This is a genomic window from Mycobacteroides sp. H001 (genome assembly GCF_001440005.1).
Classification (GTDB): Bacteria; Actinomycetota; Actinomycetes; order Mycobacteriales; family Mycobacteriaceae; genus Mycobacterium; species Mycobacterium gwanakae.
In genome coordinates this window covers 1-55,753 of sequence record NZ_LJYH01000025.1, presented here as the reverse complement: position 1 = coordinate 55,753, position 55,753 = coordinate 1, and the positions used below count along the sequence as shown (strand labels likewise).

The 55,753-nt window shown below is 64.3% G+C and carries 57 protein-coding genes (1 of these 57 cut by a window edge); 37 read left to right on the top strand and 20 right to left on the bottom strand.

Annotation, left to right across the window (positions count from 1 at the left end; genetic code table 11):
• Positions 1 to 204 carry the 5' end (the start) of a hypothetical protein gene (locus AOT83_RS09255; RefSeq protein WP_057965886.1) on the bottom strand. Its footprint begins 555 nt before the window's first position, so the window shows 204 of its 759 coding nt (coding positions 1-204); it begins with the start codon at positions 202 to 204; its stop codon lies beyond the left edge, outside the window.
• Positions 205 to 237: 33 nt separating this feature from the next.
• A complete protein-coding gene (locus tag AOT83_RS09250; protein WP_057965885.1) occupies positions 238 to 438 on the bottom strand; it encodes a hypothetical protein in 201 nt (66 codons plus the stop codon).
• A 158-nt stretch (positions 439 to 596) separates the two neighbouring features.
• Between AOT83_RS09250 and AOT83_RS09245 the strand changes: the two genes are divergently transcribed.
• Together AOT83_RS09245 and ilvA are read left to right on the top strand one after the other, a co-directional pair.
• Positions 597 to 1,034: a nitroreductase family deazaflavin-dependent oxidoreductase gene (locus tag AOT83_RS09245; protein WP_030093415.1), complete on the top strand. Its 438-nt coding sequence runs from the start codon at positions 597 to 599 to the stop codon at positions 1,032 to 1,034.
• The gene (gene ilvA / locus AOT83_RS09240; protein WP_057965884.1) at positions 1,031 to 2,290 is read left to right on the top strand and encodes a threonine ammonia-lyase IlvA; all 1,260 of its coding nucleotides are present in this window, start codon (positions 1,031 to 1,033) and stop codon (positions 2,288 to 2,290) included. The genes AOT83_RS09245 and ilvA overlap by 4 nt, the downstream gene beginning before the upstream one ends.
• Positions 2,291 to 2,296: 6 nt before the next feature.
• Here ilvA and glgX read toward each other — a convergent pair whose 3' ends face one another.
• Positions 2,297 to 4,438 carry a glycogen debranching protein GlgX gene (gene glgX, locus AOT83_RS09235; RefSeq protein ID WP_057965883.1) on the bottom strand — a complete coding sequence of 714 codons (2,142 nt, stop codon included), beginning with the start codon at positions 4,436 to 4,438 and terminating at the stop codon, positions 2,297 to 2,299.
• A 39-nt stretch (positions 4,439 to 4,477) separates the two neighbouring features.
• On the bottom strand, positions 4,478 to 6,658 hold the full coding sequence (locus tag AOT83_RS09230; protein ID WP_057965882.1) for an acyltransferase family protein: 2,181 nt from the start codon (positions 6,656 to 6,658) through the stop codon (positions 4,478 to 4,480).
• A gap of 122 nt (positions 6,659 to 6,780) precedes the next feature.
• On the opposite strand from AOT83_RS09230, the gene AOT83_RS09225 reads away from it, so the two are divergent.
• The 3 genes from AOT83_RS09225 to bioD are packed head-to-tail and all read left to right on the top strand — an operon-like array spanning position 6,781 to position 9,983.
• Entirely contained in the window at positions 6,781 to 8,103 is a 1,323-nt protein-coding gene (locus tag AOT83_RS09225) for an adenosylmethionine--8-amino-7-oxononanoate transaminase (RefSeq protein WP_196328271.1), read from the top strand.
• Between the two features lie 54 nt (positions 8,104 to 8,157).
• Entirely contained in the window at positions 8,158 to 9,303 is a 1,146-nt protein-coding gene (locus tag AOT83_RS09220; RefSeq protein WP_030093410.1) for an 8-amino-7-oxononanoate synthase, read from the top strand.
• Positions 9,300 to 9,983, top strand: a complete 684-nt coding sequence (bioD, locus tag AOT83_RS09215) for a dethiobiotin synthase (RefSeq protein WP_057965880.1) — start codon at positions 9,300 to 9,302, stop codon at positions 9,981 to 9,983. Before AOT83_RS09220 ends, bioD begins: the two co-directional genes overlap by 4 nt.
• On the opposite strand, the gene AOT83_RS09210 is transcribed toward bioD, so the two are convergent.
• Positions 9,976 to 10,617 (bottom strand): TetR family transcriptional regulator, encoded by a 642-nt coding sequence (locus AOT83_RS09210; RefSeq protein WP_057965879.1) that lies wholly within the window; start codon positions 10,615 to 10,617, stop codon positions 9,976 to 9,978. The genes bioD and AOT83_RS09210 overlap by 8 nt on opposite strands.
• A gap of 61 nt (positions 10,618 to 10,678) precedes the next feature.
• On the opposite strand from AOT83_RS09210, the gene bioB reads away from it, so the two are divergent.
• Genes bioB through AOT83_RS09195 form a run of 3 tightly spaced genes read left to right on the top strand, consistent with a single transcriptional unit; the run spans position 10,679 to position 12,674 of the window.
• A complete protein-coding gene (gene bioB / locus AOT83_RS09205) occupies positions 10,679 to 11,713 on the top strand; it encodes a biotin synthase BioB (protein ID WP_030093407.1) in 1,035 nt (344 codons plus the stop codon).
• Positions 11,710 to 11,958 (top strand): hypothetical protein, encoded by a 249-nt coding sequence (locus tag AOT83_RS09200; RefSeq protein ID WP_030093406.1) that lies wholly within the window; start codon positions 11,710 to 11,712, stop codon positions 11,956 to 11,958. Before bioB ends, AOT83_RS09200 begins: the two co-directional genes overlap by 4 nt.
• Positions 11,955 to 12,674, top strand: coding sequence for a DUF2567 domain-containing protein (locus AOT83_RS09195; protein WP_057965878.1), 720 nt, complete (start codon positions 11,955 to 11,957; stop codon positions 12,672 to 12,674). Before AOT83_RS09200 ends, AOT83_RS09195 begins: the two co-directional genes overlap by 4 nt.
• Here AOT83_RS09195 and AOT83_RS09190 read toward each other — a convergent pair.
• Positions 12,658 to 14,151, bottom strand: coding sequence for a malate:quinone oxidoreductase (locus AOT83_RS09190; protein ID WP_057966025.1), 1,494 nt, complete (start codon positions 14,149 to 14,151; stop codon positions 12,658 to 12,660). The two genes, AOT83_RS09195 and AOT83_RS09190, sit on opposite strands and share 17 nt — an antisense overlap.
• 66 nt (positions 14,152 to 14,217) lie before the next feature.
• Here AOT83_RS09190 and AOT83_RS09185 point away from each other — a divergent pair, with 66 nt between their 5' ends.
• A complete protein-coding gene (locus tag AOT83_RS09185; RefSeq protein WP_057965877.1) occupies positions 14,218 to 15,132 on the top strand; it encodes a LysR family transcriptional regulator in 915 nt (304 codons plus the stop codon).
• On the opposite strand, the gene AOT83_RS09180 is transcribed toward AOT83_RS09185, so the two are convergent.
• On the bottom strand, positions 15,129 to 16,808 hold the full coding sequence (locus AOT83_RS09180) for a hypothetical protein (RefSeq protein ID WP_057965876.1): 1,680 nt from the start codon (positions 16,806 to 16,808) through the stop codon (positions 15,129 to 15,131). The genes AOT83_RS09185 and AOT83_RS09180 overlap by 4 nt on opposite strands.
• A gap of 158 nt (positions 16,809 to 16,966) precedes the next feature.
• The gene (locus AOT83_RS09175) at positions 16,967 to 18,190 is read right to left on the bottom strand and encodes an FAD-dependent monooxygenase (protein ID WP_057965875.1); all 1,224 of its coding nucleotides are present in this window, start codon (positions 18,188 to 18,190) and stop codon (positions 16,967 to 16,969) included.
• Between the two features lie 81 nt (positions 18,191 to 18,271).
• On the opposite strand from AOT83_RS09175, the gene AOT83_RS09170 reads away from it, so the two are divergent.
• Positions 18,272 to 18,808 carry a TetR/AcrR family transcriptional regulator gene (locus tag AOT83_RS09170; RefSeq protein ID WP_030093400.1) on the top strand — a complete coding sequence of 179 codons (537 nt, stop codon included), beginning with the start codon at positions 18,272 to 18,274 and terminating at the stop codon, positions 18,806 to 18,808.
• Positions 18,809 to 18,815: 7 nt separating this feature from the next.
• On the opposite strand, the gene AOT83_RS09165 is transcribed toward AOT83_RS09170, so the two are convergent.
• Complete coding sequence (locus AOT83_RS09165) at positions 18,816 to 20,138, bottom strand: lipase family protein (protein WP_057965874.1); 1,323 nt, start codon at positions 20,136 to 20,138, stop codon at positions 18,816 to 18,818.
• A 64-nt stretch (positions 20,139 to 20,202) separates the two neighbouring features.
• Entirely contained in the window at positions 20,203 to 20,922 is a 720-nt protein-coding gene (locus AOT83_RS09160) for an NUDIX domain-containing protein (protein WP_057966024.1), read from the bottom strand.
• A gap of 83 nt (positions 20,923 to 21,005) precedes the next feature.
• Between AOT83_RS09160 and nadA the strand changes: the two genes are divergently transcribed.
• The 3 genes from nadA to nadC are packed head-to-tail and all read left to right on the top strand — an operon-like array spanning position 21,006 to position 24,462.
• Positions 21,006 to 22,034 (top strand): quinolinate synthase NadA, encoded by a 1,029-nt coding sequence (gene nadA / locus AOT83_RS09155; protein WP_046253784.1) that lies wholly within the window; start codon positions 21,006 to 21,008, stop codon positions 22,032 to 22,034.
• Complete coding sequence (locus tag AOT83_RS09150; protein WP_057965873.1) at positions 22,031 to 23,602, top strand: L-aspartate oxidase; 1,572 nt, start codon at positions 22,031 to 22,033, stop codon at positions 23,600 to 23,602. The genes nadA and AOT83_RS09150 overlap by 4 nt, the downstream gene beginning before the upstream one ends.
• Positions 23,596 to 24,462: a carboxylating nicotinate-nucleotide diphosphorylase gene (gene nadC, locus AOT83_RS09145; protein ID WP_057965872.1), complete on the top strand. Its 867-nt coding sequence runs from the start codon at positions 23,596 to 23,598 to the stop codon at positions 24,460 to 24,462. Before AOT83_RS09150 ends, nadC begins: the two co-directional genes overlap by 7 nt.
• 2 nt (positions 24,463 to 24,464) lie before the next feature.
• Here nadC and AOT83_RS09140 read toward each other — a convergent pair whose 3' ends face one another.
• From AOT83_RS09140 to AOT83_RS09130, 3 genes are read right to left on the bottom strand one after another with little or no spacing between them, the layout of a single operon-like run.
• Positions 24,465 to 25,499, bottom strand: coding sequence for an ABC transporter substrate-binding protein (locus tag AOT83_RS09140; protein ID WP_057965871.1), 1,035 nt, complete (start codon positions 25,497 to 25,499; stop codon positions 24,465 to 24,467).
• A gap of 2 nt (positions 25,500 to 25,501) precedes the next feature.
• On the bottom strand, positions 25,502 to 26,368 hold the full coding sequence (locus AOT83_RS09135; RefSeq protein WP_057965870.1) for an ABC transporter permease: 867 nt from the start codon (positions 26,366 to 26,368) through the stop codon (positions 25,502 to 25,504).
• Positions 26,358 to 27,167: an ABC transporter ATP-binding protein gene (locus AOT83_RS09130; RefSeq protein ID WP_030093392.1), complete on the bottom strand. Its 810-nt coding sequence runs from the start codon at positions 27,165 to 27,167 to the stop codon at positions 26,358 to 26,360. The genes AOT83_RS09135 and AOT83_RS09130 overlap by 11 nt, the downstream gene beginning before the upstream one ends.
• A 140-nt stretch (positions 27,168 to 27,307) precedes the next feature.
• Here AOT83_RS09130 and AOT83_RS09125 point away from each other — a divergent pair, with 140 nt between their 5' ends.
• Together AOT83_RS09125 and AOT83_RS09120 are read left to right on the top strand one after the other, a co-directional pair.
• The gene (locus tag AOT83_RS09125) at positions 27,308 to 28,990 is read left to right on the top strand and encodes a sensor histidine kinase (RefSeq protein ID WP_234797658.1); all 1,683 of its coding nucleotides are present in this window, start codon (positions 27,308 to 27,310) and stop codon (positions 28,988 to 28,990) included.
• Positions 28,987 to 29,655, top strand: a complete 669-nt coding sequence (locus AOT83_RS09120; RefSeq protein ID WP_057965869.1) for a response regulator — start codon at positions 28,987 to 28,989, stop codon at positions 29,653 to 29,655. The genes AOT83_RS09125 and AOT83_RS09120 overlap by 4 nt, the downstream gene beginning before the upstream one ends.
• On the opposite strand, the gene AOT83_RS09115 is transcribed toward AOT83_RS09120, so the two are convergent.
• Together AOT83_RS09115 and AOT83_RS09110 are read right to left on the bottom strand one after the other, a co-directional pair.
• Positions 29,639 to 30,286 (bottom strand): nitroreductase, encoded by a 648-nt coding sequence (locus AOT83_RS09115; RefSeq protein ID WP_057965868.1) that lies wholly within the window; start codon positions 30,284 to 30,286, stop codon positions 29,639 to 29,641. The genes AOT83_RS09120 and AOT83_RS09115 overlap by 17 nt on opposite strands.
• 49 nt (positions 30,287 to 30,335) lie before the next feature.
• Positions 30,336 to 30,710, bottom strand: a complete 375-nt coding sequence (locus tag AOT83_RS09110) for a nitroreductase family deazaflavin-dependent oxidoreductase (RefSeq protein WP_030093388.1) — start codon at positions 30,708 to 30,710, stop codon at positions 30,336 to 30,338.
• A 143-nt stretch (positions 30,711 to 30,853) separates the two neighbouring features.
• Between AOT83_RS09110 and hisD the strand changes: the two genes are divergently transcribed.
• The 8 genes from hisD to hisI are packed head-to-tail and all read left to right on the top strand — an operon-like array spanning position 30,854 to position 37,289.
• Positions 30,854 to 32,233, top strand: a complete 1,380-nt coding sequence (hisD, locus tag AOT83_RS09105) for a histidinol dehydrogenase (RefSeq protein WP_232783264.1) — start codon at positions 30,854 to 30,856, stop codon at positions 32,231 to 32,233.
• Entirely contained in the window at positions 32,230 to 33,363 is a 1,134-nt protein-coding gene (locus tag AOT83_RS09100) for a histidinol-phosphate transaminase (protein WP_057965867.1), read from the top strand. Before hisD ends, AOT83_RS09100 begins: the two co-directional genes overlap by 4 nt.
• Positions 33,360 to 33,983 (top strand): imidazoleglycerol-phosphate dehydratase HisB, encoded by a 624-nt coding sequence (hisB, locus tag AOT83_RS09095; protein WP_030093385.1) that lies wholly within the window; start codon positions 33,360 to 33,362, stop codon positions 33,981 to 33,983. Before AOT83_RS09100 ends, hisB begins: the two co-directional genes overlap by 4 nt.
• Entirely contained in the window at positions 33,980 to 34,630 is a 651-nt protein-coding gene (hisH, locus tag AOT83_RS09090; RefSeq protein WP_057965866.1) for an imidazole glycerol phosphate synthase subunit HisH, read from the top strand. The genes hisB and hisH overlap by 4 nt, the downstream gene beginning before the upstream one ends.
• Positions 34,627 to 35,358 carry a bifunctional 1-(5-phosphoribosyl)-5-((5-phosphoribosylamino)methylideneamino)imidazole-4-carboxamide isomerase/phosphoribosylanthranilate isomerase PriA gene (priA, locus tag AOT83_RS09085; RefSeq protein ID WP_030093383.1) on the top strand — a complete coding sequence of 244 codons (732 nt, stop codon included), beginning with the start codon at positions 34,627 to 34,629 and terminating at the stop codon, positions 35,356 to 35,358. The genes hisH and priA overlap by 4 nt, the downstream gene beginning before the upstream one ends.
• A 1-nt stretch (position 35,359) precedes the next feature.
• Positions 35,360 to 36,166: an inositol monophosphatase gene (locus AOT83_RS09080; RefSeq protein WP_101312334.1), complete on the top strand. Its 807-nt coding sequence runs from the start codon at positions 35,360 to 35,362 to the stop codon at positions 36,164 to 36,166.
• Positions 36,163 to 36,936 carry an imidazole glycerol phosphate synthase subunit HisF gene (hisF, locus tag AOT83_RS09075; RefSeq protein ID WP_030093381.1) on the top strand — a complete coding sequence of 258 codons (774 nt, stop codon included), beginning with the start codon at positions 36,163 to 36,165 and terminating at the stop codon, positions 36,934 to 36,936. Before AOT83_RS09080 ends, hisF begins: the two co-directional genes overlap by 4 nt.
• Entirely contained in the window at positions 36,933 to 37,289 is a 357-nt protein-coding gene (gene hisI / locus AOT83_RS09070; protein WP_030093380.1) for a phosphoribosyl-AMP cyclohydrolase, read from the top strand. The genes hisF and hisI overlap by 4 nt, the downstream gene beginning before the upstream one ends.
• Here the strand turns inward: hisI and AOT83_RS09065 are convergent.
• From AOT83_RS09065 to AOT83_RS09050, 4 genes are all read right to left on the bottom strand, one after another.
• Positions 37,263 to 37,721, bottom strand: coding sequence for a peroxiredoxin (locus AOT83_RS09065; RefSeq protein WP_030093379.1), 459 nt, complete (start codon positions 37,719 to 37,721; stop codon positions 37,263 to 37,265). The two genes, hisI and AOT83_RS09065, sit on opposite strands and share 27 nt — an antisense overlap.
• A gap of 10 nt (positions 37,722 to 37,731) precedes the next feature.
• Positions 37,732 to 38,160 (bottom strand): HIT family protein, encoded by a 429-nt coding sequence (locus tag AOT83_RS09060; RefSeq protein ID WP_057965865.1) that lies wholly within the window; start codon positions 38,158 to 38,160, stop codon positions 37,732 to 37,734.
• 167 nt (positions 38,161 to 38,327) lie between these two features.
• Entirely contained in the window at positions 38,328 to 41,168 is a 2,841-nt protein-coding gene (locus AOT83_RS09055) for an MMPL family transporter (RefSeq protein ID WP_030093377.1), read from the bottom strand.
• Complete coding sequence (locus AOT83_RS09050; RefSeq protein ID WP_030093376.1) at positions 41,165 to 41,608, bottom strand: MmpS family transport accessory protein; 444 nt, start codon at positions 41,606 to 41,608, stop codon at positions 41,165 to 41,167. Before AOT83_RS09050 ends, AOT83_RS09055 begins: the two co-directional genes overlap by 4 nt.
• A gap of 379 nt (positions 41,609 to 41,987) precedes the next feature.
• On the opposite strand from AOT83_RS09050, the gene AOT83_RS09045 reads away from it, so the two are divergent.
• The 14 genes from AOT83_RS09045 to AOT83_RS08980 all read left to right on the top strand — a co-directional run bounded on the left by AOT83_RS09045 (position 41,988) and on the right by AOT83_RS08980 (position 55,302).
• Positions 41,988 to 42,479, top strand: a complete 492-nt coding sequence (locus AOT83_RS09045; RefSeq protein ID WP_030097718.1) for a MarR family transcriptional regulator — start codon at positions 41,988 to 41,990, stop codon at positions 42,477 to 42,479.
• Between the two features lie 68 nt (positions 42,480 to 42,547).
• A complete protein-coding gene (locus AOT83_RS09040; protein ID WP_057966022.1) occupies positions 42,548 to 44,083 on the top strand; it encodes an anthranilate synthase component I in 1,536 nt (511 codons plus the stop codon).
• A complete protein-coding gene (locus tag AOT83_RS09035) occupies positions 44,076 to 44,708 on the top strand; it encodes a TIGR02234 family membrane protein (RefSeq protein WP_044105637.1) in 633 nt (210 codons plus the stop codon). Before AOT83_RS09040 ends, AOT83_RS09035 begins: the two co-directional genes overlap by 8 nt.
• 94 nt (positions 44,709 to 44,802) lie before the next feature.
• On the top strand, positions 44,803 to 45,621 hold the full coding sequence (gene trpC, locus AOT83_RS09030) for an indole-3-glycerol phosphate synthase TrpC (RefSeq protein ID WP_030097721.1): 819 nt from the start codon (positions 44,803 to 44,805) through the stop codon (positions 45,619 to 45,621).
• Between the two features lie 6 nt (positions 45,622 to 45,627).
• Positions 45,628 to 46,902 (top strand): tryptophan synthase subunit beta, encoded by a 1,275-nt coding sequence (trpB, locus tag AOT83_RS09025; protein ID WP_057965864.1) that lies wholly within the window; start codon positions 45,628 to 45,630, stop codon positions 46,900 to 46,902.
• A complete protein-coding gene (gene trpA, locus AOT83_RS09020; RefSeq protein ID WP_057965863.1) occupies positions 46,899 to 47,687 on the top strand; it encodes a tryptophan synthase subunit alpha in 789 nt (262 codons plus the stop codon). The genes trpB and trpA overlap by 4 nt, the downstream gene beginning before the upstream one ends.
• A 34-nt stretch (positions 47,688 to 47,721) precedes the next feature.
• On the top strand, positions 47,722 to 48,765 hold the full coding sequence (gene lgt, locus AOT83_RS09015; protein ID WP_057965862.1) for a prolipoprotein diacylglyceryl transferase: 1,044 nt from the start codon (positions 47,722 to 47,724) through the stop codon (positions 48,763 to 48,765).
• Complete coding sequence (locus AOT83_RS09010) at positions 48,762 to 49,118, top strand: NINE protein (protein WP_046253764.1); 357 nt, start codon at positions 48,762 to 48,764, stop codon at positions 49,116 to 49,118. Before lgt ends, AOT83_RS09010 begins: the two co-directional genes overlap by 4 nt.
• An 83-nt stretch (positions 49,119 to 49,201) precedes the next feature.
• Entirely contained in the window at positions 49,202 to 49,516 is a 315-nt protein-coding gene (gene sugE, locus AOT83_RS09005) for a quaternary ammonium compound efflux SMR transporter SugE (protein ID WP_030097726.1), read from the top strand.
• A gap of 87 nt (positions 49,517 to 49,603) precedes the next feature.
• A complete protein-coding gene (gene pyk / locus AOT83_RS09000) occupies positions 49,604 to 51,022 on the top strand; it encodes a pyruvate kinase (protein WP_075908546.1) in 1,419 nt (472 codons plus the stop codon).
• 15 nt (positions 51,023 to 51,037) lie between these two features.
• Positions 51,038 to 51,907, top strand: coding sequence for an acyl-CoA thioesterase II (locus AOT83_RS08995; RefSeq protein WP_196328275.1), 870 nt, complete (start codon positions 51,038 to 51,040; stop codon positions 51,905 to 51,907).
• Entirely contained in the window at positions 51,904 to 52,089 is a 186-nt protein-coding gene (locus AOT83_RS08990; RefSeq protein WP_030097729.1) for a PLD nuclease N-terminal domain-containing protein, read from the top strand. Before AOT83_RS08995 ends, AOT83_RS08990 begins: the two co-directional genes overlap by 4 nt.
• Positions 52,090 to 52,141: 52 nt before the next feature.
• Entirely contained in the window at positions 52,142 to 53,551 is a 1,410-nt protein-coding gene (locus AOT83_RS08985) for a phosphatidylglycerol lysyltransferase domain-containing protein (RefSeq protein WP_057965860.1), read from the top strand.
• A gap of 56 nt (positions 53,552 to 53,607) precedes the next feature.
• A complete protein-coding gene (locus tag AOT83_RS08980) occupies positions 53,608 to 55,302 on the top strand; it encodes a hypothetical protein (RefSeq protein WP_057965859.1) in 1,695 nt (564 codons plus the stop codon).
• A gap of 3 nt (positions 55,303 to 55,305) precedes the next feature.
• On the opposite strand, the gene AOT83_RS08975 is transcribed toward AOT83_RS08980, so the two are convergent.
• Positions 55,306 to 55,753, bottom strand: a 448-nt coding sequence (locus AOT83_RS08975; protein ID WP_057980025.1) for a DUF4190 domain-containing protein, incomplete at its 5' end; no start/stop codon positions are given.

Here is a 55,753-nt window from a genome sequence, read left to right as displayed (position 1 = left end):
GAACTGTGCGGGGATGGCCAGCTGAAGGCCGATCGCCGCGATAAGGGCGACAAGAACCGGTATCCGGCTTTCCGGAGCGCCGGGGCGCAACCAGGAAGGGAGATGTTTCTCGGCGGCCAGTACGTCATCGGTCACCTCGTGGGCCAGCCGCTCCATGCGGTGCTCACCGGGATGCCCGGCGGCCGATTGGCTTGGTGAAGACATGGGGATGTATTACACCCCGTTGGATGGTTCTGCTCAGTGAATGAACGAGCCGGTCAGCCAGACCATGCTGGCCACCGCGACGGCCGAGAGCACCGCGGTCGACAGCGATGCCACCAGCAAGAGCGCCACCACGAACACCGCCGTGCCGACTCCCAATGCCAGCAGCTTGTAGGCGGGCATGGCCGCGACGTCAATCGGCCGCACTCCATGTGCTGCGCGCTCGAACGTCGTCATGAATGAAGGATATGCCTAACCGGGAAGTTCGGTCAACCGAACACTCCCATCGTGGGCGCTAAAACTAAAGTCGGGGGGTGTCCGATGCGGGCAGGGTTGCCGGGCGATCGGCATTATCGGCGTGATTCCCCGATGCCTGGGGCGATACAGTTGTCGGCATGCCATTAACCGGTGAATACGAACCCAGTGGACTCGATTGGTCGCAGAAGCAGGTGGCCAAGATCATCGAGAGTGGGACCACCGACGGCATCACCATTGCGGACATGCCGGTGATTCTGCTGACCACACTGGGCGCTAAGTCCGGCAAGCTGCGCAAGATCGCCCTGATGCGCGTGGAGCACAACGGCGAGTACGCCATCGTGGCCTCGCTGGGCGGTGCACCCAAGAACCCCGTCTGGTACTACAACGTCAAAGAGAACCCGCTCGTCGAGCTGCAGGACGGCAGCATCACCAAGGACTACCAGTCACGCGAGGTGGTCGGCGACGAGAAGGCCCAGTGGTGGGATCGCGCCGTCGAGGCCTACCCGCCGTACGCGGAATACCAAACCAAGACCGACCGTCAGATCCCGGTTTTCGTGCTGACACCTGTCTCTTGAGCACGGCTCAGGCCGTCACCGCCAGTGATATTGACGCGGCGGCCAAGCGCATCGACGAGGTGGTGCACCCGACTCCCGTCCAGCACGCCGATCGCCTGTCGGCGCTCACCGGGGCCAACGTCTATCTCAAGCGTGAAGATCTGCAATCGGTTCGCTCGTACAAACTGCGTGGTGCGTTCAACCTCTTGATGCAGCTCAGCGACGAGGAGAAGGCTGCGGGCGTCGTATGCTCCAGCGCCGGAAACCACGCCCAGGGGTTCGCGCTGGCCTGCAATTCGATGGGTGTACACGGGCGCGTATACATCCCCAGCAAGACTCCGAAGCAGAAGCGGCAACGGATCATCTATCACGGCAACGGGTTTGTTGAGCTCATCGCTGTCGGGCACGGCTATGACGAGGCGGCTGCGGCGGCCAAGGCCGACGCCGAACGCACTGGGGCCACCCTTGTCCCGGCGTTCGACGATCCGCGGACCATTGCCGGGCAGGGCACCATTGCCGCCGAGATCCTCGACCAGCTCGATGTCCGGCCGGACGTTGTGGTGGTTCCGGTCGGTGGCGGCGGGTGCATCTCCGGGATCGTCACGTACCTGCGGGAACGGGCTCCTCAGGTGCGGGTCGTCGGTGTCGAGCCGGCCGGTGCGGCGTGCATGGCGGCCGCGATGCGGGCCGGTGGTCCGGTCCCACTCGATCATGTCGATCCGTTCGTCGACGGCTGCGCGGTACAGGTGGCCGGCGCGGTTCCGTACCGGCTGCTGGCTGCGGCCGGAGAGACATTGACGTTGATGACCGTCGACGAAGGTGCCGCTTGCACGGCCATGCTCGAGCTGTACCAGAACGAAGGAATCATCGCCGAGCCCGCCGGCGCCCTGTCGGTCGCCGGGCTGTCAGAACTTGATCTGGCCCCCGGCGAGACGGTTGTCTGCCTGATTTCCGGTGGCAACAACGATGTTTCGCGGTACGGCGAGATCCTGGAGCGCTCATTGGTGCACCTGGGGCTCAAGCACTACTTCCTGGTCGACTTCCCGCAGGAGCCGGGTGCGTTGCGCCGATTCCTGGGCGACATACTCGGGCCCAACGACGACATCACGCTGTTCGAGTACGTCAAGCGGAACAACCGCGAGATGGGTGCCGCCCTGGTGGGCATCGAGCTCAGCAATGCCGAGGATCTCGCGGGCTTGCTGGACCGCATGTACGCGTCGGACCTTGATATCGAACGGCTGGAACCGGATTCGGCGGCATTCCGCTACCTGACGTAGCGCCGACTATCCGCTCTTGCGCAGCACAACCAGGGCGCGGTCCTGCACGCGCACGGCCTTGCCCGCGTCGACTATCGCCGAGCATTGTCCGTCGGGTTCGGCAGTGTCGAGGACGGCTGTCCACTGCGTCGCATAGTCGCCGTCGGGTGTCACGAAATCCAGCGGTTCGTCATAGGCGTTGAAACACAGCAGGAACGAGTCGCCCGACACGCGTTCGCCGCGGGCATTGGGTTCGGGGATCGCATCGCCGTTGAGGAAGACGGCCAGACTCTTGCCGAAACCGCTGTCCCAGTCGGCGGTGGTCATTTCCTCGCCTGCGGGTGTCAGCCACGCGATGTCGCGTACCTCTTCGCCCTCGCGGATCGGTCGTCCGGCGAAGAAGCGGCGGCGGCGGAACACCGGGTGCTGTTTACGCAGCGCGATCACCGTTCTGGCGAACTGCAGCAGGTCGGAATTTGTCTCAGCCAGCTCCCAGTCCATCCAGGACAGTGTTGAATCCTGGCAGTACACGTTGTTATTGCCCTGCTGGGTGCGGCCGATCTCGTCGCCGTGCGAGAGCATCGGCGTGCCCTGACTCAGCACCAGGGTCGCGAAAATGTTGCGCATCTGGCGGGCACGCAGCGCCAGAATCTCCGGATCATCGGTGGGACCCTCCACGCCGCAGTTCCACGAGCGGTTGTGAGTTTCTCCGTCCCGGTTGTCCTCACCGTTGGCCTCATTGTGTTTCTCGTTGTACGAGACCAGGTCTCGCAGTGTGAAGCCGTCATGCGCGGTGACGAAGTTGATGCTGGCACTGGGGCGGCGCCCGGTCGCCTCGTAGAGATCTGAGGAGCCGGTGAGGCGCGAAGCGAATTCGCCGAGGGTGGCGGGCTCTCCGCGCCAGTAATCGCGGACGGTGTCGCGGAACTTCCCGTTCCATTCGGTCCACAAGCCGGGGAAGTTGCCCACCTGGTATCCGCCCTCGCCGATATCCCAGGGTTCGGCGATCAGTTTGACCTGACTGACGATCGGGTCTTGCTGCACCAGGTCGAAAAAGGCGGACAGGCGATCGACGTCATGCAGCTCGCGGGCGAGGGTCGAGGCCAGGTCGAACCGGAATCCGTCGACATGCATTTCGGTGACCCAGTAGCGCAGCGAGTCCATGATGAGCTGCAACGTGTGCGGGTGGCGAGCGTTGAGACTGTTTCCCGTTCCGGTGTAGTCGGTGTAGCGCGCGAGGTTGTCGTCGTTGAGTTTGTAGTAGGCGCGATTGTCGATGCCGCGGAAACTCAGGGTCGGGCCGATGTGATCGCCCTCGGCCGTGTGGTTGTAGACGACGTCGAGGATGACCTCGATACCCGCCTCGTGCAGAGCGCGAACCATTGCCTTGAATTCGGCGACGGCGCCGCCCGCGTGCGGCGATGACGCGTACCCCGCATGCGGAGCCAGGAATCCGAAGGTGTTGTACCCCCAATAGTTTCGCAACCCGAGGGCAATCAGCCGGCTGTCTTGGAAGAACTGGTGCACGGGCATCAGTTCAATGGCGGTGACACCCAGGGAACGCAGGTGCTCGATGACGACCGGATGCGCCAGACCGGCGTAGGTGCCCCGAAGCTCCTCGGGAATACCGGGATGGGTCTGTGTCATGCCTTTGACATGAGCCTCGTAGATCACCGTCTCGTGGTACGGAGTGCGCGGGCCACGATCCGAACCCCAGTCGAAGTAGGGATTGATGACCACAGAGGTCATGGTGTGGCCCAGCGAGTCGCGTGCGACGAGTGTCTCGGTGTCCAGTGGATCGGTCTGGTACGAGAGCAGCGGCGGATCCGCCTCGGGGGTGTAGCCGAACTCGCCGTGAAAGGCCTTGCCGTACGGGTCGAGGAGCAGCTTGTTGGGGTCGCAGCGGTGCCCGGCCTCAGGCTCCCAGGGACCGTGTACCCGGAATCCGTAACGCTGGCCGGGGGAGACAGTTGGCAGGTAGCAATGCCACACGTACCCGTCGACCTCATCGAGTGGCACTCGGGTTTCCGTGCCGTCCTTGGCGATCAGGCACAGTTCGACGGCCGTGGCGACCTCGGAGAACAACGAGAAGTTGGTGCCGGCTCCGTCATAGGTAGCGCCCAGCGGATACGGGTTGCCCGGCCATACCTGAAGCGGTGGCAGGGTCATAGTGATAGACCCTATCGGTCTACACCGGAATCGCGCGCCTCACTTGCCCGGCGGGCTGGTCCGCCACCAACCGGTCGCGAGCGCGATCTGGCGTCCCAGCTCCTTGGTCATGGTGCGCATGTAGGTCGCAGAGATGTGATGAGAATCGTGATACACCAACACGTTTCCTTCAACTACACGACATTTGTCGGAGCGGCAGACGGCCTTGGTCATATCGAGAATCTTGAGCAGTGGGAACTGATTCGCGATGGCGAGCGTGGGATTCACGTCATCGAGCGCGCGGTTGCGATCCATGGCGCACGAATCGGAGGTTCCCCCCGCCGAAATGCAGTCGGCGGCGGTGTAGGTAGTGCCGTCCCTGTCGATCAGCCAGGGCGTGTCGCGCATGCCGAGAACAGGAATCCCCGCCTCGTCGAACGCCGACCAGATGCCCAGGTAGCTGTCGGGCATCACATCGCCGGTGCCGAGCGCGGAGCGGGGACGGGTGGTGGTGGTGAAGACGTAGTCGGGGTGTTCCTTGATCAACCGCGCCATCACCTCGTCGACCCATTTCTTGCAATCGGGGTATGGGTCGTTGGACCCGGCGATGCGGGGGACCTCTTCGGTACTGAGCGGGCAACCCATCTTGAGATAGGTGGTGATCTTGAAGTTGTGTTGGCGCCCCAGGATGTCGAGGGCGGTGATCCAGTGTTCGGCATGCGACCCACCGGCCAGTGCGATGGTTCGCGTGGCGTGCGGATTGCCGTAGGTACAGGTGATCACCGCGCGATTGCGGAAGTCGCTGATGCAGTCCTGCTCGGTGGTGATGGGCAGGTCGTCGGAGGCCTCCAGGGTGGTGGGCCGCATCGGGAGGTCGGGCACGCGGTCGCCGTAGAGCAGGGCTGCGGCACCGGGGTAGTCCCGTGGACGCAGGCCGGAGAGCTCCTTGCCGTTGGACCGTTGCACGGTGACATGTTCGAGCCAGGTGAATGAGGTGGCGGTCAGCGCGACCGCCATCAACACGATGGAGGTCCCGAGCGCCAAGGTGGGGCGCCGCAGCCTGGTCCATAGCGTGGAGGGCTTGGCCACCGGTCGGGGGTAGCGCAGGGGAGTCTCGACGTATTTGTTGGTCAGGTAGGCCAACGCCAGGGATATGCCGAGGATGGCGGCACCTTCCCACAAGGAGACCTTGGGCTGACCGCTATAGACCAGCCAGTAGACCAGCAGCGGCCAGTGCCATAGGTAAAGGGAGTAGGCCAGTGATCCCAGCTCGACCAGGGGCCTGGTGGCCAGGAACCGGTTCGCCGCCGGTTGTGGTGTGTCGGTGGGCAGATTCGCCGCCGACAAGATGAGGACGAGTGTGGCGACGACGGGTACGAGGGCCAGCGGGCCCGGGAACTCCCGCACGCCGTTGATGAGCGCGCCACAGGACAGGATCGTCGCCAGCGCCGCGATGCTCAGGACCTGGCGCAGCCACATCGGCCAGCGGGTTCCGGCCACCAGCGCGCCCACCAGCACGCCGAGCAGCAACTCCCACGCCCGCGCGAACGTGTTGTAGTAGGCAATCGACTGGAAGTCGAGATGTGCGTAGATCGCGTACCCGAACGATGCGGCGGTCAGGCTTGCGATCACGGCCACCAGGACGGTGCGGATGTGCCGGCCGAGTGGTTTGCGCAGCAGAACCGCCAGCAGATACACCAACGCCAGGAAACCGACGTAGAACTGGCCCTGAACCGACATCGACCAGAGGTGCTGGAGTGGGCTGACCGACTCGCTGGCTGCCAGATAGTCGGCGGCGGTGTTGGCCAGCTCCCAGTTCTGGTAGTAGCCGAGGCTGGCCAGACTCTGCTCGGCGAACGTCTCCCACCGGGTCTCGGGTTGCACTAAGACGGTGAGTACGGCACAGGCCGCCAGCACCAGAACCAGCGCGGGGAGCAAGCGCCGGACCAGTCGCTTCAGTACCGGTACGGGGTTGAGCGAGGCTCCCTGTGTAGTCGCTGTGCGAAGTAGCTTGCTGCCGTAGAAGAAGCCCGAAAGGGTTAAGAAAACGTCAACTCCACCCGACACCCTGCCGAACCAGACGTGAAACACCGCGACCAGAAAAATCGCGATTCCGCGTAATCCGTCGAGGTCGTGCCGATAAAACGCCTTGCTGCTCTTGGGTTTTGGGGTGGCGTCCATCGCCGCGGTGGGAGGCACCTCGGGATCGGTCACGGGTTTGGTTGCTGAGACGAAGAACATTTTCGCCCCCAATGTACCCATGGTTGCCGAGAGTCTCCGCAGGTGCGCGCCAACGGCGTGTGCGCACGAGGCGAATGGCTCCGTGCCGAGGGTTTGTGACAGGCTCGATGATTGTGCCGAGGTTGACACCCGATGAAGTCGGAGCCGTCGATGCTGCGCATCTGTGGCATCCGTACAGCGGGATCGGTGATCCCGATGCCGCGCAACGGCCGCTGGTGGTGACCAGTGCGAGCGGTCCGAACATCACGGTGGTGCGTGATGGCCGATCGGTCGAGGTGCTCGACGCGATGAGCTCATGGTGGTCGTGCATCCACGGCCACGGCCATCCCGCTCTGGACCGTGCGGTGACCGAACAGTTGGCCTCGATGAGCCATGTCATGTTCGGTGGGCTCACCCACGAACCTGCCGCGCGCCTCGCCCAGCTGCTGGTGGAGCTGACTCCGGCCGGTCTGGAGACGGTGTTCTTCTGCGACTCCGGATCGGTATCGGTGGAAGTGGCGATCAAGATGGCGCTGCAGTACTGGCGCAGCCTGGGGCTGCCGGCCAAACATCGCCTGATGACCTGGCGCGGGGGGTATCACGGCGACACCTTCGCCCCGATGAGCGTGTGCGATCCGGAAGGCGGCATGCACTCGCTGTGGACAGATGTGCTGGTCGAGCAGGTCTTCGCCGAGAAGGTTCCCCACGCGTACGACGACGAGTACAGGCGGCGTTTTGAGGCGGAGCTGACCGAGCATGCCGCCGAACTGGCGGCCGTCATCGTCGAGCCGGTCGTTCAGGGTGCCGGCGGAATGCGGTTCCACGATCCGCGCTATTTGGCAGAGCTGCGCGCCATGTGCGACCGGCACGGTGTGCTGCTGATCTTCGACGAGATCGCGACGGGCTTCGGGCGCACCGGTGAGCTGTTCGCAGCCGACCATGCCGGGGTCAGCCCCGACATCATGTGTGTGGGTAAGGCGATGACCGGTGGCTACCTGACCCTGGCCGCCACGCTGTGTACCGCGAAAATCGCGCGCACCATCAGTGACGGTGCGGCGGGCGCGCTCATGCACGGCCCGACCTTCATGGCCAACCCGTTGGCCTGCGCGGTAGCGGTCGCTTCGATAGAACTACTGCAGTCAGGGGATTGGAAATCGCGGGTTACGGCGATCTCCGAGGGCCTGCGCAGCGGCCTGGCGCCCGCTGCTGGTCTCGATGGAGTTGCCGATGTGCGGGTGTGCGGCGCCATCGGTGTGATTGACATGCAACTGCCCTTGGGGCAGCAGGGCATGCGCATCGCCACCGATGCGGCGCTCGACGCCGGGGTGTGGCTGCGGCCGTTCCGGACCTTGATCTACACGATGCCGCCGTACATCTGCAGCGAGGACGAGATACAGCGGATTGCCGATGCGATGGTGCGTGCCGCGGCGGCGGTGGGGGCCGCGTCGCCAGGCCGAACGCCGTGACGGGGGCTTCCACGTGTGCGCTAACCTGAACACCGTTCAGGAGAGGAGGCGTCGGTGGTCGAGGCATCATCACCGCTTGCCTGGTTGGGTGAGGTAGAGCGTCAACGGGAAGCCGCAGGACTGCGTCGGCGGCTACGTACCCGCAGTGCCGCCGAGCCCGAGATCGACCTGGCGTCCAACGACTACCTGGGCCTGGCGCGACACCCGGAGGTGATCGAGGCCGGCGTCGAAGCATTGCGGGTGTGGGGTGCGGGCTCCACCGGTTCGCGCCTTGTCACCGGCAACACCGAACTGCATGAAGAGCTTGAGCGGGAGCTTGCCGACTTCATGGGCACACAGTCGGCACTGGTCTTCTCCTCGGGGTACACCGCCAATCTCGGTGCGGTGGTGGCACTTTCCGGTCCGGGAACGCTCATTGTCTCGGATGCGCGCACGCATGCCTCGCTGATCGATGCTTGCCGCCTGTCGAGGGCGCGCGTAGTGGTGACGCCCTATCGCGATACGCAGGCGGTGGCCGCGGCTCTGGCGCAACGCCCCGAGGAACGCGCACTTGTCCTCACCGACGCGGTCTTCAGTGCCGATGGCGCACTCGCACCACTGACCGACCTGTACGGGGTTTGTCGCAGTCACGGAGCGGTGCTGTTGGTCGATGAGGCGCACGGGCTGGGTGTACGCGGAGCCGGTGGTCGCGGGCTGGTCGCCGAAGTAGGTCTTGCCGGACGTGAGGACCTCGTCGTCACCGTCACGCTTTCCAAGGCCCTGGGTAGCCAGGGTGGGGCGGTGTTGGGCTCGGAGGCTGTTCGCGCACATCTGGTCGACGCCGCGCGGCCGTTTATCTTCGACACTGGTCTGGCTCCAGCCGCGGTCGGGTCGGCGCTGGCGGCGTTGCGCCTGATGGCTGCCGAGCCGGAACGGGTTCACGCCGTCCTTGACCACGCGGCCACGCTCGGTCAGTGGTGCGGTTTGGCGGATAGACCCGAGTCTGCTGTGGTGCCGGTGGTGCTGGGAGACCCCACGGTCGCGTTCAACGCCGCCAAGGCATGCCTGGAGCAGGGTGTCCGGGTGGGCTGCTTCCGTCCGCCGTCGGTCCCCGAAGGGCAGTCACTGCTGCGCCTGACGGCGCGCGCTTCCCTCACCGATGCCGATATGGATCGGGTACGTGAGGTGCTCGCCGGAGTATTGGCGCTGGCCCGCCGATGACGGTCCTCCTGGTCACCGGAACATCGACGGGAGTGGGCAAGACGGTGGCCACCGCGGCCCTGGCCGCGGCCGCGGTGAGCCAAGGCATTGAGGTGACGGTGTGTAAGCCGGTGCAAACCGGCGAGGACCGTGACGCCGACGAGGTTGCCCGGCTGTCCGGCGTGACACGCGTCGAGACCTTGGCGCGTTATCCCGAACCGCTTGCTCCGGTGGCTGCGGCATCGCGGGCGGGCCTTCGCCTGCTGGACCACGTGCAGATGGCCACGGCGATATTCGCCCTCGACAGGCCCGGAGCACTGACGCTGGTCGAAGGCGCGGGCGGCCTGCTGGTGGAGTTGGCCGCCGGGGGGAAGACCCTGCGCGATCTGGCGATTGTTCTGGACGCGCCGGTGCTGGTGGTAACCACCGCCGACCTGGGCACGCTCAACCACACCGCTCTCACGCTAGAGGCGCTGGCGGCGCAGTCAGTGCCCTGTGCCGGCCTGGTGGTGGGGAGTTTCCCGGCAGAGCCGGATCTGGCGCAGCGGCTCAATCGTGAGGACCTGGCGAACCAGTTCCAGACGCCGGTGCGTGCGGTGATTCCCGAGGGGGCCGGGCGGCTGATGCCCGCGGTCTTCGCCGAGATGAGCGTCGCGCTCTTCGACCCGCAGTGGGTCAAGGAGCTGGTGGCCTCTAACTGATCGGGCTGGACTGGCGGGCCAGCTGGCCGATGCCGTCCACCAGAAGGCGCACGCCAAATCCGAACTGCGCGGTGGGGTCCGTCAGCCCCGCGCCATCGGCGAGCAATGACTGGCCGTCTTGCAGCGCACCGGCCGAATCCCACTGCAGCCGGGACTGCTCGTCGGCGACATAACCCAAGACGTAGTAGACGATGCTGCGGGCGGCCAGGGCTGCCGGTACCGCGCCCAGTCCGGAGGTGACGGCGGCCTCGGCCAAGCGGTTCACCACCGTGATCATGTGGGAGGTCTGGCCGGAGGCGAAGCTCGCCGACACCAGCTCCGCTCCGTCCTTGTGCGATAGCAGAGCGTCACGCAGGGCGGCACACAGGAATTCGATGCGCTGCTCCCATGGCACATCGCGACAATCAGTTTCAGCCAAAGGCGCCAGCACGTGATCGGCGACCGCGCCGAGCAGCTGCTGTTTGTTCGCGAAGTGCCAGTACAGCGCGCTCGGCGCGATATCGAGCTCACGAGCCAGCCGGCGCATCGTGAGATCCGCGATCCCGTAGTCGTCGAGAATCGCGGTGGCCCGGCGCACCAGGTCGTATCGGTTCAGCGGGGCGGCGCGCCCCTTGTTTGGCTCGGTGATGGCCATACTCTAACCTGAACACCGTTCAGGATTGAGTATCAGGTTTGGACCTAGTGAGGAGCGCTGCGTGACTCAGGCAGCCGAAGCAACCACCGCGGGCGATACGGATCGCGACATACTGGCTACCGCCCGTGAGCAGGTGCTCGAGCAGGGGGTGGGCCTGACGCAGGATCAGGTCCTGCGCGTGCTCCAGCTTCCCGACGAGCGCCTCGAGGAGCTGCTCGCACTCGCGCACGAGGTCCGGATGCAGTGGTGTGGCCCCGAGGTCGAGGTCGAGGGCATCATCAGCCTCAAGACGGGTGGCTGCCCCGAGGACTGCCATTTCTGCTCGCAATCCGGTCTCTTCGCTTCCCCGGTACGTAGCGCGTGGCTCGATATCCCGAGCCTGGTCGAGGCCGCGAAGCAGACCGCGAAGTCCGGCGCCACCGAGTTCTGCATCGTGGCCGCGGTTCGTGGCCCCGACGAGCGCTTGCTGGCTCAGGTCGCTGCCGGTATCGAGGCCATTCGCAATGAGGTCGACATCCAGATCGCCTGCTCGCTGGGCATGCTGACTCAGGAGCAGGTGGATCGCCTCTCGGCGATGGGCGTGCACCGCTACAACCACAATCTCGAAACAGCCAAATCGCACTTCCCGAACGTGGTCACCACGCACAGCTGGGAGGAGCGCTGGGACACCCTCCGGATGGTTCGCGAGGCGGGCATGGAGGTCTGCTGCGGCGGCATCCTCGGTATGGGTGAGACGCTTGAGCAGCGCGCCGAATTCGCCGCCAACCTGGCCGAGCTGGAACCCGATGAGGTTCCGTTGAACTTCCTGAACCCGCGCCCCGGAACGCCTTTCGGGGATCTTGAGGTGCTCCCGGCCGCTGACGCGCTGCGCGCCGTTGCCGCGTTCCGTCTCGCACTGCCGCGCACCATGCTGCGCTTCGCCGGCGGTCGTGAGATCACCCTCGGTGATCTGGGTGCCAAGCAGGGCATTCTGGGCGGCATCAACGCCGTCATCGTCGGCAACTACCTGACGACACTGGGCCGTCCGGCCGAGGCGGACCTGGAACTGCTCGTCGATCTGCAGATGCCGATCAAGGCACTCAACAGCAGCCTGTGACCAATAGCCTGTACGTGATGGGTACAGAACCGGTGGCCGCCGGTAAGTACAACGTGTACACCGGCGAATCAATGGACGGGTTGACTGGTCTGGTCATGCCGACGGCGGCACAGCTTGGCTTGGAGCCGCCGCGATTCTGTGCGGCGTGCGGGCGGCGGATGATCGTGCAGGTGCGCCCGGATGGTTGGCACGCGAAGTGTTCACGTCATGGTGAGGCGGACTCCAAGCAGCTCGAGCAGCGATGAGCGCCGGCGAAGAGCCAGGGGTAGCGATGAGCGCCGGCGAAGGGCCCGCGACGCCCGCGACTGTCACCTCGGCGGTCGTGGATCAGGCTGTCGCGCCGCGTTTTTCACACGTCAAGGCAGTCACGGTGGTTTTCGGTGTCCTGAGCGTTGCAGGGGTATTGGTGGGGGCGCTGTGGAGCGTCATCGCACCGGGTGTGCACGGCGCCATCGCCGATACCCGGGACAACGGCCGCGTGTTTGTTCATCTGGGCAATCAGGCCGACAACTTCTTCATCGCGACCACGCTGCTGACGGGGATGGCGGCGGTGGTTGCGGTGGTCGTATCGGCCGCGGCCTGGCAGTGGCGGGCGCATCGTGGTCCGGTGATGGTGGGCGGGATCGCCCTGGGCGCCCTGGCAGGCTCGGCGCTCGCGGCCGGTGTCGGGGCCGCACTGGTCCGATTACGTTACGGGGCACTGGATATCGCCGGTGCTCAGCTCGACGAGGGACATCGGATCAAGTATGTCGTCGAGGCTCCCGCTGTCTTCTACGGTCACACGCCCGCTCAGATCGCCGTCACCCTGGCGCTGGCTCCGTGTTTGGCGGCGGTCACGTACATGTTCTGTGTAGTGGCTTGTGTGCGTGACGATCTCGATGCCTGGCCACCAGTGACTGGCCCGCTGTACCGGGTGCCCGTGGCCGTCCCGCCAGTCGACGGCGTCAACTCGACGGCCTAGTTTCGTCGAGGCCCAGCGCGCGTGCGGTGACCCGTACGGAGTCGGTGACGGCCGCCGTATCCCAGACGGGGGCCGCGGCACCCGGGATCGCGGTGAACATCGTTGTGCGCCACGACGTGTGCCAGCGCTCAGGGAAGCAGCGTTGGAGGGCGTCGAGCATGATCGGAACCGCCGTGGAGGCGCCGGGGGAGGCGCCAAGTAGCCCCGAGATGGTGTGGTCCGCGTTGACCACCAGTTCGGTGCCTTGCTGGAGTACGCCCACGCGCCGGCGATCGGGCCTGATGAGTTGTGCCCGTTGACCTGCCGGGACAAGCTCCCAATCGCCGGGTTCGGCGGTGGGGTAGTAGCGGCGCAACTGGGCGAATCGTTGGCGGGGGCCCGCCACCAGCTGTGTGATCAGGTATCCGATCAGTGAAAGATTCTGGACGAGCGCGGCCGCGATCACATGCATGTTGTGCCAGCGCACCGTGGTGAAGAAATCGATCCATCGGCCGTGTTTGAGGAGCTTGGTGCTGAATGTCGCGTAGGGGCCGAACATCAGATACGGCCGCCCGCCAACCAGGCGTTTGTCCAGGTGCGGTACCGACATCGGCGGTGCGCCGACGGGTGCCTGGCCATAGACCTTGGTCGTGTGCCGGTTCGCCACGCCGGGATCCCCGCACCGCAGGAACGCGGCACCAACGGGTAGGACGGCGTAACCACGCACCTCGGGAAGCCGGGCGCGTTGCAGTATCCTCAGCGCGTGCCCGCCAGCGCCGACGAACACGCTGCGGGCTCGTATTGTGAAGTCGCCATGGGGATTTAGCCCATTGACCATCCATGAGCCGTCGCTGGCCCGGTTGAGTATGCGTACCTCATGTTCCAGGCGCACCTGTGCACCGCGATCGATGATCATCTGTGTCAGCGCACGCGTGAGGGCGCCAAAATCGACATCGGTCCCGTCGGGATGCAGGGTGGCGGCGACGGGTTCATCGGGTGCGCGGCCACGCATCACCAGCGGCGCCCAGTCCTCGATGGTGGTGGGGCAATCGCTGAACCGAATTCCCGTGAACATCGGCTCGGCAGAGAGTGTTTCGTATCGACGCCGCAGATAGTCGGTATCCCGGTGCCCGAACACCACGTCCATGTGTGCTGCCCGGTGAATGAACGCATCGGGCTCGAGTAGACCGTTCTCGGCGAGATAGGACCACCACTGACGGCTGAGATGGAACTGCCGGGCGATCCCGGTGGCTTTCGCGCCGTCCGCGGGATCGGGCATGTAGTTGAGTTCACAGAATCCGCTGTGCCCGGTGCCGGCGTTGTTCCAGGGACCGCTGCTCTCGGTGGCGAGCGCATCGGCGCGTTCCAGCAGCACAATTCGCCATTCGGGCTCCAGGATTGACAGCATCGAACCCAAGGTCGCCGACATGATGCCGCCACCGATCAACACCACATCAGCATCGTCATGGGCACCGGAGGTGCGCGGGACGTTCTTCATGGCAGCCACCATCCGCCGCTGACATTCATTCCGTCCAATGAATGATTGGGCAAGTATCATCCGGTAATGGATCAATGGACATCTCAACTGGCTCCCCAGTTGCGGGCACTCGTGGAGTTGTCCGCGCATGACGGGCATATGACGCAGGCAGCACTGGCGCTGGATATTCCGCAGTCGTCAATGAGCCGGCGAATCCACTCGCTGCAAACGGCGCTGGGGGTGCCACTGCTCATTCATGATGGAAGGACGGTTCGGCTGACCCCTGAGGCGCGTCGCCTCGCGGCCCGGGCGCGTGAGCCCCTGGCCGAACTCGATCGCACTCTTGGGGAGCTCACCGGAGATGCGGACCCAGAGCATGGGACGGTGCGTTTCGGGTTCCCGCTCACCATGGGGTCGGGCCATATCCCCGATCTTCTCGCTGCGTTCCGGCACCGACACCCGGGTATCCGGGTACTGCTCAAACAGGCGCACGGAACAGAACTCGGTGCAGAGCTGATGACCGGGAATCTCGACCTCGCCGTCGTGATTCCCGCGCCAGAGCGTCTGCACCACACCACGATCGGTGCGCAGCGGATTCAGGTCGCGGTACCCATGGATCACCGGCTCGCCGGGGAGACCGGACTAAGCCTGGACCAGCTGACCGGCGAGACATTCATCGCCAATCCGCCCAGCTACAACCTTCGGCAGCTCACCGAGACTTGGTGTCGTGCAGCGGGTTACGTTCCGAATATTGCCATCGAAGTCACTGAGTTCGGCACGATCCGTGAACTCATCAGCCGGGGGCTTGGCATCGCACTGCTGCCGCATGACGACCGCACACCACCAGGTATCCGCGAGATACCGCTGGTCGGCGACGGCTACCACCGATCAATTGCGCTGGCGTGGGGCACCTCCACCCGTGCCGCATCTACTCAGCGCCTGAATGACTTTCTGCTGCAGAATTTCTCGCCGACGGCGATCAACAGCGCAGAGACCGCTTAGTCGTGGCCGCCTCCGCTCGACTTAGACCCGTCACTACCTGACTTGGACGAGCCGCTTGCCGATCCGGCGGACTTGCTCGCCGAGTCATGCGCCGTGGACGCACTCGGCGGCTTGGATCCGGAGCTCTTGGACTCGGATGGCTTGGTGACCGATGATTTGGTTTCCGATGTCTTGGTCTGGGAAGTCTTCGTCTCCGAGGTCTTAGTCTCGGAAGATTTCGACTCCGCACCCTGTGCCTGGGCATCGGAGGTCTTGCCTGCCGGGTTCTGGGAGCCCGGGGCGGACCCCGCAGGCTGTCCGGTGGTCGACTGTGAGATGGGTCCGCGGACGGTGCCCTGCGCGCTGACGGTGCCGTGCTCGGTGGTGTTGGTGGCGGGAGCCTTCGGTTTGGCCGGCTTGTCGGTGTTTTCCTTGATCACCGCGGCGGTGGGTGCCTTATCTTCCTTAGTCGAATCCTTCAGATTGTCTACATCTTTGGCTGGCTTAGTACCCGTGAGCGCCTCGCCGGAATCTCCCTGGGTACCGGCCGTCGCGCTGCCGGGCGTGGCGTCTTTAGGAGCGTCCTTGGGCGACTGATTGGTGGCGCCGGGCGCGGCCTCCTTGGTGTCGGAGATTGCCTTCACGTCCGTCTTCGTGTCCTTGTCGACGGCTGCGGTGGCGGCCTTGTCCTTGCCCGGAGTCTTGGTCTCGGCGCGGTCCTTGCTATCAACAGCCGCAGTGGTTGCTGCCGCGGTCTTGTCGTCTTCCTTAGCGGCGCCGTCAGTGATGTCTGTGGTGGTTTCCGCTGTGATGGCGCTCTTTTCGAGACTTGCGAGTTTCTGATCGGCTTTCGTCAGGCCCAGAGTCTCTGCGAAATGCGCCTGGGCGTCCTTGAAGGCCTTGGTGAACGGCGCCAATGCCTCGTGAATGGAAGTGGGCGTCGCACCGACCGAATCGGCCGTCGCTTGCAGGGCCAAACCGGGCAGCGGCGGCAGTGGTGGCAGGAAGTAGCGTGCCTCTGCCCACGCGAAATTGATGACGGAGTTGACGATGTCACTGCCGAATCGTCCGAACGAATTGACGATGTTGGAGAAGCTGGGGTCGTTGATGATCGGGTCGACGAGGTTGTAGACAAAGCTGTTGGCGATGGGCCGAACAAGATTGTCGTAGACGATGCCGATCTGCGCGCTGACGAGGCCGCCGATGACGGGAACAAACCCCGCACCCCACTGCGCCAGGTCTACGCCGTAGTCCACCCAGTACTGGATGAACTGATAGGCCTGGTCGATGCCATTGGTGATGGAGTTCGCGACGGCGGGACCCGCAGCCGCGGCCATGGGAGCACTGGACCGAGACGGCGCGACGGAGGGGGTGTCAGGTGAGGCTGCCGCCGCACGCGGCTGCGCCAGGAGACTGGTGCTGGTGATCGGAGTGAGCGGCAGCGGCCCGGCCGGCGCGTCGGATGCCCCGGGCGCGCTCGACGGCAGCGGGTACTTCAGCCCGGTCAGCGTTCCCAGCGGGCCGTTGTCGGCTTGTGGTGTGAATGCGAATGAGCTCAGACGAACTGCGGCTGATCGGATGTCGGGGAGCGAGATGGCTTGCGGCGTGCGCGGAACGGCCGTTGGCGCGACAACCAAGGCGGTTGCGGTGATAGCGGCCATACCCGCCTTGAACAAGGGATTGGCGGTCCGGTCCATCTCACTCCTCTGTCTGGTTCGAAGCGACCCGGATGTCAGCGTACGGGGTGCTCACGCGTGAATTGGCCACCGCAATGAGGTGGTGTCGGCTAGCAACGCGCTGATCACCATCGCCAATGACGTTCTGGCGCTTCTTGATCCGGACCGTGGTCGATGTGCTATCGGCGGATCATTCCCTGGTAGTCGCGGATGGCGAAGGTATCGTGGATGCTCAGCGCGCGTGCCGCGACAAGCCGGGAAGCGACGCGTGCCAATGACGGCGGCAAATGACCAAGGATTCGCGCGCCGTGAACAAGAGTCCACAGTCCGAAACGGTTCCTGGGCACCAAGGTGTCCGATGCGGTCAGGGCCAGTTGACGGCTCCGGCGCACATACTGACCCAGGGCTGCTTCGCAGGCGGGGTAGGCGCGAGTGTGATCGCCTGCCGCGGCCGCGATTTCCCCGGCGAGCACATAGGCCCCAACCACGGCCAGACTGGTGCTTCCACCCACCGCCGGACCCGGGCAGTATCCGGCGTCACCGACGAGCGTGATCCGGCCCTTTGACCAGGTGTCCATCCGCAGCTGGGTGATGGAGTCCATGTAGAACGCGTCGGTCGCGTCCACCTGCGCCAACATCCGTGGCACTTCCCAGCCGAAGTCTGCGAACGCCTCGCGCAATAGCTCCTTCTGCCGTGGTACATCCCGGTGGTGGTACTCAAGTGGTGCCGGCGGGCGGAACAGGAAGAACGCGCGCGCATCCGGGAGTAGCGCGGCGCTGTAGATGCCGGCCATCCGATCGACCCGCGGGAACATCACAGCGCGATCGTCCAGCTCTAGGTAGTTGGGTATCGATGCGACCGCGAGATATTCGCCCAGCCAATGTGAATAGCCTGCCTCGGGGCCGAATACCAGGTTGCGAACATTCGAGTGCAAACCGTCCGCGCCGATGACGAGTTCGAAGCGGCGTTCGGGGCCCGTCTCGAAAGTGACGTCAACGCCGGTGCCGTCCTCGGTAAGCGCGGTGATCGAGTCGCCGAAGATGTACTCGGTGGTGCAGGAGCTGGTGTCATACAGGATCTCGCTGAGATCGTCGCGCATGATCTCGACGTGGCGCTGCGAGACGGCCGAGAAGATGAGCGCCTCGGGAAGATCCACCAGGTCGGGCTTACCCTCGCGATGGATGGACAGCAGGTCGGTGCCGACCTTACGGGCCTCGATCCTCTCGAGAGCACCCATCTTCTCCACGATGTCCATCGCGGGTTTGAACAAATCGACGGCATGGCCCCCCGATTTGCGTGGAGCAGGTGAGCGTTCGACCACTGTGACGTCAAATCCATAGTGCGCCAGCCAGTAAGCCAGTGTGGGACCGGCGACGCTCGCGCCAGAAATGAGCACCCGCATGTCCGCCTCCTTACTTAACGATCGGTAAGTAAATCGAGCATACTGCTTACCGACCGGAAAGTCAGCGACTATTATCGGACGATGACCCCAGAAGCGCCCGTCGCGATCAACACCAGGGAGCGCATCCAAGCGGTCGCGCGAGATCTCTTCGCCGAGCAGGGGCTGCGCAACACCAGCCTGCGGGACATAGCGGCCCGGCTGGATATCACCAAGCCCGCTCTCTACTACCACTTTTCGTCGCGTGACGATCTGGTACGGAGCATCGTGCAGCCGATGGTGGACGACCTGGAGGCGTTTTTGGCCACCGGCGGATCACGGGACGCGCGCCAACTGTTAGAGGACTATTTCGACGTGCTGTGGGCGCATCGTGTGGTGCTGGGCATCATCGTGCGTGACCTGGCCACATTAGGACAGATCGAACTGGGTGAGTGGATGATCGAATGGCGGCGCAAGCTGATCACACTTCTGGCGGGCACCAAACCCTCGCCGGTACAGATGATTCGGGCGACAGTGGCCCTCGGCGGATTGTCGGACTGCACCATCGAGTACGCGGGCCGAACACGTACACAGGTCAAGAAGACTGCCGTGGACGCCGCCCTTGCCGCGTTGAACAGCTGACCCTTCTCTAGAGAGGACGGCCGCCCAGCACCTTGGCGCTGACCCAGCCGAGCTTGAACAGGCCCAGGTAGGTCGAGGGCTTCAACACCAGCGGCCAGCTCGTACGCCGCGGCTCCGTTCCCAGGCCGTCGCCGGCGAATCGTGCGCGCAGCCATGCCATCGACATGGGTGCGGACATCGGGTGCAGCAGCAGGTGCTCGTTGAGCAGGTCACGGTGGTAGGCGACGTGGGCGCCACCGCCGCGATAGGTCTCGGCGAGTTTGTCGATGCACGACGTCGAGATGATCTGGTCGTGCACGGCCTGGACGATGAGGACCGGAGGAGTGGGGACGGTCTTTCCGAGCTTGATGCTCTCGAAGACATGCTGCACCTCAGGGGTCTCGAGGAGCTGATCCAGCGGCTGGTCCACCAGATCGTCCATGTCTTTGAAGGCCATGGCGACGATCGCCCGCAAGGTTGGCATGCCTTCGAGCCGACCGAGGAACTCCTTGCCCTGGGGCGTCGCATGCTCCTCGATCACCCGCTCGAGGCCCGGATACACGTGCGAGAGGGCGGCGACGACCAGCCCGGGCAGCGCGGCGAACAGCCCGCCGTTGAGGCGACGGAAGGTGTGCCCCAGGTCGCCTACCGGAGAACCGAGGACCGCACCGGCAATATCGAGCTCGGGTGCGTACTCGGCACTGACTTCCGCCGCCCAGGCGGTGGCAAGTCCTCCGCCGGAATACCCCCACAGCCCGATGGGCGCACGCCGGGACAGCCCGAGGCGCTCACAGTCCAGGGCCGCCCGAATTCCGTCGAGCGTCCGATACCCGGGCTCCTCCGGCGCACCCCACGTCCCGTCGACGCCCTCGTGATCGGGTATGGAGACGGCCCAGCCCTGGGCGAGCAGTGCCGCGATCAGGAGCAGTTCGAGCTGCGTGAAGGAGCCGAGCGCATGGGCACCGCGGCGCAAGGCATAGGAGGGGAAGCACCGGTCGGTGACGGCGTCGATGGCGCATTGGTAGGAGACGATCGGAACGGATGCCGCCGGGTCGGTGCCGGTGGGCGTGAGAACGGTGGTCACCGCCGCTTCAGGGCGGCGATTGAGGTCATTGCTGCGGTACAGCAGCTGAGTCGCGGTGAATCGCTGCGGTATCACGCCCAGGAACCCGATCTCGACATCGCGGGTGCGCAGCACGGTGCCAGGCAGGGCGTGTTCGAATCCGCGGGGTGGCAGATAGAACGGATCCTCGGTGGGCAGCAGCGGGCGCGCGCCGCGCTCGAGCTCCTGATGAGGCGGTTCGCCGATCCACTTGACGTCACCGGATATCGCCAGGTCGTGGGGTGCCATGCCCGAGCTCCCTTCAAGGTCCCTGGCATTCATACCCTAAGAAGACTCTAAGAGGCTAGTCCCGTCAGCCGGGAGGGCGTAGCGCGGCAAATTCATCGGTGACCCGGTACCGGTCATCGGTGAATCGGTAGAGCGCGGCGGGCCGACCGCCGCTGCGGCCCGATCGCACGGTGGTCCCGGTCGGGGTGAGTACACCGCGCCGCACCAACACGCGCTGCAGATTGGTCGCGTCGACGGGATATCCCAGCGTCGCACAGTAGATGTCGCGGAGCATCGAGAGCGTGAATTCCTGTGGCGCCAAGGCGAATCCGATGTTGGTATAGGACATCTTGGCTATCAGGCGGGTATGCGCGTGTTCGACCATCACCTGATGGTCGAAGGCCATCGCGGGCAGCTTGCTCACCCGGTGCCACTGGGTGTCGGCGGGAAGCTCGGGGGTGGCGGGGAAGGGGACGAGGCCGAGGAAGGTCGAGGCGATGGTGCGCGGACCGGGAACGCGCCCCGGTGCAGAAAACACGGCCAGCTGTTCGAGGTGTGCCAACTCACGCACATCCACCTTTTCGGCGAGCTGCCGGCGGATGGAGGAGGGGAGATCCTCGTCGGTGCGGACCTGGCCGCCCGGCAGTGCCCACGCGCCGCGGTGCGGTTCGAGCGCGCGCTGCCAGAGCAACACGGCGAGTTCCGGAGTGGATGTCGGCGCATCCGCCCTGGTTGGGGTGTCTTCGAAATGACGTACTTGGAACACCACGGCTAACACCTCGTGCTCGGTGCTAGTATGGACCATGTTTTCGATCATAAGTCGAAAACCTCGGTCGACCAAACCCAGCCCGAAGGCTGACCGAGACCCAAGGGCGCGAGGAGGCGGCCATGACGGCAGCTGACGTCGTACTTGACGGCGTGATCGACGGCCCCGGTGGATACACCGGAGTGGAGGGCGATGCCCGTTGGGCCGAGCAAGTGCGTCGGCTGGCCAAGCAGCGCGGTGCCACATTGCTCGCGCATAATTACCAGCTTCCTGCCATCCAGGACGTCGCGGACCATGTCGGCGACTCCCTGGCGCTCTCCCGTATCGCCGCGGAGGCGCCCGAGGACACCATTGTGTTCTGCGGTGTTCACTTCATGGCCGAGACGGCCAAGATTCTCAGTCCGGACAAGACGGTGCTCATCCCGGATCAGCGGGCCGGCTGCTCGCTGGCCGATTCCATCACCGCTGAGGAACTGCGCGACTGGAAGGCCGAGTTTCCCGACGCCGTGGTGGTCTCGTACGTCAACACCACCGCGGCCGTGAAGGCGCTCACCGACATCTGCTGCACATCCTCGAACGCTGTCGACGTCGTCGCGTCGATCGACCCGGACCGCGAGGTGTTGTTTTGTCCTGACCAGTTCCTCGGCGCACACGTCAAGCGGGTGACAGGCCGTCAGAACATGCAGATCTGGGCGGGCGAGTGCCATGTGCACGCCGGAATCAATGGCGACGAACTTGCCGGACAGGCGCGTTCACACCCGGATGCCGAACTGTTCGTGCATCCCGAATGCGGATGCGCGACATCGGCTCTCTATCTGGCGGGAGAAGGTGCCGTCCCCGACGACCGGGTGAAGATCCTGTCCACGGGCGGCATGCTCGACGCGGCGCGTGAGACTCGGGCGCGAGAGGTATTGGTGGCCACCGAAGTCGGCATGTTGCACCAGCTGCGCAAGGCCGCTCCCGACGTGAATTTCCTGGCGGTCAACGACCGTGCCTCGTGCACGTACATGAAGATGATCACCCCCGCGGCGATGCTGCGCTGCCTTGTCGAGGGCCGCGATGAGGTACATGTGGATCTGGACACCGCGCGGCTGGCCCGGCGCAGTGTGCAGCGGATGATTGAGATCGGACAGCCCGGCGGCGGAGAATGACGCTACCGGCGGGGACCACCTGGTCGGCCGAGGCCGATGTGGTTGTCGTCGGCGCGGGTGTAGCCGGATTGGCGGCGGCGCTCGCAGCACACCGCCTCGGCCGAAAGGTCGTGGTGCTCAGCAAGGTTGGAGCCACGGCGACACATTTCGCCCAGGGCGGTATCGCCGTGGTGCTTCCCGATACGGACGATTCGGTCCAGGCGCACGTCCATGACACATTGACCGCCGGGGCCGGTCTGTGTGACGTCGACGCGGTGCGCTCCATCGTGTCGGACGGCTACCGCGCGGTGCGTGATCTGGTGGAAGACGGTGCCAGATTCGACGAAACACGTTCCGGGCAATGGGCATTGACGCGTGAAGGCGGACACAGCACCCGTCGGATCATTCACGCCGGCGGCGATGCCACCGGCGCGGAGGTGCAGCGGGCACTCGATCACGCCGCGGCGACGCTAGACATCCGGCGCAGTCACGTGGTGCATGACGTTCTCACGGGGCCCGACGGTGTGGGCGGTGTGCTCGTCAAGAACGGCGACGGTCTGGGCGTGATCCGCACCGGGGCCGTGATTCTCGCCACCGGCGGTCTCGGACATCTGTACTCGGCGACCACCAATCCAGCGGGCTCCACCGGCGACGGGATCGCACTGGCCCTGCGTACGGGCGCTCCAGTGGCCGATATCGAGTTCATCCAGTTTCACCCGACCATGTTGCATAGTCCCGGGGCCACCGGCTGCCGTCCTCTCATCAGTGAGGCAGTCCGCGGCGAAGGTGCTGTTCTTGTTGATAAACAGGGAGATTCGGTGACCGCCGGGGTGCATCCGATGGGCGATCTGGCACCACGGGATGTGGTGGCCGGAGCGATCGCCCGGCGGCTGCGCGAGACCGGAGATCAATGCGTCTACCTCGACGCACGCGCGATCGGCAACTTCGTGGGCCGATTCCCGACCATCACCGCTGCGTGCGTCGCGGCGGGTATCGATCCCGCGGTCCAGCTCATCCCCGTGGTTCCGGGGGCGCATTACAGTTGCGGCGGCGTTGTCACCGATCCCCACGGCCAGACGGAGATTGCCGGATTATTCGCCGCCGGAGAGGTCGCTCGTACCGGCATGCATGGGGCAAACAGGCTGGCCTCCAACAGCTTGTTGGAAGGACTCGTGGTGGGCAGGCGTGCGGGCGAGGCCGCCGCCCGGGTCGTTGGCCGGTCGGCCATTGCCGCAGATCGTGATCGTGCGCAGACACGTCTCGAACGTCGACGACTTCAGGCAGCAATGACTCGCTGGGCGTCGGTGCTGCGTGATGCGGACGGGCTCAAGCTACTGGACGAGGAGTTGCGCTCATGCGTCCCAACATCGTCCGATTCCAGCGGTATGAATCCACGTGACGTGGAGGACGCCGCGCTCACTCTGACCGCCGCCGCTGTGGTCAGTGCGGCCGCTGCCCGCGCCGAATCCCGGGGCTGCCATGCCCGCTCGGATTGGCCGGACACCGATCCCGAGTTTGCCGTGAGTCTTCCGGTGCGCCGCGACGCAGACGGATGTGAAGTTGCGCTACCGTCGGGGGTGCCATGTTGACCGAAACATTGACGGAAACCGAACTCGCCGAGGCGCGTTCGGCAGTTAAGCGTGCTCTTGAAGAAGACCTCCGCTATGGCCCCGACATCACGAGCCAGGCAACTGTGCCCGCCGACGCGGAGTGCAGCGCCTCGATGGTGACACGTTCGGGGGGAGTCGTTGCCGGCATTGACATTGCCCTCATCGTTCTCGACGAGGTTGTCGGCGCAGGGAATTATCGCGTCGAGAATCGCCTCACCGACGGCACGCGCGTGGGTACCGGAACGCCGCTGCTCACCGTCACCGCCCCCACTCGCGATCTGCTTACTGCCGAGCGCACCATGCTGAATCTGGTGTGTCACCTCTCCGGAATCGCGACCACCACCGCTGCCTGGGTGGATGCTGTCGACGGAACCGGCGCGCAGATCCGCGATACCCGCAAAACCCTTCCGGGACTGCGACTCCTGCAGAAGTATGCGGTGCGTGCCGGCGGCGGTGTGAACCACCGCCTCGGCCTCGGCGACGCCGCACTCATCAAGGACAATCACGTGGTGGCCGCCGGTTCGGTGGTGGCCGCGTTGCGGGCGGTCCGCGCGGCCGCTCCGAACATCGAGTGTGAGGTCGAAGTCGACTCTCTCGAACAGCTCGACGAGGTCATCGCCGAGGGGGCAGAACTCGTCCTTCTCGACAACTTTCCGGTCTGGCAGACCCAGGTGGCCGCGCAGCGTCGTGATGCACGCGCTCCGCAACTCAAGCTGGAGTCCTCCGGGGGGCTTTCGCTGGAAACGGCGGCCGCGTACGCCAAGACGGGTGTCGACTATCTTGCGGTGGGTGCGTTGACGCACTCGGCCCGAGTGCTCGACATCGGTTTGGATATGTAGCGTCAATCCCGAAGTGCGGCCCGTGCGAACTCGGTCGTGTAGGTGGCGGTGATGTCGATACGCTGCTTCACGGGCGCCACATTCTTGGAATACATCCCGAGGATGCGTAAGGCATTCTGTGCGCCTTCGGGTTTCATCAACCCGTCACCGTTGAACATTCCGATGGAATCGGCGATCGACTGCAGGTACAGGTCCTTGTTTCCGCCCGCATATTGAGGTGGCATCTTGTCCGCGATCTGTGCGGGGGAGTGCTCTTTGATCCACCGCAGCGTCTGGACGAATGCCGTGACGAGCTTCTGCACGATCTCGGGATGCGCCTTCACCGTGTCGCACCGCATGTAGAGCGCGGTCGACGGATACAGACCGCCGAGAGCCTGGCGTGTTCCCGCCTCGGTGCGCATGTCGACGAGGACCTTGGCCTGGCCCGCGTTCACCATCTGCGCCACCGTCGGATCCGTGGTCATACCGGCGTCGATGCCGTCATGGTTCATTCCGGCGATGAATGTCTGTCCCGCACCGACCTTGACCCGGTTGTAGTCGGCGGTGTTCAGTCCGGCCTGCCCTGCCAGGGCCTGCGTCAGGAAGTCTGTGGATGACCCCAGCGACGTGACACCGAGGTTCTTGCCACGGAAGTCGGCAGGAGACGAGACGGTCGCGGTGTCCCTGGCGGATACCAGCTCCACCTCACCCGGAACGTCTGCCATCTGAACCACCGAGGTAATGCATTGCTCCTTGGCCTGCAGGTCGATGGTGTGGTCATAGAAGCCGACAACCGCCTGCACATCGCCGGTGAGCAGCGCGGTCTCCGCGGTAGCGCCCGACTGCTCACTGAGCAGTGTCACGTCGATGTCGTTGTTCTTGAAGTGGCCGAGCTGCTGGGTGAGCATCGCCGGTAGATAGATGATCTTCTCCAGGCCGCCCACCATGATGGTGACCTGCGGTCTGCCATTGGCCATCGGGATGTGCCGGGAGTCCCGGCATCCAGCGGTCAACAGCACAGCGGTGATGAGAACGAAGGTGAGTACGTGTCTTCTCATCACTACACTCCGTGACCCGAACTGGATTGAGTGGGACGCCATTTCAGTAGCCGGGATTCGGCGATACCGATGAGCCATTCGGCGAGCAGGGCGACGACCGTGATGATGATCATGCCGGCGTAGATGCCGGCGGAGTCGAATGTGCCCTGGGCGTTGCTGATCAAAAGGCCCAATCCCTTGCTAGCGCCCGCATATTCACCGACGACGGCGCCGATCAGGGCGAATCCGAATGCGGTGTGCAGGCTCGACAGAATCCAGCTTGTCGCGCTGGGTAGCACGATTGAGGTGAGGATGCGGCTAGGGCTGGCACCGAGAATCCGGGCATTGTTGATCACGTTTCCATCTACCTCACGGGCACCGGTGAACGCGTTGAAGAACACCGCGAAGAACACCAGAACCACCACGGTGGCCACCTTGGAACTCAGCCCCAGACCAAACCAGATGATGAACAGTGATGCCAATACGATGCGCGGAACAGCGTTGAGCGCCTTGATGAACGGTGCCAACACCTCCGACCAATAGCGGCTGCGGCCCAGCAGCACACCCAGTGTCACTCCCGCGACGGTACCGATCAGGAACCCCAGAACGGCCTCTTGCACAGTGGTGAAGATCTGCAGCCATATCGAGCCGAACTGGGTGCCGACGGTGAACCACTCAATCAATCGGCCCCAGATCAGTGAGGGCTTCGAATAGAAGAAGGGATCCAGCCATAGCGTGGCGGCCAACTCCCACGAGGCCAGCCACACCACCACCAGCAGGGTCCGCAGCCCCCAGACGCGAATCTGGCTGCGACGCTTGTTGCGGCGGGCGCGCTCGAGGATGTCCTCGTCGCTTTCGGACACCGGACGAATGAGCAGACTATGCGACACGAGACTCTCCCTTCGCGCGAGCGGCTTCGACCTGATCGCGCAGTGTTTCCCAGATTTCGCGGTAGATCGTCCGGAATTCGTCGGTGAGTCTCACCTCTTCGACATCGCGGGGACGCGGGAGGGTGACGGGAAAGTCACCACAGACGGTGGCAGGGCTTGCGGTCATCACCACCACTCGGTCGGCCAGCACGATCGCCTCCTCGAGGTCGTGGGTGACGAAGATGACCGCCGCTCCGGTGCCTGACCACACCCGCAGCAGTTCGTCCTGCATGAGCTGGCGAGTCTGTACATCGAGGGCGCTGAATGGCTCATCCATGAGCAGAATCTCGGGTTCGTTGACCAGGGTCTGGGCCAGCGCTACACGCTTGCGCATCCCGCCCGAGAGCTGATGCGGGTAGTACTTCTCGAACCCGGCCAGGCCCACGGTCCGGACCCAGGTCGCTGCCCTCTCACGGGCCGCGTCCTTGCTCGCGCCGCGATAGATCGGACCCAGGGCGACGTTGTCGATCACGTTCTTCCACGGCAGGACCGCATCTTGCTGGAACATATAGCCCACCCCTGCGGGGATATCGGATACGTCCTCGCCGCGCACCAGGACACGGCCGGCCGATGGCGGTTCAAGTCCGGACACGAGGGACAAGGTGGTCGACTTACCGCATCCGGTGGGGCCGACAACGGCGACGAATTCCCCGGCGCCGATGTCGATGTTCAGATCTCGGACCGCGGTGTGGATACCGTCGCCTCGATTGGAGGGGAACCGTTTGGTTGCGCCCTGAAGTTCGATGAGTGGAAGCGTCATTGCCTTCTCCTTCGCTAGCCGACGGAGACTGAACATAAGTGGTGGGCGTCACAGATTTCTGCTTGTGCGCACTACCCGCGCAAATCGTGGATTTCGTCAGTTTTGCGCATTCTGCGCACGGCCTGCCTAGGCTCGGGCACATGGGTTCCGGGAAGCGCACCGTGCTGCGATTGCGCACGCAGGTGCTTCTTCTGCAGGTCGCCGTGATTTTTCTGGCATTGGGTTTGGCGTTCGCGGTGCTCGCCGCGGTGGGCGATCGGCGGCTTTCCTCCGAGTACGGCCAGCGGGCGCTGGCGATCGCGGGAACGGTGGCGGCCATGCCGGAGGTACGGGCACGGGTTACCGAGTATGCGCAGGGCACGCTCATTCCGGGACAGGGCCTCACCGATGAGCTCTCTGATGGGCCGCTGCAACACATCGCTGCTGCGGTGCTGGAGCGCAGCGACGCGCTGTTCGTGGTGATCACCGATGAGCATGGACTCCGGCTGGCGCACCCCACACAGGAGCGACTGGGCCACCCCGTCAGCACCGATCCGTCGGGAGCTCTCGCCGGACGAGATGTGGTCGTCGAGGAGACGGGGACGCTGGGAGGCTCAGTACGGGCCAAAGTGCCGGTCCGGCAGCCTGGTTCGTCAACCGTGGTGGGGGAGGTCAGTGTCGGCGTATCGACCACCGCTGTGCGCGACAGATTGTTCTCGGATCTGAGGATCGCGGGATGCGTTGTCGGTGTGGCATTTCTGTTCGGAATCGGCGGCTCGGTGTTGTTGGCTCGCCGGTGGCGAAGCCTCACTCTGGGCCTGGAGCCGGCCGAGTTGGCCGAGTTGGTCAGAGAACAAGCGGCGGTTCTCCACGGCATCGGCGAAGGGGTCCTCGCCGTGGATGTCGAGGGGCGCACGACAGTCGTCAACGATGAAGCGAAACGTCTGCTGGGGCTGGATGAGGTGACCGGACAGCCGGATAGCGATATCGGCTTGACGCCAAGGATTCTCGGGGTACTTCGGGAGAAGTCGGCGGCGCCGGTTCTGGCGACGGTGGGGGACAGGGTTGTGGTGGTGACCGCTCGGCGGGTGACCCGGGCCGGCCGTGAGCTCGGCGCGGTGCTCACCGTGCGCGACCGAACGGATGTCGAATCCCTGACTCGGCAGTTGGATGCGGTCCAGTCGATGAGCGCCGTGCTGCGCGCGCAGCGGCATGAGTTCGCTAACCGCTTGCACCTGCTGAGCGGGCTGGTGCATGGAAACCGGACGCAGGAGGCTGCCCGGCTCCTGGATGAGTTGCTCGGTACCGGACCGCTGGGTGCGGCGCTTCCGGATATCGAGACGTTGGGCGATCCCTATCTTCAGGCCTTTGTGGCGGCGAAGACCGCGAACGCGCGCGAGGCAGGCGTCACTCTGACACTGGGCGACAACACCTGGGTATCCGGCACTCTCGTGCATCCCGTTGATGTCACGACTGTGCTGGGCAATTTGATCGACAATGCGATCGATGCGGCACGTACCGGGGCTGACCCGAACCGTCGGGTCGAGGTCGGTGTGGTTCAGGATGGTTCTACGCTGCATATCAGTGTCGCCGACAGCGGTGACGGCGTTGCCGAATGCGTGGCGGATGATCTTTTCGCAGAAGGGATCTCGACCAAGGAGCATGCCGCAGTGCCGGGTGGCCGCGGAGTGGGTCTGGCATTGTCGCGCCAGATCGCCCGGGGGCTGGGCGGCGATGTGTGGCTGGCGACGGCAGCGGGGACAGGCCCCGGGCTTGCGGGTGCAGAATTCAGTGCGCGGATGCCATCGGTGATGACCGAGACCGACGGGAAGGACCCGGGATGAACGAAACCACGATCAAGGTGCTGATCGTCGACGATGACTTCCGGGTGGCCAACTTGCATGCCGGGATTGTCGATGCGGTACCGGGATTCACGGTTGTGGCGACTGCGAACAGCATCGGAGCCGCTCACGAGGTGACGAGGTCGACCGACGTCGATCTCGCACTGGTCGACGTGTACCTTCCCGACGGGTCCGGGATCGACTTCGTGCGCGAGTTGCGCTGCGATGCCATGGTCCTGTCGGCGGCGGTCGACGGCGCCACGATCCGGCAGGCATTGATCGCCGGTGCTGCGAGCTATCTGGTGAAGCCATTCGCCAACGCCTCGCTGGTGGCGCGGCTGACTGCGTACGCCCGGTACCGCAAGATCCTGCACAGTGACGAGCTCAGCCCCGCCGAGGTGGACGCCGCTCTGGAGTCCCTGCGGCCCAGTGTCGGCGTGCCGCGCGCCGCGGCCGCGGCGTCGCCGACCAAGCAGATCGTCCTGCATGCGATTCGGGATGCGCGCTCGCCCATGTCGTCGGCGGAAGTAGCTGTGGCGGTGGGTATCTCACGTGCGACCGCGCAGCGCTACCTGGCCTCACTGGTGGGAAGTTCAGAATTGCAGATGCGGTTGCGGTACGGCACCACCGGGCGTCCCGAACAGGAGTTCCTCATTCCAGGAACGTGACATTGGCACTGACCGGATCGCGCGGGGCGCGTACAGCATTCACCGGGGCATCGGGATTCGCGTAGCCAATGGACACCGCGCAGACCAGATTCAGACTCTCGGGCAGCTTGAGCACCGGGCGAATCGCTTCGGGAAACATGGCGGGAGCGACCTGCATGCACGAACCGATCCCGCGCGACCGCAGGGCCAGGGCAAGCGTCTGCAGGTACATGCCGACTCCGGCGATATCGGCCGGGCCAAGCCGTGAGTCCACCCCGACAATGGCGGCGGTGGGTGCACCGAAGAACCTGAAGTTCCGCAGCCCGGCCTCCAAACGTGCCTCGGCATCGCCGCGCTGGACACCGAGCGCCCCGTAGACCTGGACTCCGACAGCGAACCGCCGGGCGTTGTACTCGTCGGGAAGCTCCATGCGGCCCAGGCCGTTGCTCCGCACGCAGGCCACCAACGACTCGCTCAGGCGCTCGCGTATCGCGCCTTCGGCGATGACGACGCGCCACGGCTGGATGTTCGAATTCGATGGCGCGTGCTGTGCCGTCTCCAGAGCCGCCAACAGAACATCGCGGGGGACAGGTGTCGACAAGAAATCACGGATCGAGGACCGGTCACGGACCAGCTGTTCGAAATCAGACACGCCTCAGTATGGGCACGACTCACCCAGATATTCAACAGCTGATGAATATCTACTGGGCGATATCGGCGACGAACACTCCCGCGCGCTTGTTCACCTGGCGGGTCGCCCGGGTCAGTCCCGGATCCCCTTGGCCTTGCTCCACGATGCGCGGGTTGATCACATGAATCTGCTTACCGCGAAAGAGCGTGATGTCGGCACCGCCGGCGGCGATCACGTTCTTCGTCCAGTTGGTCTTGCCATGAATCAGTCCGATGGAGAGGACATTGCCTTTGCGGAATGCATTCACAGTGGTTTCGTACTTGGCGCCCGAGGTGCGGCCGAAGTGGGTAACGGTGGCGAATGAAGGCAGAAAGCGTGCGATAGGGGCCATGAGCGGGTTGATGAACTTGATCTGAGCTCGCTCAAGCCAGTCAGGCAGAAGCATGGGCACGCCGGGCTGATGGTTTGCTGACATCGATGATCCGATCGTTGTGGGTCGGTGCGGCTTTTCGTGGACGAGTCTAGTTAGACGTGCGTCACGCACAACCGGTGACTGCGTGGTAAATGGTGTTGAGCAGCTCTGGGAGAATGGCGGATGTGATCGACGGACCCACCCCAGCAGATGCTCTTGGTGCAGGCGGCACGACGCTGCTTCGCCGTATCGACATGCGTGGTGCCAGCCTGTCCCCGTCCCATCTGCGCTCTGCGCTCCCGCGGGGCGGAACCGACGTCGACGCCGTGCTCCCGACGGTGCGGCCGGTCGTCGAAGCGGTCCGAGACCGCGGCGCCGAGGCGGCACTTCAGTACTGCGCCGAGTTCGATGGTGTCCGCCCCGAGACCGTTCGCGTGCCCGCGGCCGAGCGGGAGCGCGCCCTCGCCGAACTGGACCCTGCGGTGCGCGACGCACTCGAGGTGGCAATCCTGCGCGCGCGGGCGGTGCACGCCGATCAGCGCCGCCAGGACACGGTGACCACCGTCGCCGATGGCGCCACCGTGACCGAGCGATGGGTGCCCGTGGAACGCGTCGGCTTGTACGTTCCCGGCGGTAACGCCGTGTACCCGTCGAGCGTCGTGATGAACGTCGTGCCGGCGCAGACGGCCGGAGTCGGTTCCCTCGTCATCGCTTCACCGCCGCAGGCGCAGTTCGGCGGGCTGCCCCACCCGACGATTCTCGCGGCGGCGCAGTTGCTTGGAGTTGAGGAGATCTGGGCGGTCGGCGGTGCGCAGGGTATCGCGCTACTGGCCCATGGCGGCGTCGACACCGATGGCGGCGAACTCGCTCCGGTCGACATGATTACCGGGCCCGGCAATATCTACGTGACCGCGGCCAAGCGGTTGTGCAGGTCGCTGGTGGGCATCGATGCCGAGGCAGGCCCCACCGAGATTGCCATCCTCGCCGACGAGACGGCAGATCCGGTGCATGTGGCCGCCGACCTGATCAGCCAGGCCGAACACGACGTGTTAGCGGCAAGCGTGCTCGTCACCACGAGTGAAAAACTGGCCGATGCGGTGGTGAAAGAGACCGCCGCACAGCTGGAGACGACCGTGCATGCCGAACGTGTCACCGCGGCGTTGACCGGCCCCCAGTCGGGAATCGTTCTCGTCGACGATCTCAGCGCCGGAATCAAGGTCGTGAATGCCTATGCGGCCGAGCACCTGGAAATTCAAACTGCCGATCCCGTGCCCGTGGCCGCCCGTGTGCGCAGTGCCGGCGCGATCTTCCTGGGCCCGTGGTCGCCGGTAAGCCTCGGCGACTACTGCGCCGGATCCAATCACGTACTGCCCACTGCCGGGTGTGCACGGCACTCCAGTGGGCTGTCCGTGCAGACCTTCCTGCGCGGCATCCACATCGTGGATTACACCGAGGCAGCCCTCAAAGAGGTTTCCGGGCACGTGATTACGCTTGCCAACGCAGAGAATCTGCCTGCGCACGGTGAGGCAGTTCGGCGCAGGTTCGAGCGATCGTGAGCGATCTGATCGGAGGGGCGGCCCGGCTGGAAGACTTGCCGTTACGGGAAAGCCTGCGTGGCAAGAATCCTTACGGCGCACCGCAGTTGACCGTGCCGGTGCGGCTGAACACCAACGAGAATCCGCACGAACCATCGGACGGCTTGATCGAGGACGTCGCCGCGTCGGTTCGCGAGGTGGCCGCGGAATTGCACCGATACCCAGACCGGGACGCGGTGGCCCTTCGCACGGATCTGGCGGCATACCTGACCGGACAGACCGGGGTGCCCGTCGCTGCCGAGAATGTTTGGGCGGCAAACGGTTCCAACGAGATACTGCAGCAGCTGCTGCAGGCCTTCGGCGGGCCCGGGCGCAGCGCGCTGGGCTTCACGCCGTCGTACTCGATGCACCCGATCATCTCCGATGGAACCCAGACGGAATGGATGCAGGCCCAGCGCCTGGAAGACTTCTCGCTCGATGCCGGTGCAGCGGTCGACGCGATTCGAGCGCGTCAGCCCGATGTCATCTTCGTGACGAGTCCCAACAACCCGACAGGACAGTCGGTTCCGCTGCAGGACTTGCGGCAGATCCTCGACGAGGCTCCGGGCATCGTGATCCTGGATGAGGCATACGGCGAGTTCTCTTCCGCGCCAAGCGGAATCACGTTGATCGACGAGTATCCGACGAAGCTGATCGTGAGCCGCACCATGAGTAAGGCCTTCGCCTTCGCCGGTGGGCGGCTAGGGTACCTCGCGGCGGCACCGGCGGTCATCGATGCGCTGCTGCTGGTGCGACTGCCGTACCACCTCTCCGTGCTCACCCAGGCCGCCGCGCGTGCCGCGGTGAAACATGGCGCCGAGACCCTCGGCAGCGTCGCGACGTTGGTGGCCGAACGTATCCGGGTATCGGAAGCGTTATCGGCCAGCGGATTCGAGGTCATTCCCAGTGACGCGAATTTCGTGCTGTTCGGCCGATTCACCGATTCGGCCGCGAGCTGGCAGCGTTATCTCGACGCGGGTGTTCTCATCCGCGATGTCGGCATTCCGGGATTTCTGCGCGTCACCATCGGGTTGGCGAGCGAGAATGACGTGTTCTTGAAGGTCAGCGACAATCTGGCTGCGACGGACCTAGAGAAAGGTGCGCCCTCGTGACGGCATCGGCGTGGAATCGGGTGGCACGCGTGGCGCGCGCCACCCGCGAGTCGGACATTGTGGTGGAACTGAACCTGGACGGCGCAGGCCAGGTGCACATCGACACCGGCGTGCCGTTCTTCGACCACATGCTCACGGCTCTCGGTACCCACGCCAGTTTCGATCTGACGATCACGGCCAAGGGCGACACTGAGATCGAGGCGCACCACACTGTGGAGGACACCGCCATCACTCTCGGCCAGGCGCTCGCCGAGGCGCTCGGTGACAAGAAGGGAATTCGCCGGTTCGGTGATGCCTTCATCCCGATGGACGAAACCCTGGCCCACGCCGCGGTGGACGTTTCCGGCCGACCGTACTGTGTGCACACTGGCGAACCGGATCACCTGCTGCACACCACAATCGCAGGTTCTTCGGTTCCCTATCACACCGTCATCAATGCGCACGTGTTCGAGTCGTTGGCGCTCAACGCCCGGATCGCGCTACATGTGCGCACGCTGTACGGCCGCGACCCGCACCACATCACCGAGGCGCAGTACAAGGCTGTCGCCCGAGCCCTGCGCCAAGCGGTGGAACCCGATCCCCGGGTTACCGGAGTGCCGTCGACCAAGGGCAGCCTGTGACTGGTGCTGGACCTAAAGTCGTTGTCCTCGACTACGGTTCGGGCAATCTGAGATCGGCACAGCGCGCGCTGGAACGGGTCGGTGCCGATGTCACGGTGACCGCCGATGCCAACGTGGCGCTGAACGCCGACGGTCTTGTCGTGCCCGGGGTGGGCGCCTTCGCGGCCTGCATGGAGGGACTGCGCGGTATCGACGGTGAGCGGATCATCGACGTGCGGCTGTCCGGGGGCCGCCCTGTGTTGGGCATCTGCGTCGGCATGCAGATTCTGTTCAGCCACGGCATCGAATTCGGTGTTGACGCCGAGGGCTGCGGTCAGTGGCCCGGCGTGGTCAGCCGCCTGGATGCACCAGTGATCCCGCATATGGGCTGGAACACCGTCGATGCGCCGGCCGAATCGGATCTGTTCGCAGGTCTGGACGCCGACACGCGTTTTTACTTCGTGCACTCGTACGCCGTACAGAAATGGGAGCTGGAAACGCCCGTCGACTCACCGATCGCGAAGCCGCTGGTGACCTGGGCGACCCATCACGTGCCATTTGTCGCGGCAGTGGAGAATGGGGCACTTGCTGCCACTCAGTTCCATCCGGAGAAGAGTGGCGATGCGGGGGCCGTGTTGTTGAGTAATTGGGTGAAGGGAATCTCTTGAGTCTCGTTCTATTACCGGCGGTTGACGTCGCCGATGGTCAGGCAGTGCGCCTCGTGCAGGGCAAGGCGGGCAGCGAAACCACCTACGGTTCACCCCGCGATGCGGCTTTGGCGTGGCAGAACGACGGTGCCGAGTGGGTGCATCTGGTGGACCTGGATGCGGCCTTCGGTCGTGGTTCCAACCGCGAGCTACTGGCGCAGGTGGTAGGCGAGCTCGATGTGAAAGTAGAGCTCTCGGGTGGCATCCGCGATGACGAGTCTTTGACGGCAGCCCTGGCAACCGGCTGCGCCCGAGTCAATCTCGGTACCGCCGCACTGGAGGATCCGCAGTGGTGTGCCTCCGCGATCGCGCGCCACGGCGAGCGTGTGGCCGTAGGGCTTGACGTACAGATCGTGGACGGTGAGCACCGGCTACGGGGCCGCGGCTGGGTCAGCGACGGCGGCGATCTCTGGGAGGTACTGGAACGTCTGCGCGGTCAGGGGTGTTCGCGCTACGTCGTCACCGATGTGACGAAGGACGGCACTCTGACCGGTCCGAACCTTGAGCTGCTTGCGCAGGTCGCAGGTGTGGCGAACGCACCTGTGATTGCCTCGGGCGGGGTGTCGAGCCTGGATGACTTGCGGGCCATCGCGGAGCTGACCGGGGCGGGTATCGAGGGCGCGATCGTCGGAAAGGCTCTGTACGCGGGCCGTTTCACCCTGCCGGATGCACTGGCTGCCGTCTCCTGACATGCCTGATCTGAATGCGCTAGTAGCCGAGGCGTCCTTGATTCTGGACGTGGCGGCGCAGCGCTTCGTGGCCGGGCACGGTGCCGATGGTGTCGTGTTCAAGGGTGGTAAGGACTTCGCCACCGAAGAGGACCTGGCCATCGAGCGGATGGTGGTGGAGGCGCTTACCGACCGCACCGGAATCGGTGTGCACGGCGAGGAATTCGGTGGTCCGGCAGTGGATTCTGGTCTGGTTTGGGTGGTGGATCCCATTGACGGAACCGTCAACTACGCGGCGGGTTCTCCGATGGCTGCGATTCTGCTGGGACTGCTCTCCGACGGGGTGCCGGTCGCCGGATTGACCTGGCTACCGTTCATGGGGGACAGGTACACCGGTGTCGCAGGTGGTCCATTGGTGCGCAACGGTGTTGCGATGCCGCCGTTGCCACGTGCCGATCTCGCGGATGTTGCGGTGGGCCTGGGCACGTTCAACGTCGACTGGAAGGGGCGGGTGCCGGGTCGCTACCGCCTGGCGGTGGTGGAGAAGCTGAGCCGCATCACCTCGCGCCTGCGGATGCACGGCAGCACCGGTATCGATCTGGCGTTCACGGCAGGCGGGATACTCGGTGGCGCAGTGAGTTTCGGCGCGCACGTGTGGGATCACGCCGCAGGTATCGCACTGGTTGAGGCCGCGGGCGGTCACGCGACGGATCTGCGCGGCAATCTTTGGACCCCCGAATCGCCATCGGTATTGGTGGCCGCGCCCGGTGTGCACGAACAGATCCTGGAAGTGCTGGCTGAGGTCGGGGATCCGGAGGACTACCGATGAGTGTTGCTACCCGTGTCATCGCCTGCCTTGACGTCGACGATGGTCGCGTGGTCAAGGGTGTTAACTTCGAAAACCTTCGTGACGCAGGCGATCCGGTCGAGCTCGCGGCCGCATACGACGCCGAGGGCGTCGATGAACTGACCTTTCTCGATGTCACGGCCTCGTCGGCGGGTCGGGCAACCATGTTGGATGTGGTGCGACGCACGGCCGAGCAGGTGTTCATTCCGTTGACGGTGGGCGGCGGTGTGCGATCGGTGGAAGACGTCAATGTGCTGTTGCGAGCGGGCGCGGACAAGGTCGGCGTCAATACTGCGGCGATCGCACGTCCGGAGTTGTTGGCCGAGCTGGCACAGCGGTTCGGCTCACAGTGCATCGTGCTGAGCGTGGATGCGCGCCGGGTCCGTGAGGGTGACGCGCCGACACCGTCCGGGTGGGAGGTCACGACCCATGGTGGCCGCAAGGGCACCGGGATCGATGCCATCGAATGGACCAGGCGGGGAGCCGAATTGGGTGTGGGGGAGATCCTGCTCAATTCCATGGATGCGGACGGCACCAAGGCGGGCTTCGATCTTCCGATGATCGCCGCCGCGCGTACAGCGGTTGACGTACCCGTGATCGCCAGCGGCGGAGCCGGTGCGGTTGAGCACTTCTCACCCGCGGTCAAGGCCGGCGCCGACGCGGTGCTGGCCGCCAGTGTCTTCCACTTTCGGGAACTGACCATCGCCGAGGTGAAGGCGGCGATGGCCGCGGAAGGGATCACGGTGCGATGAGCGAGCTGGATCCAGGGATTGCCGGTCGCCTCAAGCGTGACGCGGCCGGCCTGATCACCGCGGTGGTGCAAGAGCGCGGCACCGGCACGGTGCTGATGGTGGCGTGGATGAACGACGAGGCGCTGGCGCAGACCCTGGCGACCCGACGCGGGACATACTTCTCGCGATCCCGGCAGCGTCTATGGGTCAAGGGCGAGACATCCGGCCACACCCAGTACGTGCACGCGGTGCGGCTCGACTGCGACGGTGACACGCTAGTGCTGGAAGTCGACCAGACCGGGCCGGCGTGCCACACCGGCGCGCACAGTTGCTTTGACGCCGACGTGTTACTTGCGGGCGCGGAGGAACTCTAGAGCCTTGTCGGCGTGCGCGTTCATGTTGAGCTCGCTCGCGAAGACTTCGAGAATCGTCTTGTCGGTGCCGATGATGAACGTGGTCCGCTTGACCGGAGCCAGCTTGCCTAACAGACCGCGCTTGACCCCGAACGCTGACGAGACCTTGCCGCCGGTGTCCGAGAGCAACGGGTAGTCGAACTTGCGCTTATCGGCGAAGTCGGCCTGCTTGTCTACCGAGTCGACGCTGATGCCGACGCGCGAGGCGCCGACTTCCTTGAATTCGCTTGCCAGATCGCGGAAGTGGCACGCCTCGGCGGTGCAGCCGGGGGTATTGGCAGCGGGATAGAAGAACAGCACGACGGGCCCGTCGGCCAGGAGCGCCGAGAGGCTGCGGGTTGTGCCGGTCTGGTCCGGAAGTTCGAAGTCGGCGACGCGATCACCAGGTTTCATGACTCGAACGCTACGCCAGCGCGTTGGACAGTCGGTTTCCCAGGGCGGAGATGGTCAAGGCGTCACCGCGGATGCCCGGTGCCCACGGCAGACCGAGCCGGTCTTTGGACTTGTCGACATATCGTGGAATCACGTGCAGATGGAAGTGGAACTCCGTCTGCCATGCGTGGGCGCCGCAGCAATTCAGCAGATTCACCCCGTCGGCGCCGAGCTCGGAAACGACCGCTTTCGCGATCCGCTGGGCCGCCACCGCGACGGCACTCAGATCCTCGGCCGGGATCTCCAGGAGGTCCTTGCTGTGCCGCTTCGGAACGACCAGCAGATGGCCGTCCGAACCCGGATTGATATCCATGAAGGCGTATGTGTCGGCATCCTCTGCCACGCGCACACCAGGAACTACACCGGAGACGATTCCGCAGAACAAGCATTCATCGGCCACCGCCTCAGGCTAAAGGCGTTGACGTATCGAATGTATGTTCGATACCGTCGAACGGTCTGGATGCCTTCGACGTGATGAGGTGCGGCATGCCATCGAAGAATGTGACGGTGTTCCTGCCCGGTGGTGTGGTGTGGGAGATTAGCTGGAACGTGTATCGGCGAGCCAGATCAATGAGTGGCAACAGTCGTTCCCCTGTACTGGGCAGGTGCTGGACGCGAACGGATGATGCGCGGCCACCAGAACAGCGGACCGAGAAGCCGGGCGATCGCGGGAGTGATGAACGATCGCACGATGAGCGTGTCCAGCAGCAGGCCAAGCCCGATAATGGACCCCAGCTGACCGACCGACAACAGGTCGCTGGAGAGCATGGCCATCATCGTCGTTGCGAACACGATCCCCGCGGTGGTGACCACCTTGCCCGAGTTGGCCACCGCTCTGATCAAACCTGTATTCAGCCCGGCTTTGCTTTCCTCCAGATAGCGGGCGATGAGTAGCAGGTTGTAGTCCGATCCCACGGCCACCAGGATGATGAAGGTGATGGGCAGGTTCAACCAGCTCAGCGGTATGCCCAGGAAGTGCTGCCAGACCAGAACCGAGAGGCCGAAGGCTCCCGAGTACGAGAACGCGACCGTGCCGATGATGACCAGTGCCGCGACCACACTGCGGGTGATCAACAGCATCACCAGGAAGATCAGCGCGAATGCCGCGATCGCCGCGATCAGGAGGTCGGTCTTGGTGGCGTCCTGGATATCCCAGTACGTTGCGGCCGCGCCCCCCAGATAAACCCGCGAACCGGCCAGCGTCGTTCCCTTCAGCGCTTCCTTGGCTGCCGGCAGGTAGGCCTGAGCGTGGTCGATGCCTTCCTCGCTCAGCGCTTCACCGTCGTGATAGATCATGTAGCGCGCGGACTTCCCGTCCGGTGACACGAAGTACTTCAGATCGATCTGGAAGTACGGATTGTCGAAGGCTTCGGGCGGCAGGTAGAAGAACTCGTCGTTCTTGGAACTGTCGAAGGCGTGCCCGAGATCCATCATCTGGCGGCCCAGCTCGTTCAGCTGAGTCAGCATCGGCCGCATGGTGCTCTGCTCGGTAAGCACCACTTTGCGCATGTTGTCCAGTTCTGCGGCACTCTTGCCGATGACCTGGACCAGCTGTGGCGTGACGGCGTCCTGGATCATCGCGGCTTTGAGGCTGTCATCGACCGCGTCGGTCATCGAATCGACCTGGTCGGTCATGTCGAACAGCGATCTCATCGCCCAGCACATGGGGATGTCGGCGCAATGCGGTTCCCAGTAGAAGTAGTTCCTCAGTGGCCTGAACTGGTCGTCGAAGTTGGCCAGGGTGTCCCGCATATTGACGGTGACGTCCTTCAACTCCTGTGCGCCCTTGAGCGAGATATGCGCCGAATCGGCCTGCTGCCCAGTCAGTTCCTGCTGCTGGCGCATCAGGGCGGCCATGCGATCGGTGATATCGGCCATCTGGGTGAACCGGTCGGTGAGATCGGTAAGGAACGGGATCAGCTCGTTGATCTTGGTTCCCATCGTCCCCATCGTGTAGGTGAAGGACGAATGCTCCAGTGGTGTGCCCAATGGCCTGGTGACACTCTGGATCATCGCGACCCCCGGCGTGTGGAACACCTCGCGTGCCACCTTGTCCAAGGCGATCATGTCCGTCGAATTGCGCATATCGTGGTCGGATTCGATCATGAGCATGTCGCTGTTGAGCTTGCTCACCGGGAAATGCCGGTCGGCGGCCGCATAGCCCTGGTTCGCCGGTACATCGCCGGCGATGTAGATCCGGTCGTTGTAATTGGGCTTGTACGTCGGCAGGGTGATCGAGCCGATCATCACCACGACACTGCTCACGACGAGAATACGCCCTGGCCACCGCACGGTGACGGTACCCACCTTGCGCCAAATGCCAGAGTCCGCTTTCCTTTTCGGGTCAAAGATCCCGAAACGGCTGCCGAGTGCCAGCACCGCGGGCCCGAAGGTAAGGGATGCCGCGACCGCCACGAGCGTCGCCGCCGCGCACGGCAGGCCCATCGTGTTGAAGTAATTAAGGCGGGTGAATTGCAGGCAGAATGTCGCGCCGGCAATGGCCAGGCCCGAGCCCAGGATGACGTGGGAGACGCCCTTGACCGCGGAGTAATACGCGGTTTCCCGGTCCTCGCCGGCGTGACGCGCCTCCTGGTACCTACCGATCAGGAAGATTGCATAGTCGGTTCCGGCGCCCAGAATCAACGACACCAGGATGTTCGACGCGAACACGGAGATGCCGATCAGCTTGTGATACGCGAGGAAAGCGACAACGCCTCGCCCACAGGACAGTTCCACCATCACGATCAGTAGTGTCAGCAAAGCCGTTGCGACAGAACGATAGACGATGAGCAACATCACCGTGATGATGACGATGGTCACGTACATCAGGCGGATCATGCTTTGGTTGCCTACCTGGAGCATGTCCGTGGACAACGGGGCCGACCCGGAGACATAGACCTTTACCCCATTGGGGGGCTGGACTTCGGCGACCAACTCGCGGACCGCACGGATCGATTCGTCCGAGACTGTCGAACCTTGATCACCTGCGACACGGACGAGTGTGTAGGCAGCCTGACCGTCGGAACTCTGCACACCTGCGGCAGTCGTGCCCTGGCCCCACAGATTCATGACGTACTGGACGTGCTTTTTATCGTTTTCCAGCTTGCTGGCCAGCACATCGTAGAACTTGTGGTCGTCGTCATTCAGCTTGTGATCACCCTCCAGGATGACCATCGCCAGGCTGTTGCTGTCTGATTCCTTGAACGATTCCCCGATATGGATCAAGGCTTTCGAGGACGGAGCATCGAGCGGTACCAACGGGCCCTGATTCGCGTCGGTAACCGGTTCGAGCTGTGGCACTACGGTATTGATCACGATGGTGAACGCCACCCACGCGAGCACGACCAGTATCGAGTATTTACGAATTGCCTTGGCGAAGCGCGGCTTCTGGGCGGAGTGTGCGCTCATGCGGAAAGCACCTGGCACCAGACGCCGGCGTGCTCACCGGTCGCGGTGTGCTCCGAGCGCACCAATCCGTCAACGGTGATGCGGCAGCCGACATTTCGCCCAGCCACCTGAGCTGTGATGTCCCCGGTCGCGGTCGTCAAGACGGTCGTTTCAGTGTGTGTCCAGGGCAATCCGGTGAGTTCGATATCGACAGGTCTGTTGTCGGTATCCCAATAGCTCACCCGTGCCCAGCCGCCGTAATCGCCGTACACCTCGTAGACGATGTTCTTGGGATTGAACTGAACGACGGCGAAATTGCCCCCCGGGCTGCGGGTGAGGTCCTGCGAGCCGAAGACCCCGTGCGCGAACTTGATGGCCAGCCCGGCGATAAGAACTATGGCGATCGCTAGTGCGGGTAACCAGATCTTGCTGACCACACGACGGCTTCTGGAAACGCTCATGGCTGCACCTTTCGAGGATCAAGACCAGCGGGGACCCGCAACATCTGGGGGGCGTCGGCTTGCCTCATTGCTTGCCGAGTGGTGTGGAACGTGGTCGTCACGAGTGACGGCCGATGAGTCTCGCGATCGATTCGTCTGGGCCATGTGCCAGATGGTCAGAGCGGGAAAGCGTGCTCATGCGTGACAGATACTATACAAGTTATGTATTAGGTGTAGATCTCGCTGCTGAGATCCTTGTCTCAGCAGCTGGTGCGAGTGATTGAGGAATAAAATGGCCGCACTGCGGGCGTTTGTTGCCGAGCTCGCCGATGGTGATGCCCCGTTTTCGATAGCCTGGGCCCGATCCGCGTTATCCGGCACACCTGGACCGAGAGGCATGATGGCTGTCCACGAGAGTTCGATCACCACCCGTGACTGGACGCTGAACAGGCCGGAGCTCGACACGTCCGCTATGGAGGTGATCGGTTCGCTGAAGCGCGCGTCGGGATTGCTCAACCGGTTGCTCGAGCCTCTGTACGCGTCCGCTCCCATCGCCGAGCCCGAACACGACATCCTGGTCGTGCTCCGGCACCGCAAGGGGCCGGTGATCGCGCGCCAAGTCGCCGAAGAACTCGGGGTATCGCAGGCCTGGGTGAGCAGAATGCTGCGCAAGCTGGAAGAGCGCGGGTACGTGCGACGCGAAGCCAATGCCAACGACCGGCGCGCCGCCATCATCAGCATGACTGACAGTGGCCGGTCGGTCGTGGACGAACTGTTTCCCGAGCAACTGCGTATCGAAGCCGAAGCGCTCGCCGGGCTCGGAGACGAGCGCGCCTCGGTCGTCGCGGGCCTGGAGCGACTCGTCGCGACCCTCAAGGCATACGAAGGTTAGGTTCCGCATACCGCTGACGCTGGTGGCATGGCCGAATCCGTTGGCGGGGGTCTGGGAGAATGGCACGCATGCATAGCACCGTCAGTGGCGCCGCGACCACGACCAGGGAAGAGTTCAACGCCCTGGCGGCGGTGCATCGGGTGGTGCCGGTGACCCGAAAAGTGTTGGCAGACAGCGAGACACCGCTCTCCGCCTACCGCAAGCTGGGCGCCAACCGGCCCGGCACCTTTCTGCTTGAATCGGCGGAGAATGGGCGGTCGTGGTCGCGCTGGTCCTTCATCGGCGCGGGATCGCCCTCTGCCCTGACGGTGCGCGACGGCCACGCCACCTGGCTCGGGGCCGCCCCGGAGGGGGCTCCCGGCGGGGGCGATCCGCTCGATGCGTTGCGGGCCACCATGGACCTGCTGGCAGGCGAGGCGCTGTCGGACCTCCCGCCGCTGTCCGGCGGCATGGTCGGTTTCCTGTCCTATGACATCGTCCGGCGGCTGGAGCGGCTTCCGGAGCAGACAGTCGACGATCTGGGGCTGCCGGATCTGCTGCTCCTGCTCGCCACCGATATGGCGGCCGTCGATCACCACGAAGGCACCATCACTCTCATCGCCAACGCGGTGAACTGGGATGACACCCCGGAGCGTGTGGCCGAGGCCTATGACGGCGCGGTCGCGCGACTCGACGTGATGACGGCGGCGCTGGGGCAGCCGTTGCCCTCGACTGTTGCCCATTTCGAGCGCCCGGCACCGGCGTATCGCAGCCAGCGCACGGTGGAGGAATACAGCGCGATCGTCGACAAACTCGTCGGCGAGATCGAAGCCGGCGAGGCATTTCAGGTGGTGCCGAGCATGCGCTTCGAAATGGAGACCGACGTCGACCCGCTGGAGGTGTACCGCATCCTGCGGGTCACCAACCCGAGCCCGTACATGTATCTACTGCATGCGCCGGATGCCGATGGCGGGACAGCTTTTTCGATCGTGGGATCGAGTCCGGAGGCGCTCGTCACCGTCAAGGACGGAGTGGCCACCACCCATCCGATCGCAGGAACGCGCTGGCGGGGCGCCACCGATGAGGAAGACACCTTGCTCGCCAAGGATCTACTCGCCGACGAGAAGGAGCTCTCCGAACACCTCATGCTGGTTGATTTGGGCCGCAACGATCTCGGACGCGTATGTACGCCCGGCACGGTGCGGGTCAGCGATTACAGCCATATCGAGCGCTACAGCCACGTCATGCACTTGGTCTCGACAGTGTCGGGATCGCTGGCGGACGGTAAGTCAGCGCTGGACGCCATCACCGCATGTTTCCCCGCGGGAACGCTGTCGGGGGCGCCGAAGGTACGCGCCATGGAGCTCATCGAGGAAGTCGAGCTGACTCGTCGCGGACTGTACGGGGGGGTGCTGGGATACCTGGACTTCGCCGGAAACGCCGATTTCGCCATCGCGATCCGAACCGCGCTGTTCAAAGACGGGCGTGCGTACGTGCAAGCCGGTGGGGGTGTGGTCGCCGACTCCACGGGCGAGTACGAGTACAACGAAGCCAGGAACAAGGCCACCGCGGTGCTCAATGCGATCGCCGCGGCCGAAACCCTCACGGGCGCCGCGGATGTCTAATCCGGCTCCGCCGCAGTCGGGCCGCAAGCGGCTGGTCACCGGCGCCGGATTGCTCCTGATCGCAGCCGGTGGACTGTGGGGAGCCTCAAAGTTCACGTGGGTGCGCCTGCGTTCCTTCGACGGTTTGGGTGAGCCGCGAACGATTCTGGTTTCCGGCGCCGACTGGTCGGCGGCCTTGGTCCCGTTGGCGGTCGCCTTGGTAGCGGCGGCGATCGCGACTCTGGCCATCCGCGGATGGGCCCTGCGGATCCTGGCGGTTCTCGTCGCGGTGATCGGAGCGGGTGCGGCCTATCTGGGGGTCAGCCTATGGGCCGTTCGTGATGTCGGGCCCCGCGCCGCGGACGTCAAGAACGTCCCGGTGTCCACCCTGATCGGCGCCGACCGGCTCTCCGGTGGAGCCACCACCGCCGTGGTGGCCGCGGTGGTGGTCGTATTGGCCGCCATTACGCTTCTGCGGGCCGCACGGGGTGTCGTGGACACCAAGTATCAGACTCCGGCTGCGCGACGCTCAGACAGTGCGGATCTGGGAGAAAAGACGCAGAGCGAGCGGGTGATGTGGGACAGCCTGGACGATGGACAGGACCCCACCGTCGGTCCGCCCGAGCGTTCGTCGGGCCCTACCTGACCCGGTTTTCTTGTGTGAGCCTCGAACGGCTACCCTTCTGTGAAGTTCGAGCGTGTAGGCGCGGGGGCGTCGCAAGAAGGGAATCGTCGAGGTCATGAGTTCGGGAACCGTACTCGATTCGATCCTCGATGGCGTGCGCGCTGATGTCGCGGCTCGCGAAGCCGTTGTTGATCTGGCCACCGTGAAGGCGGCCGCCAAAGCAGCACCCAAGCCACTCGATGTCATGGCCGCGCTGCGCGAGCCGGGAATCGCCGTGATCGCCGAGGTGAAGCGGGCCAGCCCATCGCGTGGTGCACTGGCCGATATCAGCGATCCCGCAGAGCTTGCCAAGGCCTACGAGGACGGGGGAGCACGGATTATCAGCGTGCTCACCGAGGGGCGGCGATTCCACGGAAGTCTCGACGATCTGGACTCGGTGCGCGCCGCCGTATCAGTTCCCGTGTTGCGCAAAGACTTTGTCATCAGTCCGTATCAGATCCACGAGGCGCGGGCACATGGTGCCGACCTGATCCTGCTGATCGTTGCGGCGCTGGAACAGACCGCACTCGTCTCGCTGCTCGACCGCACCGAGTCGCTGGGGATGACCGCGCTGGTGGAAGTACACACCGAGGAAGAAGCCGATCGTGCGCTGTCCGCCGGCGCATCCGTTATCGGTGTCAATGCCCGCGACCTGAAAACTCTTGAAATCGACCGGGATTGCTTCTCGCGTATCGCGCCGGGGCTGCCCAGCGGCATCATCCGCATCGCCGAGTCCGGCATTCGCGGGACGGCCGACCTGCTGGCGTATGCCGGTGCAGGTGCCGACGCCGTACTGGTCGGTGAGGGATTGGTTACCAGTGGCGATCCGCGCGGAGCCGTCGCCGATTTGGTGACCGCGGGCACGCATCCGTCCTGCCCCAAACCGGCTCGCTAGACAATCATGAAGAACACCGGCCTGCCGCAGATGAGTGCTGCGATCGCCGAGCCCACCGCGCATGATCCCGATGGCCGCGGGCACTTTGGTCCCTACGGCGGCCGATATGTGGCCGAGGCCCTGATGGCCGTCATCGAAGAAGTGACCGCCGCGTACGAGAAGGTCAGGTCCGACCGGTCCTTCCTCGACGAGCTCGACCGGTTGCAGACGCACTATGTGGGCCGGCCCTCGCCGCTGTACGAGGCCGAGCGCCTCAGTGCCCACGCCGGCGGTGCACGTCTGCTGCTCAAGCGAGAAGACCTGAACCACACCGGTTCCCACAAGATCAACAACGTTCTTGGCCAGGTCCTCCTGGCCAAGAGGATGGGCAAGACACGCGTCATCGCGGAGACCGGCGCGGGACAGCACGGAGTCGCCACTGCCACCGCGTGTGCACTTCTGGGGCTCGAGTGCGTCATCTACATGGGCGCCGTCGATACCGCACGCCAGGCACTCAATGTCGCACGAATGCGGCTGTTGGGATCGACCGTGGTGTCCGTGGAATCGGGATCGAAGACCCTCAAGGACGCGATCAACGACGCCATGCGCGACTGGGTGACTAACGCGCACAATACCTACTACTGCTTCGGTACCGCTGCCGGCCCACATCCCTTCCCGGTGATGGTTCGCGATTTTCAGCGCATCATCGGTATGGAAGCGCGGGCTCAGGTACAGGACCAGGTCGGCAGATTGCCAGATGCGGTGGTGGCCTGTGTCGGCGGCGGCTCGAACGCGATCGGTATTTTCCACGCGTTCATCGACGATCCACAGGTGCGGCTGGTCGGGTACGAAGCCGCCGGCGACGGTGTCGAAACCGGAAGGCACGCCGCCACATTCACCGGTGGCACGCCCGGGGCTTTCCAGGGCTCCTACTCGTATCTGTTGCAGGACGAAGATGGTCAAACTATCGAGTCTCATTCAATCTCAGCGGGTTTGGATTACCCCGGAGTGGGCCCCGAGCATGCCTGGCTGCGTGAGACCGGGCGCGCCGATTACCGCCCGGTGACCGACAGCGAGGCCATGGACGCCTTCCTGCTGCTTTCTCGCGCCGAGGGCATCATCCCGGCCATCGAATCGGCACACGCCGTCGCGGGCGCACTCAAGCTCGGAACGGAGCTGGGCGAAGGCGCGGTGATCGTGGTCAACCTGTCCGGACGCGGCGACAAGGACGTCGAGACCGCGGCCAAGTGGTTCGACCTCTTGGACAAGAACGACGCGGATCAGAACGGGGCCGGGGCATGACGCAGTCAGGCCGCCTGACCGAGGTCTTCGACAAGTGCCGCGCCGAGGGGCGTGCCGCGCTGATCGGTTATCTGCCCAACGGGTATCCGGACCTGGACACCTCGATCGAACTGATGACCACGCTGGTGCAGGGCGGGTGCGACATCATCGAAGTCGGAATCGCCTACTCGGATCCGATGATGGACGGCCCGATGATCGCCGCGGCGGCGGAAACCGCGCTGAGTAACGGGATTCGGGTGGCTGACGTTTTCACGACGGTCCGCGCCATCACCGATGCCGGCGGACAGGCCGTCGTGATGTCGTACTGGAATCCGGTGCTGCGGTATGGCGTTGACGCATTCTCACGTGACCTCGCCGCGGCTGGAGGCCTCGGAATCATCACCCCTGATCTGATCCCCGACGAGGCCGAAGACTGGATCGCGGCCTCCGATGCTCATGACCTCGATCGCATCTTCCTGGTCGCGCCCTCATCCACGCCGGAGAGACTTGAAAAGACGATCGGCGCATGCCGGGGCTTCGTCTACGCGGCGTCCACCATGGGTGTCACCGGCGCTCGCGATGCGGTGTCGAATGCCGCTCCCGCACTGGTGAGCAGGGTTCGCGAGGTCTCCGATATCCCGGTGGGGGTCGGTCTTGGCGTGCGATCCGGTGCTCAGGCAGCCGAGATCGCCGCATATGCCGACGGCGTCATCGTGGGCTCGGCGCTGGTAGCGGCCGCCCCCCAAGGTGCGACCGCCGTGCGTAGCCTGACTGAAGAGTTGGCGACCGGAGTCCGAAGGGCCTAAGCCCAGGGATGACAGGAAAAGCAGGGACAACACCGTGACAGTCGTGAATCTGGCATATATCCCCAGCCCGCCCCAAGGGGTTTGGCATCTGGGGCCCATCCCGATCCGCGCCTACGCACTGTGCATCATCGCGGGCATCATCGTCGCGCTGGTCATCGGCGATCGTCGATGGGAGCAGCGCGGCGGCGAGCGCGGCGTCATCTATGACATCGCGTTGTGGGCGGTGCCGTTCGGACTGGTCGGTGGACGTCTTTACCACGTGATGACCGACTGGCAGACGTACTTCGGCCCGCACGGCAAGGGTCTGGGCAAGGCGATCGCGGTCTGGGAAGGCGGCCTCGGTATCTGGGGAGCCGTCGCCCTCGGTGGTGTCGGCGCCTGGATCGCTTGCCGCCGGCGAGGTATTTCGTTGCCCGCCTTCGGCGATGCGATCGCTCCCGGCATCGTGCTGGCCCAGGCGATCGGCCGGTTGGGCAACTACTTCAATCAGGAACTCACCGGTGGTCCCACTACGCTGCCGTGGGGGCTAGAGCTGTTCTACCGGCGCTCGGCCGACGGCACGGTAGACGTTCTCAATCTCAACGGTGTGTCCACCGGAGAGGTCGCACAGGTCGTCCACCCGACCTTTCTCTACGAATTGTTGTGGAACGTCCTTGTTTTCGCGCTGTTGATCTTTGTCGATCGGCGCTTCAAGATCGGGCACGGACGCCTGTTCGCGATGTACGTCGCGGCGTATTGCGTGGGACGCTTCTGGGTCGAATTGGTGCGGGTGGACCCGGCCACACAGTTTGGTGGAATTCGCGTCAACTCCTTCACTTCGACACTGGTGTTCCTCGGTGCGATCGCCTACATTCTGCTGGCCCCCAAGGGACGTGAGGACCCGGCGACCCTGGGTGGTACCCCAGCGCAGACCGAAGAGGCCGCGAGCGCGGACGGTGAGGCTGCCGCTCAGGAACCCGCGGACTCTACTGATGCCGCGGACGCGGGGGAGGAAGACGTCACGAAACCCCCGGTGGACGACCCCGCTGAGGAATCGGCCGACGAGACCGGTGAGAATTCTGGCATTGTGGAGAAATGACCGAGAGCACGCCGCCTCCTTTCGGAACACCTCCGCCGGTGCCGCCATCGCCAGGCGTCCCGTATCCACCCCCATATGTGGACCCCGCCGCACCGTACGGGCGTGACCCGGCCACCGGGGCACCGTACTCAGATAAGTCGAAGCTGATCGCCGGCCTGCTGCAACTGTTGGGCCTGGTCGGATTTCTGGGCTTCGGTCGGATCTATCTGGGACAGACGCTGCTCGGCGTTGTCCAGCTGCTGATCGGCCTGGTGACGTTCGGAATCGTCGCTGTCATCTGGGCGGTCGTCGATGCGGTCCTGATCTTCGGTGGCAAGGTCAGCGATAAAGCGGGTCGGCAGCTTCGCGATTGACATGTGAGACAATGAAGATGACCGGGACGACCCGGTAATTCTTCGCCAGGGGACGGCCTCACCGAAATGTGGAGGTATCTCTCATGGTTTGGCTGGTCCTTCTTCTTGCGGGTCTGCTCGAGGTGGGCTGGGCCATCGGTCTGAAATACACCGAGGGATTTACTCGGCTGTGGCCGACCGTCGGCACTGTCGGATCGATGATCATCAGTATCGCGATGCTGGGCATTGCGATGAAAAGCTTGCCGGTCGGCACCGCCTACGCGATCTGGGTGGGTGTTGGTGCTGTCGGCACCGCAATCCTGGGCATCGTGCTGTTCGGCGATTCGGCCAACGCCTGGCGGCTATTGAGCCTGGGGTTGATCGTTGCCGGCATCATCGGTCTGAAATTGGCCTCCTGACAACGCAAACCGGTGAAGGTAACCGCTTGGTGAATCGTGTCCGCGCTGACTCGTGAGTAGGTATCAGCACGACTATGCTCAAAAGTCGTGACGAGACGCGGAAAGATTGTTTGTACCCTTGGTCCTGCGACCGGTTCCGCCGAGCTTGTGCGTGAGCTTGTCGAATCCGGGATGGACGTCGCGCGACTCAACTTCAGCCACGGCGAGCACGCCGACCATGAGCAGAACTATCGCTGGGTGCGTAAGGCATCCGACGAGACCGGGCGCGCGGTCGGCGTGCTCGCGGACCTGCAGGGTCCCAAGATCCGGCTGGGCCGGTTCGCCACCGGGGCCACCCATTGGGCGACAGGCGAACAGGTCAGGATCACCGTCGAGGATGTCGTGGGAACCCCGGACCGGGTGTCGACCACATACAAGCAGTTGGCTACCGATGCTGCCGTGGGCGACAGGCTTCTGGTGGACGACGGCAAGGTCGGCTTGACCGTCGAGGCGATCGAAGGCAACGACGTGGTCTGCCGGGTCACCGAGGGAGGTCCGGTCAGCAACAACAAGGGGCTCTCCCTTCCGGGGATGAATGTCTCGGTGCCGGCCCTGTCCGAAAAGGACATCGCGGATCTCGAGTTCGCACTGCGCCTCGGGGTGGACCTCATCGCACTGTCGTTTGTGCGGTCGCCCGGCGATGTGGAACTGGTGCACGCCATCATGGACCGCGTCGGACGTCGGGTGCCGGTGATCGCCAAGCTCGAGAAGCCCGAGGCGGTCGCCAACCTTGAGGCGATCGTGCTCGCATTCGACGCGATCATGGTCGCTCGCGGCGATCTGGGGGTCGAACTTCCGCTCGAAGATGTGCCGATTGTGCAGAAGCGCGCTATCCAGATCGCGCGTGAGAACGCGCGTCCGGTCATCGTGGCGACTCAGATGCTCGAGTCGATGATCGAAAACTCACGCCCGACGCGCGCCGAGGCTTCGGATGTCGCCAACGCGGTCCTGGACGGGGCAGATGCCGTGATGTTGTCGGGGGAGACCTCGGTGGGCAAGTACCCCATGGAGGCCGTGCGGACGATGGCCCGCATCGTGTCCGCGGTCGAGAGCCACTCGGTGAGCGCGCCGCCGCTGACCCACGTGCCGCGAACCAAACGCGGTGTCATCTCATATGCGGCGCGCGATATCGGCGAACGGCTCAACGCCAAGGCCCTGGTGGCGTTCACACAGTCGGGCGACACGGTGCGACGGCTGGCCCGGTTGCACACTCCACTGCCAGTGCTGGCCTTCACCCCGCTGCCCGAGGTACGTAGCCAGTTGGCGCTGACCTGGGGAACTGAAACCTTCATCGTCCCGGTCATGGACACCACCGACGGCATGATCCAACAAGTGGATACGGCGTTGCTGGCTATGGAGCGCTATCAACGGGGAGATCTGGTGGTGATCGTCGCGGGCGCTCCACCCGGGACAGTAGGCTCGACCAATCTGATCCACGTACACCGGATCGGCGAGGACGACCACTAGAGACGAGGATCGAGCATCAGCAACGCACCTGATTTCGCACAGCTACTCGCGCTGCTGGAGCTGAAGAACCCCGAGACCGACCTGTTCATCGGCGGTCACCCGACGGTCAATCCGCCCCGGACCTTCGGCGGTCAGCTGATGGCACAGTCCGTGGTTGCCTCGGGGCGCACCGTGTCCGAGAAGCTCTCGCTGGCGGCCGTCTCCACCCATTTCATCAACGGTGGCGACCCCGAGCAAGACATCGAGTTCCGGGTCCTGCGATTGCGGGACGAGCGCAATTTCGCCAATCGCCGCGTCGACGCGGTCCAGGGTGACCTGTTGCTGTCCTCCGCGTTGGTGTCGTACCTGAAGGATTCACCCGGGCTGGAACATGCGGTGAAACCGCCGACGGTGGCCGATCCTGAAACACTGCCGACCATCGACGAGCACCTGGTCGGCTACGAGGAGACCGTGCCGATGTTCGTGGCCGCCCTCAAGCCCATCGAATGGCGCTACGACAACGATCCGGCCTGGGTTCTCAAGGCGAAATCCGAACGGCTGGAACATAATCGGGTGTGGATGAAGACCCACTCCGCACTGCCCGACGATCCGGTTCTGCACAGCGCGGCACTGGTTTACGCATCGGACACCACGGTGCTGGATTCGATCATCACCACCCATGGCCTGTCGTGGGGTTACGACCGGATTTTCGCCGCCACCATCAACCACAGCGTCTGGTTTCACCGCCCGGTGCGCTTCGATGACTGGGTGCTCTACGCAACCGAGTCGCCGGTTGCCTCGGCGGGCCGGGGAACGGGGGCTGGGCGTTTTTTCAATCGCGAAGGGGCGTTGCTGGCCAGTACTATCCAGGAAGGTATTGTCAAACACTTCCCGGGGCGGTCATGATTCGAATTCTTTCTCTACTGGTGCTGGTTCTTACTGTCGTCACCATCATTTCCATCATCAAAGACCCGGTCAAGCCCAATGGCGAGAAGCTTCCCTGGGCCATCATCGTGCTCGTCTTCCCGATCTTCGGTCCCATCCTCTGGTTTGCGATCGGAAAGAGCGATCCCTCCGACCGCTGGTAGCTGCGGGAGTATTCTTGAAGGTCGGTATTGGGAGACCGTGGGAGGTGGCTGAATGCTGGAACCGTCGGCCGCAACCACCCACGTGCGTATTGCCGAACGCATTGCAGTCCACAGCGATTCGAGGCCCGCACGGTTGGTGAGTGCCGCCGCGGTGCTGCTGGTCGCGGGATGGCTGGTGTTGTTGGTCGCCCATTCCGGATACCCGAAGCAACCCGATTTCGATGAAATCCTCTGGCCGCTCACCGTTCTGTTGTGCGTCGGATTCATCGCTCGCGGAATCTTTCTGGGGCGGCCGGTCACGTACGGTCATGCGGCGTGGGCCGGAGTGTCCGTGCTGGTCGCGTTGGGGGCCGGAGTCCTGCAGTTCGAGCACGCCGGCGATGCGTTGGTCGTCGCGGCCGGGCTCATCCTCATGTGGCCGACATCGGCGCCGGCGCAGCCCGAGGCGCTGGCCGAGGTCGGTGCACTGGTGGACAGAACCGGTGACGACCCGTTGGCAGCCTTCGCGATGCACTCGCTCAAGTCGTATTACTTCAACGCCGATCGCAACGCAGCCATCGCGTACCGGACGCGCGCCGGTTTTGCCGTGGTCGGTGGAGATCCGATCGGTGACGAATCCCGGTTCCCGTCCCTGGTTCAGGAATTCGCGGCCATGTGTCGCTCGCATGGCTGGCGCATCGCGATATTGGGGTGCAGTGAGCGTCGTCTATCGCTGTGGAGTGACCCGCATTCCCTGGGGCATTCACTCCGCGCCATCGCGGTGGGTCGTGATGTCGTGGTCGATGTGCAAGCCTTCGACATGGTGGGCCGCAAGTATCGGAATCTGCGCCAGGGTATGCAGCGCACCCACAACGCGGGGGTCACCACAGAGATCGTCGACGAGCGCGGTCTCGATGGCGGGCTGCGCGCCGAACTGCAACAGGTGATGGAACTTTCGCACGGAGGCCGCTTCGAGCGCGGATTCTCGATGATCCTCGACGGTGCGCTACTCGGGCGCTATCCCGGCATTCGGCTGATCATCGCCCGGGATGATCGCGGTGTGGTGCAAGGGTTTCACCGCTACGCAACCACCGGGGGCGGCACCGATATCTCTCTCGATGTGCCGTGGCGGCGCCCGGGTGCACCGAACGGGATCGACGAACGACTGACCATCGACATGATCGCACTCGCCAGGACCGAAGGCGCCCGTCGCTTGTCGCTGGCGTTCGCGGCATTCCCGGAGATCTTCGCCGAGCAGGACCGCACTCGCGTGCAGGAGCTCTGCTACTCGGCGATTCACGTACTCGATCCGCTGATCGCCCTAGAGTCTTTGTACCGTTACCTGCGCAAATTCCACGCGCTGGGGGATCGGCGCTACGTGCTTGTGCAGATGTCCACGGTGCCGCTGGTGGCATTCGCGTTGCTGAGCCTGGAGTTCACCCCACGGTTGCGCCCCAAAACAGCTGCTGGAGCGCCTGCGTAACAGGACATTAACGTCTGGAAAACGCGCACGACTTGGGCGCTCGACAGGCTGTCCGCGTGACCGACACTCTCGATACGACTGCATCCGCACCCGTTTCGTCTGCTCCGTCCACCCACGATGCCGCCGAAAGCGCGGCACTGCGGGAGACCTTGGAGGACTACACCCTCCGATTTGCGCCCAGGCGATTTCGACGGTGGAGCCCGGCTGTTGTCGGTGTGACCGCCCTGGGTGGCATCGCCTACCTGGCCGACTTCGCGATCGGCGCCAACATCGGAATCTCCTATGGCACCGGAAATGCCCTGTGGGGGATCGGGTTGTTCGCGGTCATCATCATCCTGACCGGAATCCCGGTCTCGTACTACGCCGCCCGTTACAACATCGATCTCGACTTGATCACGCGCGGAAGCGGATTCGGTTACTACGGCAGCATCGTCACGAACATCATCTACGCGACGTTCACATTCATATTCTTCGCGCTCGAAGGCTCGATCATGGCCCAGGGCCTGAAGCTCGGGCTTGGCGTGCCGCTACCCATCGGATATGCGGCCTCCACCATCATCATCATTCCGCTAGTCATCTACGGGATGAAGGCGCTCTCGGTGCTGCAGGTGTGGACCACTCCGCTGTGGCTCGTCATGATGGTCATCCCGTTCGTCTATCTCGTGGTGCGTCACCCGGATTCGATCGGAAGCTTCTTCGCCTACGGTGGCAAGGAGGCACAAGGCGTCAATCTGGGGTCGATCATGCTCGCCGCGGGCGTGTGCCTGTCCCTGATCGCCCAGATCGCCGAGCAGATCGACTACCTGCGGTTCATGCCGCCCAAGACGCCCGAAAACAGCCGCCGCTGGTGGACCGCGATGCTGCTGGCGGGGCCGGGCTGGGTGCTGTTCGGAGCCATCAAACAGGTGATCGGGCTGTTCCTGGCGGTGTATCTGATCGCCAATGTGGCCGGCGGCGCTGCCGTGGCCAATCAGCCGGTGCACCAGTTCCTGGAGATCTACCAGAACATGATGCCGCACTGGCTCGCCATCACGCTGGCCGTGATTCTGGTGGTGATCAGCCAGATCAAGATCAATGTCACCAACGCCTACTCGGGTTCGCTGGCCTGGACGAACTCATTCACCCGTATCACCAAGCACTACCCGGGCCGGTTGGTCTTCGTGCTGTTCAACCTGGTGATCGCCCTGGTGCTGATGGAAGCCAACATGTTCGACTTCCTCAATACCATTCTCGGGTTCTACGCCAACTGCGGTATGGCCTGGGTGGTCACGGTGGCCACCGATATCGCGATCAACAAGTACGTCCTGAAGCTCTCGCCCATGAAACCGGAATTCCGGCGCGGCATGCTCTACGACGTCAATCCGGTCGGATTCGTCTCGATGCTGCTGTCGGCGGGCATCTCGATCCTAGTCTTCTTCGGAGTGTTCGGCGAGGCGATCCGGCCCTACTCGCCGATTGTGGCCGTCGTCATCGCCTTCGTGTTGCCGCCCATTCTCGCGGTCGCGACACGCGGAAAGTACTACCTGCGTCGCACCGACGACGGTATCGACCTGCCGATGTACGACGAGTACGGGAACCCGTCGGATGAGTTACTTCGTTGTGCCGTAAGCGGAATCGAGTTTGAGCGTCCCGATATGCTCGCCTCCGCCAAGCCCGGTCCCGACGGCGAGAAGCAGTACATCTCCTCGCTCAGCCTGGCCACCGATCGTGTCGGCGAGCACGTGCTGCCCGCCGATCCACCAGCGCGGTAAACGTCAGGGCGCGGGAGTACCGGCCTTCTGATTCATCCGCTTCTCGAAGTCGTTCTGGCATTGGGTTGCCTTGACTTGGTCACCCTGGGCATTGGAGACGCACGTGAGGAAGTCGGTCAGACCGGCTGACCTCATGAAAACCAGCGTGAACACCAGGATCGCCGCGGACAACAGCACGGCAAGGGTTCCGAGCACGATGCCGGAGATCGCCACACCGCGATTGTTGGCTTCCCCGCGCGTGACCCTTCGCACGCCGACGATCCCGAGGATCACCGCAACAAGGCCGCCGATAAACCCGCCAAAGACTGTGCAGGAGAACAGAACGGCGATGATGCCCACCACCAGCGCGCCTACCCCGAGACCATTCTTTGGGGCGGGCGGGGGCACCGGCGCACCGTACTGATACGGGTAGGGAGGCGGGTACCCGCCGGGCGGCTGATACGGGTAGTAC

Excerpts from the sequence above, each read along its gene's own strand:
- AOT83_RS09250 (WP_057965885.1), bottom strand. The coding sequence starts at position 438 with ATGACGACGTTCGAGCGCGCAGCACATGGAGTGCGGCCGATTGACGTC.
- AOT83_RS09245 (WP_030093415.1), top strand. The coding sequence starts at position 597 with ATGCCATTAACCGGTGAATACGAACCCAGTGGACTCGATTGGTCGCAG.
- glgX (WP_057965883.1), bottom strand. The coding sequence starts at position 4,438 with ATGACCCTGCCACCGCTTCAGGTATGGCCGGGCAACCCGTATCCGCTG.
- AOT83_RS09230 (WP_057965882.1), bottom strand. The coding sequence starts at position 6,658 with ATGTTCTTCGTCTCAGCAACCAAACCCGTGACCGATCCCGAGGTGCCT.
- bioD (WP_057965880.1), top strand. The coding sequence starts at position 9,300 with ATGACGGTCCTCCTGGTCACCGGAACATCGACGGGAGTGGGCAAGACG.
- AOT83_RS09210 (WP_057965879.1), bottom strand. The coding sequence starts at position 10,617 with ATGGCCATCACCGAGCCAAACAAGGGGCGCGCCGCCCCGCTGAACCGA.
- AOT83_RS09195 (WP_057965878.1), top strand. The coding sequence starts at position 11,955 with ATGAGCGCCGGCGAAGAGCCAGGGGTAGCGATGAGCGCCGGCGAAGGG.
- AOT83_RS09190 (WP_057966025.1), bottom strand. The coding sequence starts at position 14,151 with ATGAAGAACGTCCCGCGCACCTCCGGTGCCCATGACGATGCTGATGTG.
- AOT83_RS09185 (WP_057965877.1), top strand. The coding sequence starts at position 14,218 with ATGGATCAATGGACATCTCAACTGGCTCCCCAGTTGCGGGCACTCGTG.
- AOT83_RS09180 (WP_057965876.1), bottom strand. The coding sequence starts at position 16,808 with ATGGACCGGACCGCCAATCCCTTGTTCAAGGCGGGTATGGCCGCTATC.
- AOT83_RS09175 (WP_057965875.1), bottom strand. The coding sequence starts at position 18,190 with ATGCGGGTGCTCATTTCTGGCGCGAGCGTCGCCGGTCCCACACTGGCT.
- AOT83_RS09170 (WP_030093400.1), top strand. The coding sequence starts at position 18,272 with ATGACCCCAGAAGCGCCCGTCGCGATCAACACCAGGGAGCGCATCCAA.
- AOT83_RS09165 (WP_057965874.1), bottom strand. The coding sequence starts at position 20,138 with ATGGCACCCCACGACCTGGCGATATCCGGTGACGTCAAGTGGATCGGC.
- AOT83_RS09160 (WP_057966024.1), bottom strand. The coding sequence starts at position 20,922 with ATGGTCCATACTAGCACCGAGCACGAGGTGTTAGCCGTGGTGTTCCAA.
- nadA (WP_046253784.1), top strand. The coding sequence starts at position 21,006 with ATGACGGCAGCTGACGTCGTACTTGACGGCGTGATCGACGGCCCCGGT.
- AOT83_RS09150 (WP_057965873.1), top strand. The coding sequence starts at position 22,031 with ATGACGCTACCGGCGGGGACCACCTGGTCGGCCGAGGCCGATGTGGTT.
- nadC (WP_057965872.1), top strand. The coding sequence starts at position 23,596 with ATGTTGACCGAAACATTGACGGAAACCGAACTCGCCGAGGCGCGTTCG.
- AOT83_RS09140 (WP_057965871.1), bottom strand. The coding sequence starts at position 25,499 with ATGAGAAGACACGTACTCACCTTCGTTCTCATCACCGCTGTGCTGTTG.
- AOT83_RS09130 (WP_030093392.1), bottom strand. The coding sequence starts at position 27,167 with ATGACGCTTCCACTCATCGAACTTCAGGGCGCAACCAAACGGTTCCCC.
- AOT83_RS09125 (WP_234797658.1), top strand. The coding sequence starts at position 27,308 with ATGGGTTCCGGGAAGCGCACCGTGCTGCGATTGCGCACGCAGGTGCTT.
- AOT83_RS09120 (WP_057965869.1), top strand. The coding sequence starts at position 28,987 with ATGAACGAAACCACGATCAAGGTGCTGATCGTCGACGATGACTTCCGG.
- AOT83_RS09110 (WP_030093388.1), bottom strand. The coding sequence starts at position 30,710 with ATGCTTCTGCCTGACTGGCTTGAGCGAGCTCAGATCAAGTTCATCAAC.
- hisD (WP_232783264.1), top strand. The coding sequence starts at position 30,854 with ATGGCGGATGTGATCGACGGACCCACCCCAGCAGATGCTCTTGGTGCA.
- AOT83_RS09080 (WP_101312334.1), top strand. The coding sequence starts at position 35,360 with ATGCCTGATCTGAATGCGCTAGTAGCCGAGGCGTCCTTGATTCTGGAC.
- hisF (WP_030093381.1), top strand. The coding sequence starts at position 36,163 with ATGAGTGTTGCTACCCGTGTCATCGCCTGCCTTGACGTCGACGATGGT.
- hisI (WP_030093380.1), top strand. The coding sequence starts at position 36,933 with ATGAGCGAGCTGGATCCAGGGATTGCCGGTCGCCTCAAGCGTGACGCG.
- AOT83_RS09065 (WP_030093379.1), bottom strand. The coding sequence starts at position 37,721 with ATGAAACCTGGTGATCGCGTCGCCGACTTCGAACTTCCGGACCAGACC.
- AOT83_RS09055 (WP_030093377.1), bottom strand. The coding sequence starts at position 41,168 with ATGAGCGCACACTCCGCCCAGAAGCCGCGCTTCGCCAAGGCAATTCGT.
- AOT83_RS09050 (WP_030093376.1), bottom strand. The coding sequence starts at position 41,608 with ATGAGCGTTTCCAGAAGCCGTCGTGTGGTCAGCAAGATCTGGTTACCC.
- AOT83_RS09045 (WP_030097718.1), top strand. The coding sequence starts at position 41,988 with ATGGCTGTCCACGAGAGTTCGATCACCACCCGTGACTGGACGCTGAAC.
- AOT83_RS09040 (WP_057966022.1), top strand. The coding sequence starts at position 42,548 with ATGCATAGCACCGTCAGTGGCGCCGCGACCACGACCAGGGAAGAGTTC.
- AOT83_RS09035 (WP_044105637.1), top strand. The coding sequence starts at position 44,076 with ATGTCTAATCCGGCTCCGCCGCAGTCGGGCCGCAAGCGGCTGGTCACC.
- trpC (WP_030097721.1), top strand. The coding sequence starts at position 44,803 with ATGAGTTCGGGAACCGTACTCGATTCGATCCTCGATGGCGTGCGCGCT.
- trpB (WP_057965864.1), top strand. The coding sequence starts at position 45,628 with ATGAAGAACACCGGCCTGCCGCAGATGAGTGCTGCGATCGCCGAGCCC.
- trpA (WP_057965863.1), top strand. The coding sequence starts at position 46,899 with ATGACGCAGTCAGGCCGCCTGACCGAGGTCTTCGACAAGTGCCGCGCC.
- AOT83_RS09010 (WP_046253764.1), top strand. The coding sequence starts at position 48,762 with ATGACCGAGAGCACGCCGCCTCCTTTCGGAACACCTCCGCCGGTGCCG.
- sugE (WP_030097726.1), top strand. The coding sequence starts at position 49,202 with ATGGTTTGGCTGGTCCTTCTTCTTGCGGGTCTGCTCGAGGTGGGCTGG.
- AOT83_RS08990 (WP_030097729.1), top strand. The coding sequence starts at position 51,904 with ATGATTCGAATTCTTTCTCTACTGGTGCTGGTTCTTACTGTCGTCACC.
- AOT83_RS08985 (WP_057965860.1), top strand. The coding sequence starts at position 52,142 with ATGCTGGAACCGTCGGCCGCAACCACCCACGTGCGTATTGCCGAACGC.